Below are 57671 nucleotides of genomic sequence, written 5' to 3' on the forward strand. Positions count from 1 at the left end.
ATTATAGGTGAATCAATTTCTGAAGATTTAATTGATTTTATGAATGAAGTTACTTCAGAGAAAAACGTCATTATGGACAAGTTTAATTCTTTTGGTATCCAATCAAAAACTGCATTTGAAAGTCAGACGCTATTAGAACTTAAAAATGAATATTGCGAGCGCAAGGCTTGTTTAAAATGTGCTATCGGATTAGAGTTGCTTAAAAATAATTAGATAATTTGTACTTTTGTAATCCTGAGCAGTCAACAATCTAAAAATCTAAAGTATTAAATCTAAAATATAGAAATGTCAGCAATTTTAAAACTTAAATTCTTTTTTGAAAAATATGGTTTCCATGTTTCTTCAAGACTAGCCGATAAACTCGGAATGCGCGTAACAAGTGTGCGATTGTTTTTTATCTACATTTCTTTTGTTACAGCGGGTTTAGGGTTTGGAGTCTATTTGACTCTCGCTTTCTGGATTAGGTTGAAAGATTTAATTCGATCAAAAAGAACATCGGTATTTGATTTATAAAAAAAAGCTCCAAATCTAGATTTGGAGCTTTTTTATGAAGTTGTATTTATTATTCTTCAGTAGGATTGTTAAGTTTAGATCTTTTCTTGCTATATCCAAAGTATACAATTATACCAATAATAAGCCATCCAAAAGATAATAACTGTGCATCTTTACTTAAATTAAAAATTAAATAAGAATTGATTGCAATTCCTAATACCGCAATAATTGGTAAAGCAGGTACTTTAAATGTTCTAGTTAATCCTGGCTGTTTTACTCTTAAAATCCAAACAGCAATACAAACCATTGTAAAGGCAAACAAAGTACCAAAACTAGTCATGTCAGCCAATTTGTTGATCGGTGTAAAAGCAGCAACAGTTGCGATAATAATTCCAAGAATCATTAAGTTTGTTTTTGGAGTTCCAGAAATTGGGTTTACTTTAGAGAACACAGATGGAATTAAACCATCTTTAGACATTCCAAGGAAAATTCTAGATTGTCCCATGATCATTACCATTAATACTGAAACCAAACCAATAGTTGCAGCAACAGTAATAATAGAACCAGCCCAGCCTTGTCCTGCAATATCAAATGCATAAGCAACAGGAGCTTTGATAGCTTCAGGATATTTTCCTAGTGGATTAAAGTCTTGGTAATTCATCATTCCTGTTAGTACTAAAGAAACAAGGATATATAAAGTAGTACAAATTAATAAAGAAGCAATAATTGCAAAAGGAACATCTTTTTTAGGATTAATAGCTTCTCCAGCTTGTGTAGAAACAGCATCGAAACCAACATAAGCAAAGAAAATAGCTGCAGCTCCAGAGATAATACCTCCAATTCCGTAAGCATTGTGCGTAGTTTCTTTTTCAATAATCTGAGTTGCTTCAGGAATAAACGGGCTCCAGTTTGCTGTATTAATAAAGAAAAGACCAGCAATAATTACAAAGATTACAGCAGATACTTTAAGAATAACAATTGCGTTGTTTGCTTTAGCAGCGCTTTTTGTTCCTTTAATAAGCAATGAAATAACTAAAAGAACGATTAAGAAAGCTGGAAGATTCATAGAAAAACCTTCTCCTGTGTAGCTTGCAGGATCTGTAGTTAACCAATCAGGAAGGTGAATGTGAAATATTTTGAGCAATTTATTAAAGTATCCGGACCAGGAAACCGCTACAGTCATCGATCCCATTGCATACTCGAGAATTAGTCCCCATCCAATTATCCAAGCAAAAACTTCTCCAATAGTACCATAGGCATATGCGTAAGCAGATCCCTCAACAGGTAAAATGGAAGCAAATTCAGAATAGCAAAGTGCTGCAAAAACACAAGCAATACCTGCGATTATAAACGAAATAGCTAATGCTGGTCCTGCATGATAATAAGCCCCAGTACCTGTAAGTACAAAAATTCCCCCACCGATAATGGCACCAACGCCAATGGCGGTAAGGCTCCATTTTCCTAGGACTCTCTTTAAATCACTTTTTTTCATATCGGCCTCAAAGGCAGATATAGGTTTAACTCTCCAAATTGACATATTATTTTATTGGTTTATTTGTTATTAAGTGCCAAATGTATTGTTTTTTGGAAAAAATAAAAACAATTATCATGTTTTAAGTTATAAAATCTTTGTTTTTTTTACGGTACTCGTAAGAAAGATTCTGTAAGTATTGATATTCATTAAATTAATTGGACTTTTATAAGAGATTCGATAATTTTTTAAAAGTTACTTTTCTTACTAATTTTCTTGATAAATTTGAAGGATTTTTCTTAAGTTGTTCTTCAAAAGTAATTTTAATCATGAATTTTAAGTCTTTAAACCAGTATTTTCATTTTACAAAACAGCAACGGATAGGTGTTTTTATGCTTTTTCTTATTATGATAGGACTGCAATTATTTTATTTTTTATCTGATTTCAATATTTCAGAGGCGAAAAACTCTGAAAAAGAGGAGTGGCTTGCGCTTCAGTCAGAAATTGATCAACAGAAATTAACTGAAAAAGATGTAAAACCAACTGTCTATCTTTTTAATCCTAATTTTATTTCAGATTATAAAGGATACAAACTCGGAATGTCTGTCGAAGAGATTGATCGTTTAATGGCATTTCGCAAAGAGAATAAATATGTAAACTCGGCAGAAGAGTTTCAGGCGGTCACTGGAGTCTCGGATTCTCTATTAAAGGAAATTTCTCCTTTGTTTAAATTTCCAGATTGGAAACAGAATAAAAAGAATTATAGTGTCGAGAAAAAAGAATTCATTGTAAAAAGCTTTCCGAAAAAAGAAAAGTTAGAAATAATAAATATTAATGAGGCAACGCAAGAAGATTTGATGAAAATCTACGGAATAGGAGAAGGGTTGTCCTCTAGAATCTTGAGGCAGAAAGAAATCGTTGGATCATTTGTATCAATGGAGCAGATGAAAGAGATTTGGGGGCTTTCGCCTGAAGTTATAAATGAACTAAATGCTCATTTTAAAGTTGTAATTCCCTCAAGCTTGAAGAAAATAAATGTAAATGACGCTTCATTAAAAGAATTGGCTCAATTTTCATACTTCAAATATGGACTAGCAAAACAAATTGTAACTTATAGAAGTATGAATGGAAATTTTAATAATATTGAGGATTTGGCAAAAATTAAAGATTTTCCTGTTGAAAAAGCAAAAATAATTAGTTTATATTTGGAGTTCTAAAAGAAACTAACTCATGAACTTTGATTACAACGAAACACAACTAATGATCGCACAGTCTATAAAAGACTTTGCAGAAAAAAATATTAGACCTTATATAATGGAATGGGATGAAGCGCAAATTTTTCCAATTCCGTTGTTTAAGCAACTTGGCGAAATGGGCTTCATGGGCGTTTTGGTTCCAGAAGAATATGGAGGTTCTGGTTTAGGTTATCACGAGTATATTACCGTAATAGAAGAGATTTCAAAAATAGATCCTTCAATCGGATTATCTGTCGCGGCACACAATTCTTTATGCACTAATCATATTTTGACTTTTGGAAACGAAGAACAAAAGAAAAAATGGCTTCCAAAATTGGCTACGGCCGAATTTATAGGCGCCTGGGGGCTAACAGAGCATAACACAGGCTCTGATGCTGGAGGAATGAATACGACGGCTGTTAAAGATGGAAATCATTGGATCGTAAACGGTGCAAAAAACTTTATTACACATGCTATTTCAGGAGATGTTGCAGTAGTGGTAGTGCGAACTGGTGAAAAAGGAGATTCTAAAGGAATGACAGCTTTTGTTTTTGAAAAAGGAATGAAAGGTTTTTCATCAGGTAAAAAAGAAAATAAATTAGGAATGAGAGCCAGTGAGACCGCTGAGCTGGTTTTTGATAATTGTCGTGTTCCAGATGAAAATAGATTAGGAGAAGTTGGAGAAGGCTTTGTTCAGGCAATGAAAATTCTGGATGGCGGGAGAATCTCTATCGGAGCTTTGTCTCTAGGAATTGCAAAAGGAGCTTACGAAGCTGCATTGAAATATTCGAAAGAAAGACATCAGTTTGGGCAACCAATCAGTAGTTTTCAGGGAATCTCTTTTAAATTGGCGGATATGGCAACAGAAATTGAAGCTTCAGAATTACTATTGCATAAAGCGGCTTTCTTGAAACAAAAGCATAAACCAGTAACAACATCAGGAGCTATGGCAAAGATGTATGCTTCAGAAGCGTGTGTTAAAATCGCAAATGATGCAGTTCAAATTCATGGCGGTTACGGTTACACTAAAGATTTTCCGGTAGAAAAATTCTACAGAGACTCCAAATTGTGTACTATAGGAGAGGGAACAACTGAGATTCAAAAGGTTGTTATTTCTAGGAATTTGTTGAAAGAATAAAGAATAAAGAATAAAGAATAAAGAATAAAGAATAAAGAATAAAGAATAAAGAATAAAGAATTATATCTATATATCTCTTCTCTATACTCTTTTCTCTTTTTTAAAAATAATTCACAATTTATAATTCATAATTCATAATTAATATATACATTTGCAGCCTTAACGAGAGGAGGTGTCTATATTATGTTAATTATACCAATTAAAGACGGAGAAAATATCGATAGAGCATTAAAGCGCTATAAAAGAAAATTTGATAAAACAGGAACTGTTCGTCAATTAAGAGCACGTACTGCTTTTATTAAGCCTTCTGTTATCAAAAGAGCTCAAATCCAAAAAGCGGCTTACATTCAAGGCTTGAAAGATAGTTTAGAAAGTTAATATCAGCTTTTAGAAAATAATTACCGTTAGTGGTCAAAATGTTTTAATTTTGATGCTAACGGTTTTTTTATGCTTAATTTTTAGATTTATGAAAACGAATAGAGAAGCTTTCTCGGATTATCTTTTGCTGGAGAAAAAATATTCTTTGCATACAGTTGAGGCTTACTTGAATGATATGGTTTCTTTTGAAGCTTTTGTAAAAGAATCTTTTGATCAAGAAAGTATTGATGTGGTGAATTATAGTCAGGTCAGAAGTTGGATTGTCTTTTTGGTTGATCATAATATTTCTAATGTTTCGGTTAATAGAAAAATGGCTTCTTTAAAAGCTTTTTATAAGTTTCTTTTAAAGACGAAGCAGATAGAAGTTAATCCGATGCTAAAGCATAAGTCTTTAAAGACTCCGAAAGTGGTTCAGGTTCCTTTCTCGGAAAAAGAGCTGAAGGATTTACTTGCTACAATAGAGGTTCCGGTTGATTTTGAAGGAATTCGGGATAAGCTTATTGTGGAAATGTTTTATGTGACAGGAATGCGTCGGGCGGAGTTAATTCATTTGATGATTAAAAATGTCGATCGCTCAAATAACACGATTAAGGTTTTAGGGAAAAGAAATAAAGAGCGCATTATTCCAATTTTGCCGATTATTGCGGATCAAATCGATTCGTATGTGAAGGAAAGAGATAGTTTGGAAAGTTTGATGGATTGTGACTATTTTTTCGTTTCAAAAAAAGGGTTAAAATTGAGCGAATCTTTTGTTTATCGTTTAATAAATTCATACTTTAGTAGGGTCTCAGAAAAGGTGAAAAAAAGTCCGCATGTGCTTCGTCATACTTTTGCAACTCACTTATTGAACAATGGGGCAGATTTGAATTCAGTTAAAGAATTGCTAGGGCATTCTAGTTTGGCGTCTACACAGGTTTATACTCATAATAGTTTGGCGGAACTTAAAAAAGTGTATAAAGATGCGCATCCTAGAAATAAATAGTGGTTCTAAATGTTAACCCTAAAATTTTTATTATGAAGGTAGATGTTCATGCAGTTAATTTTACTGTCGACAGAAAATTAGTCGATTTTATCCAAGAAAGAATGGGTAAGCTAGAGAAATACTACGATCGAGTGGTTTCATCAGATGTTTTTTTAAAAGTTGAAAGAACGAGTGATAAAGAGAATAAAGTGGTGGAAATAAAGATTAATGTTCCTGGTGATGATTTTTTGGTGAAAAAACAGTGTAAAACATTTGAAGAAGCTGTTGAGCTTTCGGCAGAATCGCTAGAACGTTTACTTGTAAAAAGGAAGGAAAAAATTAGAGCACACATTTAATTGAAATTTTTTTCAAAAAATGTTTTGATTAAAAGATAAAATACCTACATTTGCAGTCCGTTAGAAATAGCGGACTTTTTTAATGTATTCGCCGATGTAGCTCAGCTGGCTAGAGCAGCTGATTTGTAATCAGCAGGTCGTGGGTTCGAGTCCCTCTATCGGCTCAATAAATTTCAAATGCGATTTGAAATTGGTTCTTTAAAATGATGGAATTTTAAAACTATGGGGAGATACTCAAGCGGCCAACGAGGGCAGACTGTAAATCTGCTGTGTGAACTTCGCAGGTTCGAATCCTGCTCTCCCCACTAAAAAGAAGTTGAAGTTTTAGATTGTAGGTTTTGGATTAATAAATTCTAAAATTTAAATTCTGAATTCTAAACTCAGAACTCTCTGCCGGTGTAGCTCAGGGGTAGAGTGCTTCCTTGGTAAGGAAGAGGTCTCGGGTTCAAATCCCGACATTGGCTCAAGTAAGTAGGAAATTGAAAATTAATATATAACTAAGATTAAAAATTAAGTAAAATGGCAAAGGAGAATTTTAATCGTTCCAAACCGCACTTAAACATAGGTACAATTGGACACGTAGATCACGGAAAAACTACATTAACTGCTGCAATTACAAAAGTATTGTCAGATGCTGGTTACTGTCAAGCAAAATCGTTTGATCAAATCGATAACGCTCCAGAGGAGAAAGAAAGAGGTATTACTATTAATACATCACACGTAGAGTACGAAACTGCTAACCGTCACTACGCTCACGTTGACTGTCCAGGTCACGCGGATTACGTAAAAAACATGGTTACTGGTGCTGCTCAAATGGACGGAGCTATCTTAGTAGTTGCTGCTACAGATGGTCCAATGCCACAAACTCGTGAGCACATCCTTTTAGGTCGTCAGGTTGGTATTCCAAGAATCGTTGTTTTCATGAACAAAGTGGATATGGTTGATGATGCTGAGTTATTAGAACTTGTTGAAATGGAAATTAGAGATTTATTATCTTTCTACGAATATGATGGAGATAATGGTCCTGTTGTTCAAGGTTCTGCTTTAGGTGGATTGAACAATGATCCTAACTGGGTTCCTAAAATTATTGAATTAATGGAAGCTGTTGATGCTTGGATCGAAGAGCCAGTACGTGACGTTGCTAAACCATTCTTGATGCCAGTTGAGGACGTATTTACAATTACAGGTCGTGGAACTGTTGCTACAGGTCGTATCGAAACTGGAGTTGCTAACACTGGAGATCCTGTTGAAATCATTGGTATGGGAGCTGAAAAATTAACTTCTACTATTACAGGAGTTGAGATGTTCCGTAAAATCCTTGACAGAGGTGAAGCTGGAGATAACGTAGGTTTATTGTTAAGAGGTATTGATAAAGCTGATATCAAAAGAGGTATGGTTATTATTAAGCCAGGTTCAGTAAAACCACACGCTAAATTCAAAGCTGAGGTTTATATCTTGAAAAAAGAAGAAGGTGGACGTCACACTCCATTCCACAATAACTACCGTCCACAGTTCTACGTACGTACAACTGACGTAACAGGAGTTATTACTTTACCAGAAGGAGTAGAGATGGTAATGCCAGGAGATAACTTAACAATCAATGTTGCTTTATTAAGCCCAATCGCTATGAACGTAGGTTTACGTTTTGCTATCCGTGAAGGTGGTAGAACAGTTGGAGCTGGTCAGGTTACTGAAATTGTAGAGTAATTCTATAAAATAAATAAAAAAGCCAGTGATTATTTTTTAATCACTGGCTTTAATTACGGGCGTAGTTCAAGGGTAGAATAGCGGTCTCCAAAACCGTTGATGGGGGTTCGAATCCCTCCGCCCGTGCAATAAAAAATATATCAAATGACAAAAGTTACTAATTATTTATCAGAGGCTTTCGAAGAGTTAAAGTCAAATGTTACTTGGCCAGCTTGGGCTGAAGTACAGAAATTGACAATTGTTGTGGCTGTATTTTCGATCTTATTCGCTTTGGCAACTTGGGGAGTAGACGAATTTTTTGCAAAAGCTTTGGCTGGATTTTTTAACTGGTTAAAAGGATAATTTTTTTGTGATGGCAGATAATAATGTGAAAAAATGGTACGTAGTTAGAGCAGTTAGTGGTCAAGAGAATAAAGTGAAAGCTTATATCGAGACTGAGATTGCGAGATTAGGTATGGAGGATTATGTTTCTCAGGTTTTGGTTCCTACTGAAAAAGTAGTTACTGTAAAAGATGGGAAAAAATCATCTAAGGATAAAGTTTACTTTCCTGGATATGTTATGATTGAAGCTAACTTAGTTGGTGAAATCCCTCATATTATTAAGTCAATTACTAGTGTTATTGGGTTTTTAGGAGAAACTAAAGGTGGAGAACCTGTTCCTTTAAGACTTTCTGAAGTAAACCGTATGTTAGGTAAAGTAGATGAGTTGGCTGTAAATACAGATACTCGTTCTATTCCATTTAGTGTTGGTGAAACAGTTAAGGTTATTGATGGACCTTTCAATGGATTTAATGGATCTGTTGAGAAAATCAATGAAGAAAAGCGTAAACTTGAGGTAATGGTTAAGATTTTCGGAAGAAAGACACCATTGGAATTGAGCTTTATGCAAGTTGAAAAAGTATAATTTTTTGTTACACTATAATAAACCATTGTAATCGCTTCCATTGATTACAGTGATAAATTTTTTAAAAATGGCTAAAGAAATTAGTAAGGTAGTTAAACTACAAGTTAAGGGAGGTGCTGCGAACCCGTCGCCACCGGTTGGACCTGCTTTAGGAGCTGCTGGGGTTAATATCATGGAGTTTTGTAAGCAATTTAATGCTAGAACTCAGGATAAACCTGGCAAAATTTGTCCAGTGCAAATCACTGTGTACAAAGACAAATCATTTGATTTTGTTGTTAAGACTCCTCCAGCAGCAGTTCAGTTAATGGAAGCTGCAAAGCTAAAATCTGGTTCTGGTGAGCCTAATCGTAAAAAAGTAGCTAGCGTTACTTGGGAACAAATTAGAACTATTGCTGAAGACAAAATGCCAGACTTAAACGCTTTCACAATTGAGAAAGCTATGAGTATGGTTGCTGGAACAGCTAGATCTATGGGTATAACTGTATCAGGAGATGCTCCTTTTTAATTAAGAAAAAGAAATGGCAAAATTAACAAAAAAGCAAAAAGAGGCTGCTTCAAAAATTGAAAAGAACAAATTATACTCTCTAAAAGATGCTGCGGCATTATTGAAAGTTGTTGCTTCTGCAAAATTTGATGAGTCTGTTGATATCGCAGTTCGTTTGGGTGTTGATCCAAGAAAAGCGAATCAAATGGTAAGAGGTGTAGTTACATTACCTCATGGAACTGGTAAAGATGTTAAAGTATTAGCATTAGTTACTCCAGATAAAGAGGCGGAAGCTAAAGAAGCTGGTGCAGACTATGTAGGTCTTGACGACTATTTACAAAAAATTAAAGATGGTTGGACAGATGTTGATGTTATCATCACTATGCCAGCTGTTATGGGTAAATTAGGTCCATTAGGTCGTATTTTAGGACCTAGAGGTTTAATGCCAAACCCTAAAACAGGTACTGTAACTATGGATGTTGCAAAAGCTGTTGCAGAGGTTAAAGCTGGTAAAATTGACTTTAAAGTTGATAAAACTGGTATCGTACACGCAGGAATCGGTAAAGTTTCTTTTGGAGCTGAGCAGATTGTTGACAACGCACACGAAATTATTCAAACATTAATAAAACTTAAACCAACTGCTGCTAAAGGTACATACATTAAAGGTATTCACCTTACAAGCACTATGAGTCCTGCTATCGCATTAGACCCAAAGGCAGTATAATTGGTAGTTAAAAATTTTTAGTATGACTAGAGAAGAAAAATCAATCGCGATTGAAAATTTAACTGCGCAGTTAGCTGGTACAAATATCATTTACATATCTGATATTTCTGGTTTAAACGCAGAGACAACTTCAAACTTACGTAGAGCTTGTTTTAAAGCAGGTATTAAATTAGAAGTTGTAAAGAACACTTTGCTTGCAAAAGCAATGGAAGCTTCTGCTAATGATTATGGTGATTTACCTACAGTTTTGTCAGGTAACAGTGCTATCTTTATTTCTGATGTTGCTAACGCACCTGGAAAAATTATCAAAGATTTCCGTAAGAAATCTGATAAACCAGTTTTAAAAGGAGCTTACATCAATTCTGAAGTATATATTGGAGACAACCAATTAGATGCATTAGCAACTATTAAATCTAAAGAAGAGTTACTTGGAGAACTTATTGGATTATTACAATCTCCAGCTCAAAGAATTATTTCTGCTTTACAAAACAAATTCGCAGGTAGCGAAGAAGAAACTGAAGCATAATAATCAAAGCAGGGAAGCTTGCTTCCTTGTTGCTTAATTAGCGCACAATAATTAAATTATATTTTTACAAATCATTTTAAACGATAGAAAAAATGGCAGATTTGAAACAATTCGCAGAACAATTAGTTAACTTAACAGTTAAAGAAGTTAACGAATTAGCAACAATATTAAAAGACGAGTATGGTATCGAGCCTGCTGCTGCAGCTGTAGTAGTTGCTGCTGGTGGTGGAGAAGGTGCTGCTGAAGAAGCACAAACTGAATTTACAGTTGTACTAAAAGAAGCTGGTGCTTCTAAATTAGCAGTTGTAAAATTAGTTAAAGAACTTACAGGTTTAGGTCTTAAAGAAGCTAAAGATGTAGTTGATGGTGCTCCAAGTACTGTTAAAGAAGGTGTTTCTAAAGAAGAGGCTGAAGGTCTTAAAAAATCATTAGAAGAAGCTGGAGCTGTTGTTGAGTTAAAATAACAAAACACAGTTTAGAACTAGGTTTAGACCTTGGATGTAACCATCCAAGGGTCTAAACCATTTTTCGTATAATAAAATATATCAAGTTTTATTATCAAATAGTTTAAAATACGAAAAAGTTTTTGATCAATACGAAGAAAAAAAATTGAACTTCCTTTACGGTTTATTTTTAAAGATGTATTGATTATAATAAGAAAGTATAGATTAAACAGTGTGTCTTACACAAAAAAAATTACTTTTTTTTAATCAAAATTTTGTCCATTGATGATAACAAATCAGACTGAAAGATTGAATTTTGCCTCTACAAAAAATATCCCTGACTATCCAGATTTTCTAGATGTTCAGGTTAAATCTTTTAAAGATTTCTTTCAATTAGAAACGAAATCTGACGAAAGAGGCAACGAAGGGTTATACAATACCTTCATGGAAAACTTCCCAATTACAGATACAAGAAATAACTTTGTATTGGAATTCCTAGATTATTTTGTTGATCCTCCACGTTATACAATTCAAGAATGTATAGAGAGAGGTCTTACGTATAGTGTGCCTTTAAAAGCTAGGTTAAAACTATATTGTACAGATCCAGAACACGAAGATTTTGAAACTATTGTACAAGATGTTTATCTTGGAACAATTCCTTACATGACTCCTAGTGGTACTTTTGTTATTAATGGTGCCGAGCGTGTTGTAGTATCTCAATTACACCGTTCTCCAGGGGTTTTCTTTGGACAGTCATTCCACGCAAATGGAACTAAACTTTATTCTGCGAGAGTAATTCCTTTTAAAGGATCTTGGATAGAATTCTCTACTGATATTAACAGCGTAATGTACGCGTATATCGATAGAAAGAAAAAATTACCTGTAACAACTTTATTCCGTGCTATCGGTTTCGAAAGAGATAAGGATATCCTTGAAATTTTCGACTTAGCAGAAGAAATCAAAGTTTCTAAAACAGGAATTAAGAAATATATTGGAAGAAGACTTGCTGCGCGTGTTTTGAACACATGGCACGAGGATTTCGTAGATGAGGATACCGGAGAGGTAGTTTCTATCGAGCGTAACGAAATCATCCTTGATCGTGATACTATTATCGACAAAGATAATGTTGAAGAGATCATCGATTCTAACGTAAAATCTATTTTGTTACACAAAGAGGATAACAACCAAGCAGATTATGCTATTATCCACAACACGTTACAAAAAGATCCAACAAACTCTGAAAAAGAAGCTGTAGAGCACATTTACCGTCAGTTGCGTAACGCTGAACCGCCTGATGAGGAAACTGCTCGTGGTATTATAGATAAATTATTCTTCTCTGATCAACGTTACAACTTAGGTGAAGTTGGTCGTTATAGAATGAACAAAAAATTGGCTTTAGATATCCCTATGGATAAGCAAGTGCTTACTAAAGAAGATATCATTACCATTGTAAAATATTTGATTGAATTGATCAACTCTAAAGCGGAGATTGATGATATTGATCACTTATCAAACCGTCGTGTTAGAACAGTTGGTGAACAATTGTCTCAACAATTCGGTGTTGGTTTAGCACGTATGGCTAGAACTATTCGTGAGAGAATGAACGTTAGAGATAACGAGGTGTTTACACCAATTGATTTGATTAATGCTAAAACATTATCATCAGTTATCAACTCTTTCTTTGGTACTAACCAGTTATCTCAATTTATGGACCAAACGAATCCGTTAGCTGAGATTACACACAAAAGAAGACTTTCTGCACTTGGACCAGGTGGACTTTCGAGAGAGAGAGCTGGTTTCGAGGTTCGTGACGTTCACTATACTCACTATGGTCGTTTATGTCCGATTGAAACTCCTGAGGGACCAAACATTGGTTTGATTTCATCTCTTGGTGTTTATGCAAAAGTAAACGGAATGGGATTCATCGAAACTCCATACCGTAAAGTAACTAATGGTGTAGTTGATTTAGAAAGTACTCCAGTTTACTTAAGTGCTGAAGAAGAAGAAGGTAAAATGATTGCTCAGGCGAACATTGAAATGGACGCTACAGGTAAAATTACAGCTAGCAATGTTATTGCTCGTGAGGAAGGTGACTTCCCAGTTGTTGAACCATCTGTAGTACATTATACAGACGTTGCTCCTAACCAGATCGCTTCGATTTCTGCATCTTTGATTCCTTTCTTAGAGCATGATGATGCGAACCGTGCGTTGATGGGATCGAACATGATGCGTCAGGCAGTTCCTTTGATTCGTCCTGAAGCACCGATTGTTGGTACAGGTTTAGAGCGTCAGGTAGCTTCAGATTCAAGAGTATTAATCAATGCTGAAGGGCATGGTACTGTTGAATACGTAGATGCTAATATCATTACTATTAAATACGATCGTACAGAAGACGAGAGAATGGTTAGTTTTGATGCTGATGAGAAAACGTACAACTTAATTAAATTTAGAAAAACCAATCAAGGTACAAGTATCAACTTGAAGCCTATCGTAAGAAGAGGTGATAGAGTTGTTCCTGGACAAGTATTGTCTGAAGGATATGCTACTCAAAATGGAGAATTAGCTTTAGGTAGAAACTTAAAAGTTGCGTTCATGCCATGGAAAGGGTACAACTTCGAGGATGCGATTGTAATTTCTGAGAAAGTAGTTCGCGATGATATTTTTACATCTATCCACGTTGATGATTATTCATTAGAGGTTAGAGATACTAAGTTAGGAAATGAAGAGTTAACAAACGATATTCCTAACGTTTCTGAAGAAGCTACTAAAGATTTAGATGAAAACGGTATGATCAGAATTGGAGCAGAGGTTAAACCTGGCGACATTTTGATTGGTAAAATTACACCAAAAGGAGAGTCAGATCCTACTCCAGAGGAGAAATTGCTTCGTGCGATCTTCGGAGATAAAGCAGGTGATGTGAAAGATGCTTCATTAAAAGCTTCTCCATCTTTACATGGTGTAGTTCTTGATAAAAAATTATTTGCAAGAGCCGTAAAAGATAAACGTAAACGTACTCAAGATAAAGATGCTTTAGGCGCTTTAGAAATGGAATTCGAAACTAAATTTGTTGAATTAAAAGACAGATTGGTTGAGAAATTATTCTTGATCGTTAACGGAAAAACATCTCAAGGTGTAATGAATGATTTGGGTGAAGAAGTTTTACCAAAAGGTAAAAAATATACTCAAAAAATGCTTTACGCAGTAGAGGATTTTGCTCACTTAAGCAAAGGTCAATGGGTTGCTGATGATGCTACAAATAAAATGGTTAATGATTTAATTCATAACTATAAAATTAAGCTGAACGACTTACAAGGAGCTTTAAGAAGAGAGAAATTTACTATTACAGTTGGAGATGAATTACCATCTGGAATCTTGAAATTGGCTAAAATCTATATCGCTAAAAAACGTAAGTTAAAAGTGGGTGATAAAATGGCAGGACGTCACGGTAACAAAGGTATTGTTGCTAGAATCGTTCGTCATGAAGATATGCCTTTCTTAGAAGACGGAACACCAGTAGATATCGTATTGAATCCACTTGGGGTACCTTCACGTATGAACATTGGTCAGATTTATGAGACTGTTCTTGGATGGGCTGGTATGAACTTGGGTAGAAAATTTGCTACTCCAATTTTTGACGGTGCTTCTCTTGACGAAATCAATGCTTTGACTGATGAGGCTAACGTACCACGTTTTGGACATACATATCTTTATGATGGTGGAACTGGAGAGCGTTTTGCACAAAAAGCAACTGTGGGTGTAATTTACATGCTTAAATTAGGACACATGGTTGATGATAAGATGCACGCACGTTCTATCGGACCATACTCATTGATTACGCAACAGCCACTTGGAGGTAAGGCTCAATTTGGAGGTCAGCGTTTTGGAGAGATGGAGGTTTGGGCACTTGAGGCTTATGGAGCTTCTAGTACTTTACGTGAAATCTTAACTGTTAAGTCTGATGACGTTATTGGTAGAGCTAAAACTTACGAAGCTATCGTTAAGGGTGAAACTATGCCAGAACCAGGTTTACCAGAATCATTCAATGTATTAATGCACGAATTGAAAGGTCTAGGATTAGATCTTCGTTTGGAAGAATAAATAAAAGTTTCTAGTCACAGTCTCAGTATTCAGTTTAGCACTGAAAACTGGGACTGAGACTGTTTACTAAATGTTAGAAGTTTTTAAAGATTTATACCCGTAAACCGTTCCGATTTTTTATAACAATGCAAGGCATTTTATAACTAGCGCTTCAAATAAGAATTTGAGGTTTAGAGAAGTAACCCGAGGTAGTAGCTGAATGATTAACTCTTATTTATTAAGAGTAAATTATAAATCTAAATTCAATTTTTTAATTGCAAAATAAATCAATAGTAAAAACTATGATGAATAACAGAAACAATAAAGAAAAAAATCCAGTAAAAAGATTTAACAAAATTTCTATTGGATTGGCTTCACCAGAATCTATCTTGAAAGAATCAAGAGGAGAGGTTTTAAAGCCAGAAACAATTAACTATAGAACTCACAAACCAGAGCGTGACGGACTTTTCTGCGAAAGAATCTTCGGACCAGTAAAAGATTTTGAATGTGCTTGTGGTAAGTATAAAAGAATTCGTTACAAAGGTATCATCTGTGACCGTTGTGGTGTTGAAGTTACTGAGAAAAAAGTACGTCGTGATAGAGTAGGACACATCAACCTTGTTGTGCCAATTGCTCACATCTGGTACTTCCGTTCTCTTCCAAACAAAATTGGTTATATCCTTGGTCTTCCATCTAAGAAATTAGATATGATCATCTACTACGAAAGATACGTAGTAATCCAAGCTGGTATTGCTAAAAATGCAGATGGAGAATCTTTACAAAGATTAGATTTCTTAACTGAAGAAGAATATTTAAATATTTTAGATACTCTTCCACAAGAAAATCAATATTTAGATGATTTAGATCCTAATAAATTTGTTGCCAAAATGGGAGCAGAGTGTATTATGGATTTATTAGCTCGTATTGACTTAGATGCTTTATCTTATGAATTAAGACACAGCGCTAACAACGAAACATCTAAACAAAGAAAAACTGAAGCTTTAAAAAGATTACAAGTTGTTGAATCTTTCCGTGAGTCTAACGAAAACCGCGAAAACCGTCCAGAATGGATGATTATGAAAGTGGTTCCAGTTATCCCGCCAGAATTACGTCCGCTTGTGCCACTTGATGGAGGTCGTTTTGCAACTTCAGATTTGAACGATTTATATCGTCGTGTAATCATCCGTAACAATCGTTTGAAAAGATTAATGGAGATTAAAGCTCCAGAAGTTATCTTAAGAAACGAAAAACGTATGTTGCAAGAATCTGTAGATTCATTATTCGATAACACACGTAAAGCTTCTGCTGTTAAAACAGAATCTAACAGACCATTAAAATCATTATCTGACTCATTAAAAGGTAAGCAAGGACGTTTCCGTCAAAACCTTTTAGGAAAACGTGTGGATTATTCTGCTCGTTCGGTAATTGTCGTTGGTCCAGAGTTAAAATTATATGAGTGTGGATTGCCAAAAGATATGGCTTCTGAATTATACAAACCATTCGTTATCCGTAAATTGATCGAAAGAGGTATTGTAAAAACAGTAAAATCTGCTAAGAAAATCATTGATAAGAAAGAGCCTGTAGTTTGGGATATCCTTGAAAACGTAATTAAAGGACACCCAGTATTACTGAACCGTGCTCCTACTTTGCACAGACTTGGTATTCAGGCTTTCCAGCCAAAATTAATTGAAGGAAAAGCGATCCAGTTACACCCATTAGTATGTACGGCATTCAACGCCGATTTCGATGGTGACCAGATGGCGGTTCACTTACCATTAGGACCAGAGGCTATTTTAGAGGCTCAATTATTAATGTTGGCTTCTCACAATATTTTGAACCCTGCAAATGGTGCTCCAATTACTGTACCTTCTCAGGACATGGTCTTGGGTCTATACTATATGACCAAAGAGCGTATTTCTACAGAAGACCACAAAATTATTGGTCAGGATTTAACTTTCTATTCTGCTGAAGAAGTAAACATTGCATTAAACGAAGGAAGATTAGAATTGAATGCTCGTGTGAAAATTAGAGCAAAAGATTTTAATGACGCTGGAGAATTAGTGTATCAAATTATTCAAACAACTGCAGGACGTGTATTATTTAACGAAGTAGTACCTGAAGCAGCTGGATATATCAACGACGTATTGACTAAGAAAAACCTTAGAGATATTATCGGACACATTTTAAGCGTGACTGATGTACCTACAACGGCAGCTTTCTTGGATAATATGAAAGATATGGGTTATAAATTTGCATTTAGAGGAGGTTTATCATTCTCTTTAGGTGATATTAGAATTCCAGAACAAAAAACGAAGTTAATTGCAGATGCTAGAGAGCAAGTTGAAGGTATCTCAACTAACTATAACATGGGTCTTATTACAAATAACGAGCGTTACAACCAAGTTATTGACGTATGGACTTCAGCAAATGCTCAGTTAACAGAGTTAGCAATGAAAAATATTAGAGAAGACCAACAAGGTTTCAACTCTGTATATATGATGCTTGACTCTGGGGCGAGGGGTTCTAAGGAACAGATTCGTCAGTTAACTGGTATGCGTGGTTTGATGGCTAAGCCTAAAAAATCTACTGCTGGTGGTGGTGAGATTATTGAAAACCCGATTCTTTCTAACTTTAAGGAAGGTCTTTCGATCCTTGAGTACTTTATTTCTACTCACGGTGCTCGTAAAGGTCTTGCGGATACGGCTCTTAAAACGGCCGATGCTGGTTACTTAACAAGAAGGCTTCATGACGTTTCTCAAGATGTTATTGTAAACATCGAAGATTGTGGAACTTTAAGAGGTGTTGAAGTTGCTGCATTGAAGAAAAATGAGGAAATCGTTGAATCTTTAGGAGAGAGAATTTTAGGACGTGTTGCATTGCAAGACGTTATTAATCCTCTTACTAATGAAGTAATGGTTAAATCTGGAGAGCAAATTACTGAAGCAATTATGAGAACTATCGAAGCTTCTCCAATTGAAAAAGTAGAGGTTAGATCTCCATTAACTTGTGAAGCTTTAAAAGGTATTTGTGCTAAATGTTACGGTAGAAACTTAGCTACTGGTAAAATGACACAAAGAGGTGAAGCTGTCGGAGTTATTGCAGCTCAGTCTATTGGAGAGCCAGGTACACAGTTGACACTTCGTACGTTCCACGTTGGAGGGGTTGCTGGAGGTATCTCTGAAGAGTCTAGTATTGTTACAAGATTCGCAGGTAGACTTGAAATTGAAGATTTAAAAACAGTTAAAGGAGAAGACGGAGAAGGTAACTCTGTTGATATCGTAGTTTCACGTTCAACTGAATTAAAATTAGTTGACGAGAAAACTGGAATTGTTTTAAATACACATAACATTCCTTACGGTTCTAGTATCTTTGTTGGAGATGGAGAAACTGTAGCTAAAGGAACTGTAATCTGTAAATGGGATCCATATAACGGTGTAATTGTTTCTGAGTTTACTGGTAAGATTGCTTACGAAGATTTAGAGCAAGGACAATCGTTCATGGTTGAGATCGATGAGCAGACTGGTTTCCAAGAAAAAGTAATTTCTGAAGCTAGAAACAAAAAATTAATCCCAACTTTATTAGTTTATGGTAAAGAAGGTGAATTGATTCGTTCTTACAACTTACCAGTAGGTGCACACTTAATGGTTGAAAACGGTGAGAAAATTAAAGCAGGTAAAGTATTAGTAAAAATCCCACGTCGTTCTTCTAAAGCGGGCGATATCACGGGAGGTTTACCAAGAATTACTGAGCTTCTTGAGGCTCGTAACCCTTCTAACCCAGCAGTTGTATCTGAAATTGATGGTGTTGTTTCTTTTGGAAAAATCAAAAGAGGTAACCGTGAGATCGTTATCGAATCTAAATTTGGTGAGATTAAAAAGTATTTAGTTAAACTTTCAAGCCAAATCTTAGTACAAGAGAATGACTTCGTAAGAGCGGGAGTTCCATTGTCTGATGGTGCGATTACACCAGATGATATCTTAAGAATTCAAGGTCCGGCTGCTGTTCAACAGTACTTGGTAAATGAAATTCAAGAGGTTTACCGTTTACAAGGGGTAAAAATTAATGATAAGCACTTTGAGGTAGTTATTCGTCAAATGATGCGTAAAGTAAGAGTTCAGGATCCAGGTGATACTTTATTCTTAGAAGACCAATTAATCCATACTAAAGATTTCATCGTTCAAAACGATAAATTGTACGGTATGAAAGTGGTTGAAGATGCTGGAGATTCTTCAGTATTGAAACCAGGTCAGATCATTACACCTCGTGAATTACGTGATGAAAATTCATTATTGAAACGTACAGATAAAAATCTTGTTGTAGCAAGAGATGTAATCACTGCAACTGCAACGCCAGTTCTTCAAGGTATTACAAGAGCTTCGTTACAAACTAAATCATTCATTTCTGCGGCTTCATTCCAGGAGACAACGAAAGTACTTAACGAAGCTGCAGTAGCTGGTAAAGTAGATGATCTAGAAGGATTAAAAGAAAATGTAATTGTTGGACACAGAATTCCTGCGGGAACTGGTATGAGAGAGTACGATAACACTATCGTAGGATCTAAAGACGATTACAACGAAATGATGGCAAATAAAGAAGAATACATTTATTAATTAGGAAACTATGAGTAATCCGAAACAACAACAAGAGCAAATTAATATTGAGTTGGACGAAACTATTGCAGAAGGAATTTATTCTAATCTTGCAATTATCAATCACTCATCATCTGAGTTTGTTTTAGATTTTGTGAGTATTATGCCAGGTATTCCTAAAGCCAAGGTAAAATCAAGAATTGTCTTGACACCACAACATGCTAAAAGATTATTAAAAGCAATAGGTGAAAATATCCATAGATTTGAGGCAGCTCATGGCGAAATCAAAGAAACGGAACAAGCGCCAATTCCGCTTAATTTTGGTCCAACTGGACAAGCATAAACTTTAAAAGCCCCTTTTTAAGGGGCTTTTTTTTATGGCTTATGAAATGCAGTTTATCGGATTTAATTTACTTTAGTCGGGTAATTTTCTTTTCAAGAAAGGATTTATTTAACTTGCTATAGCCTAAAAAAGATTAAATTTTGAAACATAATGACTTAGTAAAGGTTGATTAATTCAAATTATAAAAAAGCGCTGATTCTATTAGCGCTTTTTTTATGCCAAATATTTTTTTGTTCTTTTCCCAACCTTTTATTCAAAAACATACTCTATATAAGTATAATAATCCTTTCGTGATTTTTAACTTAAATAATTACAGTATGAAAAAGAAATTCACCTTAGAAATAGCAAGTCCATGTTCTGAAAATTTTGATAAAATGATTCCAAATTCAAATGGTTCATTTTGTAATTCTTGTATGAAAAATGTAATTGATTTGAGTAGAAAAACCAACTCTGAGGTGGCTAAATTCATTTCAGAAAACAAAGACAAAAGCATTTGCGCCAGATTAAAAGCTTCTCAACTAAAAGAAGAATTTCAATATGACGAAACTTCAAGAATAAGTAATTTTAAATATGCTGCAGTAGCCGCCACTATTTTACTTGCTTCAAATAACGTTGCTGGGCAGGAAAAACAAATTATAGAAACAGTGGCAAATTGTCCCGAACCAGCTTACGCTCTAGGTAAAGTTGCATATAATCAAACTGTAGATAAAGAGGTTTTGATAACAATTAAAGGAAAATTAATTGAAGCTAAGTCTAAAAGACCATTTAAAGGAGATGCATATTCTAACTTATCACTTTCTGTTAACAATTCAGGAAACGCAGTAAAAATAAATCCAAAAACTGGAGAATTTTCTGTAACAACAGCAGTTTCAAAAGACAGCAAAACGCTTATGGTTACGATAAGCGGAAATGACTACTATCTTGCCAAACAAATCCCTTTTAACATAAAATCGGTTAAGGGAAATATAGTGCAACAAAATATAATTATTGCTTCAGAAGAACTGACTAAAATCTATATTGCTGGTGGATTAGGAATTAACTATACAGGACAATAATTAAATTTACATATTTGGAATGTAAGTAAAAAAGCCTGTCTAGCAAATTAGACAGGCCTTTTATATTTTTTCTTTCAAAAGAAATTAATCAAATTCCGATGTAAAGTATAATTTCACACTAGGATATTTACTCTGCGTCATTTGAATTGTAAAATCAGAATCGGCTAAAAATACCAATTGCCCGTATTTATCGTGAGCCAGGAATTTTTGTTTGATACGTTTAAATTCTTTGAATTCTTCGTTTTTAGCATCGTCCGGTTTTACCCAGCAAGCTTTATGTACAGGAAAGTTTTCGTAAGTACATTTTGCTCCGTATTCGTGTTCTAAACGATATTGAATTACCTCATATTGAAGTGCTCCAACGGTTCCAATAACTTTACGATTATTCATTTCTAAAGTAAACAACTGTGCTACACCTTCATCCATTAACTGATCTACTCCTTTTTCTAATTGCTTAGCTTTCATCGGGTCGGCGTTGTTGATATATCTAAAGTGCTCTGGAGAGAAACTTGGAATTCCTTTAAAGCTCATAATTTCGCCTTCTGTCAAAGTATCTCCAATTTTAAAGTTTCCTGTGTCATGCAAACCAACAATATCACCAGGATAAGAAATGTCTACAATTTCTTTTTTCTCGGCGAAAAAGGCATTTGGACTTGAGAATTTTAAATTTTTCTTCTGACGAACGTGGTAATAAGGCTTATTTCTTTCGAAAGTTCCAGAAACAATTTTGATAAAGGCTAAACGGTCACGGTGTTTTGGATCCATATTGGCGTGGATTTTAAAAACAAATCCTGTCATTTTCTCCTCTGTAGGCTCAACTGTACGGGTCTCAGAATCTTTTGGTCTTGGAGATGGAGCAATTGTAATGAAACAATCTAATAATTCACGAACTCCAAAATTATTTAAGGCTGAACCGAAGAATACGGGCTGAATTTTTCCATCTAAATAATCTTGACGCTCAAATTTAGGATAAACCTCATCGATTAACTCTAATTCTTCACGAAGTTTGTTCGCTGCTTTTTCACCTACAATTTTATCTAATTCTGGATTATTCTGTACATCAGAAAAAGCGATTGTTTCCTCGATATTTTTACGACTGTCTCCGCTGAAAAGGTTAATGTTTTGTTCCCATAAATTATAAATTCCTTGGAAATCGTAACCCATTCCGATTGGGAAACTTAACGGTGTAACTTTTAAACCTAATTTTTGTTCTACTTCATCCATCAAATCGAAAGCATCTTTACCTTCACGATCTAATTTGTTGATGAAAACAATCATAGGAATATTACGCATTCTACAAACAGCCACTAATTTTTCTGTTTGTTCCTCAACCCCTTTAGCAACGTCAATTACAACAATTACGCTGTCTACGGCAGTTAAAGTTCTAAATGTATCTTCAGCAAAATCCTTGTGTCCAGGAGTATCAAGGATATTGATTTTTTTATCTTTATAATTAAAAGCAAGCACAGAAGTCGAAACCGAGATACCTCTTTGGCGTTCGATTTCCATAAAGTCACTCGTTGCTCCTTTTTTAATTTTGTTATTCTTTACAGCTCCTGCTTCTTGAATTGCACCTCCAAATAAAAGTAATTTCTCTGTTAATGTCGTTTTACCGGCATCGGGATGCGATATAATTCCAAATGTTCTTCTGCGTTGTATTTCTTTTAAAAAGCTCATATTTCGTATAAATAGGTTGCAAAAGTACTATTAAATTACGGCTTTTTAAAAATATTCAGTTCCTAAATTTGGTAGTCTTTACTTCTAACGGGATTTTTAAACAAAAAAATAAGGCTGTTTTGCAACAGCCTTAAATAGTCATTTTTAAAATTACTGATTAATTGACCAAATTGAATATCCTTTTGGAGGACATTGTATTTTTACCCATTTGTCTGCCTGAGTAGTTGGGTACCAAGTTGAGTTTCCTGTAAAATCTTTAATTTGAGTATTAGCCCAATTGGTCTGAATCCATCTTTCTTGCCAAACGTCAGAGTTATTAATGTAAACTACCAATCCTGGATTTCCGTTGTATCCATTTCTTCGTGCAACATATTCGTCATTATCAGAATATAAAATAGAAGTTGTTCCTGTTGCTTTGTTGTTGTGGATCCAGATTAGATTGTTTAATTTGTTTTTATCTAGCCATTCTTCATAATCTCTATAAAAAATAGTTGGATAACCTTCGTGAGTTAATATATAGGAGTACGCAAGCATTTTGCTCCAAATTTCATCAGTATCATGATTAGTTACAAAAGTTACCGCTTTGTATGGATTACGTTTCCACATCATATCATCATTCAGCAATGCAAGATTATTTCCATCAAAAGCATCATTCATTTTGTAATAGCAAGCAAAGTCAAAAACAGAACTATTAGCTGCGTTTGCCCAATCATTTAAAACATTTACATTTGAATCCCATAATTCTCCAACAGAAAATCCGCCTACATTGGCATTCCAAGCATTTACAACCCAAGCACCAAAACCTTTTACGTAGTCGAATCTCCAGCCATCAAATTTCATGGTATTTTTATAGTATTTACCAACTCCATCAGCTCTAATCCACAACCAGTCTTTTACATAAGGATCGGCATGGCATAAGTCAGGAAATCCTCCAAACGAGCCTTCATCATTATTGCCATAGCTATTTTTGTAGAAATTAGCATAAGTACGTTTGAATTTTCCAGACGCTATTCCATTAAAATTAGTCCAAGTATTTGTTCCAGTAAAAGGATTCGCTTCCGATTGCCCTCCACTGTTATGGTTAATTACAATATCCGCATAAACCTTAATGTTTTCTGTGTGTGCAGCTGTAATTAAATTGACCAATTCGGTTTTTGATCCGAATCTTGTTTCCGTTGTTCCATTTTGATTATAATCTCCAAAATCAAAATAATCCGTTGGGTCATATCCCATAGAAAAAGCTCCATTTTGCGCTTTTGAAGCAGGCGGAAGCCAAATTGAGCCAATTCCAGCATTTCCCCAAGCCGTTACTTTACTGCTTACTGTATTCCACCAATTTCCTCCAGCGGGAACATCCCAGTAGAAAGCTTGCATCATAACACCTCCGCCAGGATTATCAACATATTTTCCTGTTGTAGAATTGCTTGAAACCCCTGTGCTGAAAGGTTTACCATCGTGATGCGTAACATCAATGATTTTAAATTTTTGACTTTCAGCTTTTGCGTCCGATGCGTTGATTTCATTTTCAGAACACGAATACAGAAGTGCGCTAAATGCCGTAATAAGGCATAATTTTAAAATAGGTTTTTTCATAATAGATGTGGTTAAGTTAAATAGTGAGCTTTATAATTGTTTAATTATAAGGTTTAAAAACGCAGATATTGCTATTTTTTTACCTTGTAAATTATTAATTACGCATCTAAAGTAAAGTTTTTTTGATTTAATTTTAATTTGCAATAAAATAGAGGTTAACGAAAACGTTGTAGTGTTGAGAACTTTTTTTTATGGTGCTTATAATTAGGTATTTATTTGATGTTTAAAACTAAATTTAAGAAGCAATTAGAAACTGTCTTTCATTGAATTAGAAAAATTGGAAGAAATGATTTCGTACGTTGAAAGAGAACTATCCTATAATTTTTTGTTAATACTATATCGGATAGTTGGATTATGTAATTGAATTGTTATTTTTGTTCGTTATAAGTTACGAAAGAACTATACTTTAATTATTTATGTTTGATGAACATACATAGTTTCAGAGGGATTATCTAAAACAGGCTTACATTCAAATAAAAATTAAAATAATGCTATTAAAAAAATTACAGCTAAAAACAATTGATTACAAGTTTGCACTAACAATTTGTTTTTTTCTTTTTTTTACTCCAATTATCTCAGCGCAAGAAATTATTCCTGATGTTGTGGCCCAAAAACCAATTGAAGTTCCTTCTGGTGGGAAATTGAAAATCGACGGAATTATTGCGACAGTAGGAGATTATATCGTTTTAGATTCTGATATCGATAAAGGATTTTTAGAAATTACTGCGCAAGGCGGATCTGTAAAAGATATTACAAGATGCCAGATGCTTGGTAAACTTTTAGAAGATAAATTATATGCTCACCAAGCAATTCAGGATAGTATTATCGTAAGTGATGCGGAGGTAAGAGGAATGATGGAAGATCGTCTTAATTACATGACGCAACAGGTAGGAGATATCAATAAAGTTGTTGAATACTATAAAAAAAGCTCGGTAGAAGAGTTTAAAACTTATTTTGCTGATATCTTAAAGGAGCAAAAATTAGCATCAGAAATGAGAGATAAAATCGTTAAAGATGTTGAAATCACTCCAGAAGAAGTTCGTAATTTCTTTAAGAAAATCCCAAAAGATGAATTGCCAACTTTTGGAGCTGAAATGGAAGTAGCGCAGATTGTTGTGGAGCCTAAAATTTCTAAAGAAGACAAGCAAAAAGTTATCGATAGATTAAATGCAATTCGACAAGACGTTCTAGAAGGTTCTAGTTTTGCAACAAAAGCAGTGTTGTATTCTCAAGATCCAGGATCTGCACCAAACGGTGGCTATTATAAAATGACAAGAAAAACTCCTTTTGTCAAAGAATTTAAAGATGTTGCATTTAGTTTGCAAGCGGGTGAGATCTCTCAACCATTTGAAACTACTTTTGGATACCATATTATTATGGTAGAAAAAATCAAAGGGCAAGAGGTAGAGCTTCGTCATATTTTGATTGCTCCAACTGTTTCTGAAGCAGCTTTAAAAGAAGCAAAAGAAAGAATTACAAATATTAGAAATAAAATCATCAATAAAGAGCTGACTTTTGCTGACGCGGCAAGAACAGAATCTGATGAAAAGGAAACTAGAGCAAACGGAGGAACATTGGTAAATCCAACCACACAAGATACTCGATTTGAGTTGACAAAAATGGATCCGACTTTATACAGTCAGGTTTCAAATTTGAAAGGAGATGAAATTTCTCAACCACTTTTAAATACTGATGATAAAGGTAAAAAAACATATAAGTTAATTACAGTTACCAACAGAATTGAAGATCATACTGCAGATTATGCTAAAGATTATACTAAGATCAAAGAATTAGCATTAAAAGAAAAGCAGATTAATGCCATTGCAAAATGGTTTGATGCTAAAATTAAAGACACTTACATCAAAATTATCGGCGAGTATAAAGACTGTTCTTTTGCAAACAATTGGTTGAAAAAATAAGTTTTAATAAATAAATAAAAAGAGTTAGTTTTATGAATTCATAGAATTAACTCTTTTTAATTTTAAATACATTCATAAATGTCTGACGTAACAGCAATTCACAATTTAGTTCAAAAAAGAAATGAATTAAAAAAAGAAATAGCGAAAATCATTGTAGGGCAAGACGCCGTTGTAGATCAAATTTTACTGTGTATATTTTCTGGAGGACACGCACTTTTAATTGGAGTTCCTGGTTTAGCAAAAACCTTAATGATTAATACTTTGTCTCAGGCTTTAGGTCTGGATTTTAAAAGAATTCAGTTTACGCCAGATTTGATGCCTTCTGATATTTTAGGAAGCGAAATTTTAGATGAAAATAGGAATTTCAAATTCATTAAAGGGCCCATTTTTTCTAATATTATTTTGGCCGATGAGATAAACAGAACGCCGCCAAAAACACAAGCAGCTTTGCTGGAAGCAATGCAAGAAAGATCGGTGACAATTGCAGGACAACATCATAAATTAGATTTGCCATATTTTGTTTTAGCGACTCAAAACCCTATTGAACAAGAAGGAACTTATCCTTTGCCAGAAGCGCAATTAGACCGTTTTATGTTTGCTATTAAATTGGAATATCCAACTTTTGAAGAAGAAGTTCAAGTTGTAAAAAGAACAACTTCTGATGTTAAAACAGAAATTAATCCGTTATTTACAGCTCAGGAAATTATCGATTTTCAGCACCTAATTCGTAGAATTCCTGTTGCAGATAATGTTATAGAATATGCGGTAACTCTAGTAAGCAAAACTCGTCCAGATAATAGTTTAACTAACGATTTTGTGAAAAACTATTTAGATTGGGGAGCAGGGCCAAGAGCTTCGCAAAACTTAATTCTAGCAGCAAAAGCCCATGCGGCTTTTAATGGGAAATTCTCACCAGATATTGAGGATGTTCAAGCTGTTGCGACCGGTATCTTGAGACACAGAATTATTAAAAACTATAAAGCTGATGCTGAAGGTATAACAGAAGAAGTTATTATTAAAAAATTAATGTAAAATTTAAAATTTACATTAATAGAATCCTGATAATTTATTATCAGGATTTTTTGTTTTTAGCAAGTCAAAAACTCTTCTCAAAAGACGTTTAAAATCTCAACTATAACGTTATAATTGCTTATTTAGAAAGATTCTTCTTGAAAATAGGGGTAAAAACTTACTTGTTTTCTAACATCAAATTTCGACTTTGTTAAAGAAAAGATCTTTAAATGTTAATAATTCATTATTTTGATGTAAAATTGAGTTTTTGTCAAAAACAAGCAGTGAAAATCGTTTTTTAGCAATAATAATTTTTGAAAAGGCTTGTTCTATTAAATTTTTTTTAATTATCGTCTTTAATGCTTAAATTTGCCTCAAAAAAATAAATCCGCTTTTATTATGAATATTTATCAGGATTACATTCAAGAAATTGAAGAAAGAAAAAATCAAGGGTTACACCCTAAACCAATCGATGGAGCTGACTTATTAAGCGAAATCATTGCTCAAATTAAAGATGTTGATAACGCAAATCGCAAAGACTCTCTTAAGTTTTTTATTTACAATACTTTACCTGGTACTACAAGTGCCGCAGGTGAAAAAGCAAAGTTTTTAAAAGAAATTATTTTAGGTGAATCTTTAGTAAAAGAGATTACACCTGCTTTTGCTTTTGAATTATTATCACACATGAAGGGTGGACCTTCAATTGAAGTGTTATTAGATCTAGCTTTAGGAAATGATACTGCAATTGCTCAACAAGCAGCAGACGTTCTTAAAACTCAAGTTTTCCTTTATGATGCAGATACTGACCGTTTAAGAGAAGCGTTCAAAAATGATAATGCATTCGCTAAAGAAATTATCGAAAGTTATGCAAAAGCTGAATTCTTCACTAAACTTCCAGAAATAGCTGAAGAAATCAAAGTTGTTACATATATTGCTGGTGAAGGGGATATCTCTACAGATTTACTTTCTCCAGGAAACCAAGCTCACTCTCGTTCAGACCGTGAACTTCATGGTAAATGTATGATTACGCCTGAAGCACAAAAGGAAATTCAGGCATTACAAGCAAAACACCCAGATGCAAGCGTAATGCTAATTGCTGAAAAAGGTACAATGGGAGTTGGTTCTTCTAGAATGTCAGGTGTAAACAACGTGGCACTTTGGACAGGAAAACAAGCAAGTGAATATGTTCCATTTGTAAATATTGCTCCAATTGTTGGGGGTACAAACGGTATTTCTCCAATTTTCCTTACTACAGTTGACGTAACTGGTGGTATTGGAATTGACCTTAAAAACTGGGTTAAAAAATTAGATGCAGACGGAAAACCAGTATTGAACGAAAATAATGAACCAATTCTTGAGCAAACATATTCTGTTGCTACAGGAACTGTTCTTACTATTAATACTCAAACTAAAAAATTATACAACGGAGATCAAGAATTAATTGATATTTCTAGATCATTTACTCCTCAGAAAAAAGAGTTCATTAGAGCTGGAGGATCGTACGCAATTGTATTTGGTAAAAAACTTCAAACTTTTGCTGCTAAATTATTGGATATCGAAGCTCCTGCAGTATTTGCTCCATCTAAAGAAATTTCTAACGAAGGACAAGGTTTAACTGCAGTTGAAAAAATCTTCAACAAAAATGCTGTAGGTATTGCTCCAGGAAAAGTTTTACACGCCGGATCTGATGTTCGTGTAGAAGTAAACATCGTAGGTTCTCAAGATACTACAGGTCTTATGACGGCTCAAGAATTAGAGTCTATGGCTGCTACAGTTATTTCTCCAATTGTTGACGGTGCTTACCAATCTGGTTGTCATACTGCATCAGTTTGGGATAAAAAAGCTCAGGCTAACATTCCTAAATTAATGAAGTTTATGAACAATTTTGGTTTGATCACGGCTCGTGACCCAAAAGGTGTTTATCATTCAATGACAGACGTAATCCACAAAGTGCTTAATGATATTACTATCGACGAATGGGCAATCATTATCGGTGGTGACTCTCACACGAGAATGTCTAAAGGTGTTGCTTTTGGTGCTGACTCAGGAACTGTTGCTCTTGCATTGGCTACGGGAGAGGCTTCTATGCCAATTCCAGAATCTGTAAAAGTAACTTTCAAAGGAGACATGAAAGGTTATATGGATTTCCGTGATGTGGTTCACGCTACACAAGCTCAAATGCTTAAGCAATTCAACGGTGAGAACGTATTCCAAGGAAGAATCATTGAGGTTCACATCGGAACTCTTACTGCCGACCAAGCGTTTACATTTACAGACTGGACTGCAGAGATGAAAGCAAAAGCTTCTATCTGTATTTCAGAAGACGATACTTTGATCGAATCATTGGATATTGCTAAAGGCAGAATCCAGATCATGATTGATAAAGGAATGGATAACGATAGACAAGTTCTTCAAGGTTTAATCAACAAAGCAGATAAGAGAATCACTGAAATTAAATCTGGCGAAAAACCAGCTTTAACTCCAGATGCCAATGCTAAATATTATGCTGAAGTTGTAGTTGATTTGGATCTAATTGCAGAGCCAATGATTGCTGACCCAGATGTTAATAATAAAGACGTTTCTAAACGTTATACTCACGATACTATCAGACCATTATCTTTCTATGGTGGAGAGAAAAAAGTAGATCTTGGATTTATTGGTTCTTGTATGGTTCACAAAGGAGATATGAAAATCCTTGCTCAGATGTTGAAAAACGTTGAAGCACAAACAGGAAAAGTTGAATTTAACGCTCCTCTTGTAGTTGCTCCTCCTACTTACAACATCGTTGATGAGTTAAAAGCTGAAGGTGACTGGGAAGTTTTACAAAAATACTCTGGTTTCGAATTTGACGATAACGCTCCTAAAGGTGCAGCTCGTACAGAATACGAAAACATGTTATACTTAGAGCGTCCAGGATGTAACCTTTGTATGGGTAACCAAGAAAAAGCAGCTAAAGGAGATACAGTAATGGCGACATCTACTCGTTTATTCCAAGGAAGAGTTGTAGAAGATAAAGAAGGTAAAAAAGGAGAATCGTTGCTTTCTTCTACTCCAGTTGTGGTTCTTTCTACAATCTTAGGTAGAACTCCAACAATGGAAGAATATACTGCAGCGGTAGATGGTATTAACTTAACTAAGTTCGCACCTTCTAACAAACAATTAGTTATGTAATCGAAAGATTATTTAATAATATATTGAAAGCCCGAGTCGTAAAACTCGGGCTTTTTTAGTAATAATTGTTCTATTTTTTGTAACTTGTCATGTTCAAAAAAGAATAATAAAAACAAAAAATCTATGGCTTTTGATATCGAAATGATTAAAAAAGTGTACGAAAACATGCCAGGTCGCGTTGATAAAGCGCGCGAGATTGTTGGTCGTCCGCTTACTTTAACAGAGAAAATTTTATACAATCACCTTTGGGATGGAAATCCTACTAAGGCGTTTGGAAGAGGAATTGATTACGTTGATTTTGCACCCGATCGCGTAGCTTGTCAAGATGCAACTGCACAAATGGCATTATTACAATTTATGCATGCTGGTAAATCTAAAGTGGCAGTTCCAACAACGGTTCATTGTGATCACTTAATTCAGGCAAAAGTAGATGCTGTAACCGATTTGGCAAGAGCAAAAACACAGAGTAATGAAGTTTTCGACTTCTTATCTTCTGTTTCTAATAAATACGGAATTGGTTTCTGGAAGCCAGGAGCTGGAATTATTCACCAAGTTGTACTTGAAAATTATGCATTTCCAGGCGGAATGATGATTGGTACCGATTCTCATACTGTAAATGCAGGTGGTTTAGGAATGGTCGCAATTGGTGTTGGTGGAGCAGATGCAGTGGATGTTATGTCTGGTATGGCTTGGGAACTTAAATTCCCTAAATTAATTGGAGTTAAATTAACCGGTAAATTATCGGGATGGACGGCTCCAAAAGATGTTATTCTTAAAGTTGCAGGTATTCTTACTGTAAAAGGTGGTACTGGAGCTATTGTAGAATATTTTGGAGAAGGTGCAACAGCTATGTCTTGTACAGGTAAAGGAACAATTTGTAATATGGGAGCCGAGATTGGAGCTACAACTTCAACTTTTGGTTATGATGATTCAATGAGCCGTTACTTACGTTCGACAAATAGAGCAGAAGTGGCTGGTGCTGCAGATAAAATTGCTTCTTATTTAACAGGAGATCCAGAGGTATATGCAGATCCAGAAAAATATTTTGATCAAGTTATCGAAATAAACTTATCTACATTAGAACCGCATTTAAATGGTCCTTTTACTCCGGATTTAGCTACTCCAATTTCTAAAATGAAAGAAGAAGCGGTTAAAAATAATTGGCCATTACAAATTCAAGTTGGTCTAATAGGTTCTTGTACAAACTCTTCTTATGAAGATATTTCTCGTGCAGCTTCATTGGCAAGACAAGTTGCTGATAAAAATTTAAAAACAAAATCACAGTTTACAATCACTCCAGGTTCTGAAGTAGTTCGTTCTACAATCGAAAGAGATGGATTTATTGATACTTTCCATAAAATTGGGGCAACAGTTTTTGCAAATGCCTGCGGACCATGTATTGGTATGTGGGATAGAGAAGGAGCAGAAAAAGAAGAAAGAAATACCATTGTGCACTCTTTCAATCGTAACTTCTCAAAACGTGCAGATGGTAATCCAAATACTTTGGCCTTTGTAGGATCGCCAGAATTGGTAACGGCTTTAGCTATTGCAGGTGATTTAAGTTTTAATCCATTGACAGATAAATTAATCAACGAAGATGGAGAAGAAGTAATGCTTGACGAGCCAACAGGAGACGAACTTCCTGCTAAAGGCTTCTATGCTGAAGATCCAGGTTTTCAAGCTCCGGCGGAAGATGGTTCAAGTGTTCAAGTAGTGGTTAATCCAGCTTCAGAGCGTTTACAATTATTAGCTCCATTTGATGCTTGGGATGGTAAAAATATTACTGGTGCTAAATTGTTAATTAAAGCATTCGGAAAATGTACTACAGACCACATTTCTATGGCTGGACCTTGGTTGCGTTTCCGTGGGCACTTAGATAATATTTCAAACAATATGCTGATCGGAGCTGTGAATGCTTATAATCAAAAAACAAATTCGGTTAAAAACCAATTGACTGGCGAATATGATGCTGTTCCTGCTGTAGCTCGTTCATACAAAGCGGCTGGAGTTCCATCTATCGTAGTCGGAGATCATAACTACGGAGAAGGTTCTTCTCGTGAGCATGCGGCTATGGAACCACGTTTCCTAGGAGTTAAAGCGGTATTGGTTAAATCTTTCGCTCGTATTCACGAAACAAACCTTAAAAAACAAGGTCTGTTAGGATTGACATTTGCAAACGAAGCAGATTACGATAAAATCCAAGAAGATGACACTATTAACTTCTTAGATTTAACAGAATTTGCTCCGGGCAAACCATTAACATTAGAATTTGTTCATGCAGATGGTACAAAAGATATTATCTTGGCAAACCATACTTACAACGCAGGCCAAATTGGCTGGTTTGTTGCAGGTTCTGCATTAAATTTAATTGCAGCTGGAAAAGCTTAATATTTTAAATTTAATATAATATAAAAGCCCTGTGAAAACAGGGCTTTTGTTTTTTTATAAGCAACATGTTGATGCGATTAGTTTTTGTTTGCTAAGCTATCTTGTGATAGAACTCTAATTCGGTAAGGTCTTGTGGTTTCAAATTCATCTATAGAAATGCTGTATGTTTTTGATGAAGGAGATGCGTAGTAATTGCTAAAATCGTATCCTCCAATAATATATAATTTGTCATTAATAAAGTGCATTGCAGCACATTTTAGCTCAAGATTAATATAAAATTCTTTAATTAGTTTTGATTTTGTATTGTAAACAAACAGTTTTCCGTCTTCAAACATATAAATAGTGCCTTCATTGTATGTAACTGCAGGATTTTCGAGTCGGCAAAGTAAAGTTGCTTCCTTTTTCCAGCTTTCATTTTTTAAATCGAAACTCTGAATCTCAGAAAAACTTCTATTGTTGGTATTGCCAATTGTGAAAATTTTGTCCTCAATCAAAACTCCGCTTACTTCTTGGGCTACAGGCATTTTTGTTAACTCATACCATAGGCCAGAAGTTAGATTGAACATATGTACTTTATCTGTAAAAGCTTTTAAACCATTTTCGGTTGATCTTATTGAACCTCCCATAACAATAATGTTGTCCTTGTAGGTGAAAGAAGCAAAGTTTACGGCTTTATGTGGATTTGTTTTGTCAATTGCAATTTGATTTGTGTTAAGGTTAAAAACTTCAATTTCATTATCTAGAAATTCATGTTTTTTATTGCCTAGCGGCCCTCTTTTTCCGCCTAAAACATAAAGCGTGTTATTATGAAAAATTATATTATGGTAAGCTCGTTTTTTTAATTTCTGATTTGATTTCTTCCATACATCTGTTTTTGGATCATAAGTAAAGAGGTCTCCCTTGTAAAAAATTTTACCTTGATCGCCTCCAATTTCTTGCAGGTATCTATTTGCAAAATTAGGATCGCTAAATCTAGTAGGGTCTCCACCTATGTTTTTTGATTTAATTGAGGTTAAAACATTCCATTGATCACTATTGTCGCCTCCAATAACATAAATTTTGCCATTTGCTACTACAGAGCCAAAAGAATAAATACCATACTCCAAAGGTGATAGTTTGGTGAAGTCAAGTTTCGATTTTAATTTAGACCATCTATTATCAGTTATAGTTACATTTTTTAAAGTTTCAATATCTTCTTTAAGAGGGATAACATAATTTGACTTTTTTAAATCTGTAAGCGCAATTTTTGTTGTGATATACCCGATATGAGAAACTTGAAGAGTGTCATTTGGGTTTATTTTATTATTCAATACAAACACTCCTTTTCCATTGGTTAAAGTTCCAATTTTAGAACTTAATGCATAGATGTTGGCATCCTCTATTGGAAAACTAGTCGTTTGAGATTTAACGATTCCACTTATTGTTTGCGCATTTGTCATAAACGGCAATAAGATGAAGATGTAAAACAGTTTTTTCAAAGTAAATAAGTTTTATCTTGGGTTGAATTCTTTAAAATTATACAAGGACTAAAATTTAATTTATGAATTGCAATAGAACAGGCTTTTAGCTAAAAATGTAGTTTTGCCTTTTTCATTAGAGCCTAGTTTCTATGAGCTATATTATTTTGTGATGAATCTCTAACAAGGTTGGGTTTTGTGTTTTCGAATTCATCAATAGAAATAGTATAGACTTCTTTAGAAGGAGTAAAGGTGTAATTAGTATCTGTAAATCCTCCAATAATATACAATTTGTCATTTAAAAAATGCATTGAGGCGGCATCTAGTTCAAGCGAGATTAGGTACTCTTTTACTTGTTTTGAGTTTATATTGTAAACTAATAATTTTCCATTTTCAAACAGGTAAATAGTGTTATTATTTGAAGTAATTCCTGGATTTTCTAGACGCGAAGATAAGGCAGTTTCATTTTTCCAGCTTTCGTTTGTTAAGTCAAAGCTTTGAATTACAGAAGGATTTTTGCTGTCTTTATTGCCAACTATAAAGATTTTATCGTTAATTAAAACTCCTTTCACTTCTTTTGCTTCAGGCATTTTTGCTAGTTCATACCATAATCCAGAAGTAATGTTGTACATATGGACTTGATCGGTAAAGGTTTTTTTATTTTTTTCATTGGATTTAATTGAACCTCCCATCACAATAATATTGTCTTTGTAAACAAAAGAGGCAAAATCTGCAGCTTTATGAGGATTGGTTTTGTCAATTGTAATGGTGTTTTTACTTATATCAAAAACTTCAATTTCATTATCTAGATACTCAATCTTTTTATTGGTAGAAAAATTTTTTCCTCCTAAAACATATAGTGTATTGTTGTAAAAGTTAGCGTTGTGATAAGCTCTTTTTTTGAATTTAACATTAGACTTATGCCAAATATCTGTTTTTGTGTCATAAACGAATAAATTCTGTTTATAAAAACTTTTGCTTCCTTGGTTTTTGAGTTCATCCATGTATTTTTGTAAAAATCTAGGATCGCTACTGTCAATGTTTTTTGATTTTATAGCTAGCATGGCATTTGAATCTTCGCTAGCATCACCTCCAACAACATAAATTTTGCCATTTGCTACCACAGAGCCAAAAGAATAAATGCCGTACTCTAAAGGTGACAGTTTGGTGAAGTTAAGTTTCGATTTTAATTTAGACCACCTATTATCAGTTACAGTTACATTTTTTAAAGTTTCAACATCTTCTTCAAGAGAGATAACATAATTTGACTTTTTTAAATCTGTAATCGCAATTTTTGTTGTGATATATCCGATATGAGAAACCAGAAGAGTGTCATTTGGATTTATTTTATTATTCAATGAAAATTCTCCTTTTCCATTGGTTAAAGTTCCAATTTGAGTGCGCAATAAATAGATATTGGTATCTTCTATCGGTAAGTTTGTCGCTTGAGATTTAACAATTCCGCTTACTGTTTGCGCATTTGTAATAAAAGGCAGTAAAACGATAATATACAGTAGTTTTTTCACGGTAAATAAGTTTTGTCTTGGATTAAATTCTTTAAAAAGTCTCTTAAAACTGAGGATTATAGTGGCTTATTTGAAGTAAATTTAGTATTAATTTTTTTGAGTTCCAATGAAATAAAATAGACTTTCAGTTAAAAATCAAAGTTTATTCTATTTTTAAAATAAGACATAAAAAAATGCCCTGTTTTTTGCAGAGCATTTTTATCATGAGTTAGTTTCTTTGAGCAACATTATTTTGAGACAAAATTCTAATGCGGTTTGGTGCGGTAGTGTCAAATTCGTCAATAGAAATACTGTACACTTTTGATGAAGGAATCTTCATGAACGAACCAAATGAATAGCCTCCAAGAATATACAATTTGTTATTTATAAAATGCATCGTGGCATCTCTTAATTGAAGATCGACAAAGTATTCTTTAATCTGTTTTGATTTTGTATTGTAGATTGAAAGCTTCCCATCTTCAAAAAGGTAAATATCATCAACATTGTAAGCAATTGCTGGATTTTCTAAATGAGAAATTAAAGTTGCTTCATTTTTCCAAGTTTCATTTGTTAAATCAAAACTCTGAATCTCAGATAAGCTTTTGTTGTCATTATTTCCAACGGTAAAAATTTTATCTCCAATCAAAACTCCTTTTACTTCTTTGGCAACCGGCATTTTTTCTAGCTCATACCATAATCCAGAAGTGATGTTGTACATGTGCACTTTGTCTGTAAAAGTTTTTTCTCCTTTTTCGGTCTTTTTTGTAGAGCCGCCCATAACAATAATATTGTCTTTATAGACAAAAGAAGCAAAGTCTGCAGCCATATGAGGATTGGTTTTGTCAATGGTAATCGAGTTTTTATTAATGTCAAAAACTTCAATTTCGTTTTCTAAATATTCAAATCTTTGGTTTGTAGACATTCTTTTACCTCCTAAAACATAAAGTGTATTGTTGTAGCAATTTACGTTATGATAAGCTCTTCTCTTGAATTTTGTATTTGATTTCTCCCATACATCTGTTTTAGGATCGTAAATAAGCAAGTCTTCCCTGTAAAATTTTTTGGCTACTTGCATTTGAAGTAATTGTAGATATTTTTTTTGGAAGTTAGGATCGTTGTCATAGCTTATGCTTCTTTCCTTTAAAATCTTTAGTACATTCTCTTCTTCGCTGATATCACCGCCTACAATATAAATCTTGCCATTTACAACTGTCGAACCAAAAGAATAAAGAACATTATCTAAAGATTTAAGCTTAGTAAAGTCAAGTTGAGATTTTAATTTCGTTTGACGATTTGTGATTTCTACATTGTTAAGAGTTTCAATGTCTTCTTTAAGCACTATGATAAAATTTGACTTTTTAAAATCGGCAATTGCAATTTTTGCTGTTAGGTAGCCAATATGTGATACCTGGAGTGTATCGCTTGCTTTTGCTTTGCTTAATGAAAACTCTCCAATGTCGTTGGTTATGGTTCCTGTTTGAGCTCGTAATGCATATATGTTTGCATCTTCGATTGGTAAATTAGTAGTTTCAGATTTAACAATTCCGCTTATTGTTTGCGCATTTGCAATAAAAGGCAGTAAAATGACAATGTAGAGTAGTTTTTTCACAATATTAGGTTTTTGTTGGGTTAGAAAATTTTTAAAAATGCAACTTCTTATAAAAAACTGCGTTTCAAAAAGTTGGCTCAATTTTTATGCCGAGGCTGTTAATTTGAGGTAAAATAATTGTTAAAAATACCGATTTTTTTACTTTAAAAAGTTAAATTCGCTTTTTAGGCAATATATTTGTTTTTTTTGAGTTGAAATAAATGTATAATTTAAAAAAGTGTAAAAACTTTAATAAGAGAGTATGATTTATCGGTTAATAATAGTGTTGTTTTTTTTCAGTGTTGGAGCTTTTGCGCAGGATAATTTCATTAAGCACAAGATCTCAAAAGGAGAAAACCTTTCTGTTATTGCTAAAAAATATGGAGTGAAAGTGAAAGATATTGCAGATGCAAATCCGAATGCTCCTAAGATATTAAAACTAAACTCAACACTTTTAATTCCAAATAAAAATAAAAGTACTGCAAAGACAAAGTCAAAAAATGAAGAAATTGCAGTAAACGATACTCCTCTTAATGCTTCTGGAACTCACGAAGTAGCCTCAAAAGAAACACTTTGGGGAATTTCTAAAAAATATAATGTTTCTGTTGATGATCTTAAGAAAGAAAATCCATCTCTGGAAACCGAAGGCTTAAAAATAGGGCAGCAAATAAATATTCCTTCCAATAACGTAGCGTCGAATATTAGTTCGTCAAGTGAAACTCCAATTACTTCAGAAGTGGTTTCAACAGATGTTGAGCTTATAAGAGAAGTTAAGCCTAAAGAAACAAAATACGGAATTTCTAAGGAATATGGTATTACAGTTGCAGAATTAGAACGTCAGAATCCATCAATTAAAGGAAAAGTTCCTGTTGGGTATCTATTGAAGATTCGCGTTCCGAAAGAAAAAGCAGATGCAATCCAGTCTGCAAAAGCGTTACAAGACAATAATTCGCAAATAGATACTTCTTCTGTTCAAATAGCAGGAACTGCTCCCGAAATAAAAAAAGATTCAACTGTTTTAAGGACAGGAGATTATTCTGGATTAATTGATCAGATAATAGCAAGTGCAACTGAAAATATAGGGATCAGGTATAGATCGGGCGGAACAACAAAAGCAGGTTTCGACTGTTCAGGATTAATGTTCTGTACTTTTGGAAATTTTGATATTAAACTGCCGAGAAGTTCAATAGAACAATCTCGAATAGGAACAAAAGTAGCGTCGGAGGAGGCTCAAAAAGGCGATTTAATTTTCTTTAGAACCAACGGCAGACGTCATATAAATCATGTAGGTATGGTTGTTGAAAATGTTGATGGTGAGATTAAATTTGTACATTCATCAACTCATGGTGGTGTTATGATTTCTTCTACAAAAGAACCCTATTATACAAGAGCTTTTTCTCAAGTAAATCGCGTTCTGAATTAAACTTCTAGAAAAGCATTTTTCAATATTTCTAATCTAAAAGGTTTGGTCCAAAAGTCGGACACATATTTGTTTTCTTTTACTTTTTTAATTTCATCAATATCTAAAGTCGAAGAAAGCACGAAAATTTCGGTTCTTTCTTTTAAATCTTCTGGTAATCTGTCAAATTCTTCCAAAAATTCAAAACCATTCATAATAGGCATCTGAATGTCTAAAAGAATAATCAAAGGGTTTTGTGGCTGATGCTTTAGTATCCAATTAATTCCTTCTCGTCCGTTATTAGCTATGTAGATAGGATTAATGTCGAGCCCTTTTTTAAGTAATTTTTTAGTGACAAATTGATCAATCAAATTGTCTTCTATAATTATAAATTGAGATCTATACGGCATATGAACTTGGTATTGTTACTATAAATTTACTTCCAACACTGCTTTCTGAAAATACAGAAATATCTCCTTTAATATTTTCAACAGCTTCTTTTACAATATAGAGGCCTAATCCTGAACCTTTATTTTTGTTTGTTCCAAAATACATGTCAAAAATATTGGCTTTATGATCGTCATGAATTCCAATTCCGTTATCTGTTACTTCAATTTTATTTAAGCCTTCGCTAAAATAGGTTCTTATTGTAATAAACATTTCTTGTTTGCTGCAATCTGCATACTTTATAGCATTAGAGAGTAGGTTATTGATGATTATTTTTAAACGAAGACCGTCACTTTCAATCTGATCTACTAAAAGTTCTTGCGTGAATTTAATTCTGTTTGCATTTTCAATATGCATTAATTGAAGGATGGCTTCATTGCACAACTCTTTTAGGCTTACGGGTTCCAGGATTATTTCTTTTCTTTTGTTTTTAGAATAATCAATAATGTCACTAATAAATTGATCCTGTCTTTCAAGACTTTGGTGCATCATTTCTAAATAATTTCGAACCTGTTGTGCATCGTCCTCCAATGCTGTTATTTCGATAAGACCTTTTAAAGAAGTAATTGGAGATCTCAAGTCGTGAGAGGCGCTGTAAACAAATCGGTCCAATTCGCGATTTACAATAATCAGATTTTCATTTTTCACTTCCGTTTCTTTCTTCGAAATCAGTAGTCTTTTGACCATTATCGAGTAATAAAGGCAAACGCTGCAGATTATAACCAGAATGAAAAAGATGTTTGTAATAATCAATAAGTCCTTTATTTTTCGGGTTCCTTCACCAAGGGTATTAGAAAAATTGCGTTGGTTAATGGTTAATTGGTCACTTATTGAGCTAATTTGCTTTAAGTGTTTTTTCTGATCTGTTGAGGTTAAAATATTATGTTCGATTTTTGCATTAATCTGCTGGCCAATAACAAATAAATCAAAGATTAATTTATCTCCTTCTCCCCATTCTTTTATGGCTTTAGATAAAAAGCTGACATTTTTAAAATTTTCGAATAGCCAGATAAGATCATCTAGATCATCTTCGTGATTTCGACCAATTAAAAATCCCTTTCTAGCAACTTTATTGTCTCCAGCTTTCAAAAGTGTGATTCTTGCAATACCATCTCCTTGTGGCACCTTTAATTCTTCAAGAAACAATTTCCATTGTGTATGGTTTTTGGTGAATAAATAGGTAATTAAATGTCTTGATGCATCTTTTTGTCCTTTCGAATAATGAGATTCCCCGTTTACATAAGCTCTATTGGCAGATAAGATTTTAATTGTAAAAAAATTGATGCAGATTAGCAATGCACACGAAATAAAAATGATTAAAATAAGGATGAAAACATTTGGGAAACGAAAGTTTTTTAAAGCTTGCAGTTTAGACATAATTTTAAAATTAGTAGGTTAATGAAAAAGTGCCTTTTGCGTTTTTTGTCAGTATGAATAAATAATTATTTGGGGAAATTAATCTATATTAAACATTAAACACTTGTTAAGGTATTTCGCTCTTTGTAAATGCTTTTATAATGATTATCTCAAATATAGTAAAATTTATCTTATGGTTTTAAGAAAAAAAATAGATACGGAGCAAAAATATTTCCATTCTAAATAATTTTGTTTAAGTATTTGGTAGTTAATTTGTTGTGCTTTTTTGAGGGCTTTTTTATTGGAATATTGTTGAAAAAAAGCAACTTTTGATTTCAATTTTGAAGTGAAAAAGGAATTTATGAGGCATTAAAATAAACAAAAACAAGAATTGTTTTTGTTTAAAGATTAAAGGCTGGATTCAGTGAATCGTCTCTTTAAAATTTAGCGTAAATAATCAATCGTCTAAATGCATAGATTGAAGGAACTGAAGGAAAATAAGCATCTATTCTTTTCTTAAACTCTGTTGTTAAAGCAGTAAATTCCTGATCATTCAATCTTTCTTGATATACAGTTAAGGCAGAACCCGAAATGAACTCAAAAAAGTCATCTTTTTTAGTAGAAATAATTGGATAAACTTTCTCATACAGAACCAAATCGGTACCGCCATTTTCGAAAACGATTTTAGCATATTCATCTAAAGTCAATACTGGTGAAGGACGTGTCCAATTTTTAAGATACGATGCAAAGGGCTCTTCCTGCACCAATTGAAAAAGTATTTTATTGAGGATATTTTCATTTTGCTGCGGCATCTGAACAGCCAGCTGTCCGCCTGAATTAATGCGCGATATAATTTTTGGGAAAAGCTCGTAATGATTATCAATCCATTGTAATGCGGCGTTTGAAAAAATCAAATCCCATTTGGTTTCGTCAGCAATCTGTTCTAAAATGGTTTTGTCTTTAAACTCAAGATTTTCTTGTGTTGGAGCTTTTGCCAACATTTCAGCAGAATTATCAATACCCAAAACAAATGGATTGGTAAGTTTTTGATATAATTTTTGGGTAAGTTCACCCGTTCCGCACCCGAGGTCTATAACTTTCAGATTGGGTTTGTCAATAATATGACTTGTAAGATCATGAAAAGGTTTAGAACGTTCTTCTTTAAATTCGTTGTATTTTTTTGGATCCCAAGTCATGATGCTGTTTTTATTTAAAATTAAGGAAAATTTCTAACGCTTCAAAAACAGGGAAAAAAGATTGTTCTGTTGTTTTTCAATTTAAAATTGAAAAACTCATTTAAAGTTATTCTAATTCATGCCAAAAATGACCACAGCCGTTTTTGCATTCTGTATTTCTTCTTTCTGTATCTGTAATTTTAAAAATCCAAAGTAAGGTAGTTACCGTTTTTTCATTCTCATTTTCAGGAAGTGAAGCTAATTTATTAAATGCAATCTTCGTTGGGAAAGTTTTTAAAATTACAATTGGTGTATAAGTTGGTTTTAATGGAATTGTGTCAATTGCAGTCTGATAAGCTTCTGAATTATAATGGGTTTTGTTTGGGATTGAATTAAAAATATAATTCTGTAATGTCGTAAAAAGTTCTTTAAAATTATTTTTCTCTTCAAGTAATAACTGCAAACCAAGATCAAAATCTAATTTGTCTTGGGCGATTTTATTAATTAATATTTTTTGCTGATTCATTAGTCAAATGTAAGCTGCTTAAAAAAATGCTTAGCTGTAAAACTTCGTTTTGTAATAAATCTGTTTGAGCTGTTTAATATATCTTAATCAATATGGTCTAAATTTAATTTATTACTATTCATAAATGCGATTGACATTGGGTCAGGAAATATATTAAATTTATCCAAGTTAATATCATTGCAAATGTTTTTGACTAATTCTTTAGGAGAAATTTTATCATATTCTACATCGTCAGACATTTTTGAATCAACATATCCTGGATATATTCCAAAAACTTTGATGTTGTATTGAGCCAAATCTTCTCTTATTGCTTGTGTAAAAATATGTGTTGCAGTTTTTGAGGCACAATATGTTGATAGTCTTTTAATAATGTATAGACTCGCGATTGATAAAATATTAATTATTGCAGCATTTGAATTTGATTTTAGAGCAGGCAGTAATTCATTAGTTAGATTTACCACACCAACATAATTTATATTCATTTCTAATTGAGCATATTGGTGAGCCTTTAAGTTTAAAAAATCAGATTTTAATTCTATTCCCGCATTGTTAATTAAAATATTAATATCCTTATGAAGGGCGCAAAAAGCTTTAATTTGTTCCGTGTTTGTGACATCTAAAATAAATGGAAATAGTATATCTGAATTATAAGATGCTAAAAGTGAAAGCTTTTCCATGTTAAGTCCAGTTATATATATTTTGCTTACATTTTGAACTAACAATTCGTCTATAAAAGCTTTGCCGATATCACCATCAGCTCCAGTTATAAGAATTATGGCTTTATTAAATAAGTTCATGATATTTAAAATTTAAAATAATGAGTAAAAATACTACAAAAATATGATTTAAATATCTTGTTTTAAATATTTGTTAGTATAAAGCATTGACGATTTTGAAAGTTGAAATCTAAAATTTAAAATTTCAGAAAAAAGTATATCTTTAACCAACCATAAACCAATAGAAATGCAAGAAAACGACCAAGAACATTTTAAAAGAGAACTCGGATTATTAGACGGAACTATGCTTGTAGTTGGTTCTATGATAGGATCTGGGATATTTATTGTTAGTGCCGATATCGCCAGACAAGTAGGATCTGCGGGATGGCTTACATTGATCTGGCTTTTGTCCGGATTTATTACTGTTGTCGCAGCAGTTAGTTACGGCGAATTGAGTGCGATGTTCCCAAAAGCAGGAGGACAATATGTGTACCTGAAAGAAGCCTACAACAAGCTGATCGCCTTTTTATACGGCTGGAGTTTTTTTGCGGTTATTCAAACTGGAACCATAGCGGCAGTCGGAGTGGCTTTTTCAAAATTTGCAGCTTATTTGTATGAGCCGTTAAGTGATGAAAATATTCTTTACGAATTAGGCGCTTTTAAACTAAATGCAGCGCAGCTAGTTTCGATTTTAACCATTATCATTCTGACTTTTATTAATAGTCGTGGAGTGAAAAACGGAAAAATTCTACAAACCGTTTTAACCATAATTAAAATTTTATCGCTTCTTGGTTTAGTCATTTTTGGATTAACGCTTGCTGCGAAAGCTTCTGTTTGGGATGCAAATTGGGCAGACGGATGGAGCACAAGAACATTTGACAAAGAAAGCGGTTCATGGCTTCCAATTAGCGGAACGGCTTTAATTTCTGGAATATCTGCAGCAATGGTTGGATCATTGTTTTCTAGCGATGCGTGGAACGGTGTGACTTTTATCGCTGGTGAAATTAAAAATCCGAAACGAAATGTTGGGCTTAGCTTGTTTCTAGGAACTTTTATTGTTACTTCTCTTTATGTTGTGACAAATCTGATGTATTTGGCTGTAATTCCGTTTGACGAAATTGCAACAGCAAAGTTTGATCGTGTTGCAGTTGTGGCTTCAGACTATATTTTTGGAAATATCGGAGCTTTGATTATCGCAATTATGATCATGATTTCGACTTTTGCCTGCAACAACGGATTAATTATGGCTGGCGCAAGAGTATATTATACAATGGCAAAAGATGGTTTGTTTTTCAAAAAAGCAGCTGTTTTAAATAGTTCGAGTGTTCCTGCTTGGGCACTTTGGGCGCAATGTGTTTGGGCTTCGGCTTTATGTCTAACAGGGAAATATGGCGATTTATTAGATTTCGTAATTATCATTGTACTGATTTTTTACATTTTGACTATTTACGGAATTTTTATTCTAAGAAAAAAAATGCCAGATGTAGAAAGACCTTATAAAGCTTTTGGATATCCGTTTTTGCCAATGGTATATATTATTGTAGCATCAGCAATTTGCGTTTCGTTATTAATTACAAAATTTTCAACCTGTGGCTGGGGAGTATTAATTATGTTAACCGGAATTCCAGTTTACTATTTAACAAAGCCAAGCGAATAATATTTTCTATTTGAAGTTGAAAAACTATCTAAATAAAAAAGCATCTTGATCTATTTCAAGATGCTTTTTTATTTAAGGTATGCGCGGTTTACTAATTGGATAAATCGTTATTAATTTTTTCTTCTGTTGGTCTTAGAAAAAGAAGATAAATAATGAGAAGAATTCCGAATAGTATAAAATCGGGTTTAAGAAATAAAATAATAAAAGCAGCACCTTCCAAAACTGCCCATCGCATAATTGAAGCTGTTTGGTAGATAGGCAATTTATCTTCAAGTTTTAGCTTTGGGTCAATCTGTTTTAATTGCGCTTTAAATAATATACTACTCAAAACAAAGGCTAGAACAGGAATTGCAAGATATATTATGGAAGCAGAATCAACATTAGGAACTTGTAGTGTTTCTAGCGAAATATCGCCCACAATAAAATAAGCGATAATGGTTCCTGCGCAAATGCCAAGATGGATAATTTGTAAAGCTTTGATTTTTTCGGTCATAATTTGGTTTAGATTTGAGGTTGATCATGCAATTTAAGATTAATTCTTTTTAAATCAATGATTTATGTTTGGGTTTTACTAAACTGCTAAGTTTGCAAACAAAAAAAAGACACTATAAATAGTGTCTTTTAAATGTAAATAATCGTCGAAAACTCTAGTTATATGGTAACTGGTTCATCAACAGATTTTATAGTTGAATTAATAATAGACAAAGTAAGCGGATCGGTTTCTCCAGAGAAGAAAGCGTCCAAAATTTCCTGAAATATCGGATTTGCATTTTCAACCAAAGAAAACAAAGTCATGCATGAACGCAATTTTCGAGCATCTAAATCTCCCAAAATTCCATCAGCCGATTTCATTTTAAAGGTCAAAAGCAACTCTGAAATTTCAATTAAATGTTTTCCCAAAATTGGATGCTCCAAATAATCTGTAGCTTCTTTTAAATCATTAATGGCATAAAGATTTGCAGTATCGCTTTTTCCTAAGCCTTTTATTTGCGGGAAAATGAACCACATCCAGTGTGTTTCTTTTTTCCCTTTACTGATTTCAGAAAGAGCGGTAAGATAAAGTTTGTTCTGTGCGTCTAAGAAACGCGCTAAATCATTGTTCGAATAAGCCATTACGGTATTGTATTTTAAAAAAGGTTGCAAAAATAGTAAAAAAGATAGGTTTTGCCTAGTAAAAGGTTCATATAGTGCATGTTTTAACTTTTTAAAGAAGGAATATCTTACGTTGTTTTAAGTAAAAATTACTTCTTTTTAAAGATTCAATGCTATAAAAATCAAAGATTTCGATTGGTTCTTCTAAAGGTAAGATTGATCCTTGGCAAAACATCACGAGCCGTTTTTGGAACTTGATGTTGCCAAAAACTATTAGTAGTTCCAGCCATCAACAAAAAGGACCCATGATGTAGCGGAATCTCAATTGGCGGGATTTCTTTTCTGAATTTATGGCGAAGTTTAAACATTCTCGTTTCTCCAAAAGTAACGGAAGCAATAATAGGATTTGGTCCAGTATTATGTTCTTTGTCGCTATGCCAACCTACGCCATCATTTCCGTCTCGGTATAAATTCAATAATACGGTATTAAAATCAAGTTGTGTTTCTTTTTCTACACGGCCTCTAATTTTTAACAATTCATAAGTCCAATCTGGTCCGTTTGGATCTGCGCCAGGATTATCTTTATCTTCATACCAAGAAATCATTCGCGGAACGGTATAAGTTTTATCGTAAATTTCCATTTCGTACTCTCTCCATTTGGTTTTGCGAAGTATTCTTTCGTAAAAAGCATCAGATTCTTCTTTGGTAAAAAAGTTATCGATTAAAATTAATTCAGAATCTGGAATGTCAAATATTTTTTTTCCTTCCAAACCTGTGGTAAATAATTCGGTGTCGCTAAATAGTGTCATAATTCAGATTTTAGTTTTACAGCTCTATTTTTTTATTGGTTTAGGAAATGAAAAGTTGTTTGTTAAAGAATATTTTTCTCGGATGTTTTTCTGCGTAAGCAAAAATTAACTGTTCAATATATTGATTGCTTTTATAAGGGGTAACATAATTTTTTACTTCATCAGAATCGTTGATGGCAACATCTCTCGGAATGTAGCCCATTCCATGAAAATGACCATTTTCGATCCAAATACAGCTTCTTTCGTCTCTAGAACGTCCTTTGTCTATAATGGCAAAACTTGGTCTGTTATTCAATAAAAATTCAATAGCATTGTCAACTTGTTCGTTATGAAATGAAACGTCTGGCAAATCTCTTGTATCATTATTTTGGAAAAATTCGCCTTCTTCTGGTCTTGTATATTTGCAAAAACGATGATCGATTTCAAAATACTCGGCTAGAGTTCGCAATAAATTAATGCCATCGTATTGGCTATTAAACTCATGAATACAAGTCTGAAATTTACTCAATTTACCAACTGCCAAATATTTATAGCCGTTTCGAGCTTCGTATTGATAAATGCCAAATTTGGCTTCAAAACGTTTTAAGGCTCTATTATAAGTGGGCCAAAGTTTTTTGATTTCGGTGCATTCTAAAAGAAGCGCCATGAGTTCGGTAGCGCAGACTTCAAAAGAAATTCCGTGAATATCTCTTAAAAAATGCTGTCTTTGCGGTTTGATATTGTTTCCTGTAAAATGAGAAGTGACACGCTTTTTTAAGTTGATTGCTTTTCCAACATAAATCACTTTTTTTGCCTGATTATAAAAATAATAGACTCCTGGTTTGTCAGGTAAATTATTAAAATCTTCTTGTGGTAAATTGGGTGGCAAGCGCTGATCTTGCGCTGTTTTCTTGATCATTTGATCAATTTCTCCAGCATCGTCCCACTCCAATAAAAGCGAAAATAAAAGAGCAGTAGCATCGGCATCTCCGCCGGCACGGTGTCTATTTTCTAAAGATATATTTAAAGAATTGCACAGATTTCCTAAGCTATAAGAACCCAATCCAGGTTTGATTTTTCGAGCTGCACGAACTGTACAAAGCTTTTTTGCCGACCATTTAAAACCCGCTTGCTCCAGTTGATGATGAACGAATGAATAATCAAAGTTCACGTTGTGGGCAACAAAAATACGATCAGTAAGCATTTCCAAAACTTTCTCTGAAATATCATCAAAAATGGGCGCATTGGCTACCATTTCGTTGTTAATTCCTGTCAATCCAAAAATAGAAGGAGGTATGTCCTGTTCAGGATTTACAAGTGTTTCATAACGATCCAATACATTTGTACCGTCATGAATAATAATGGCAATTTCTGTAATACGGCTTCCACTGGCATTTCCGCCTGTGGTTTCAATATCGACTATGGCATATTCTTGCTTCTTCATTTGTGTATAACGTAAGTTTTTCTTTAGTTATTTTTTGAGTTTGTCGGTCTCAGTTTTCAGTCTCAATGTTCAATACTCTGAATACTGCCACTGAACACTAAATTCTGAACACTAAAACTTCATTCGATGTCTCGGAAGATTAATTTCATGTTCTTGCGGATAAGGCGCTCGATGCGTCAAACTAATATCTTCCTTTATTTGATTTTATGTTCTGTATTGATCTTTAGAATCCATATATCGTGGATCTGGAATAAAAGGCATTTTGGCCATTTTGAGAATCGTAATGGTCGGAAAATGATAATCGACCTCAACATTTCCTAACAAAAGATAACAGCCTCCACCCTGAAAAGGATGTTTTGCAAGACTATCTGGAAAATGTGCCGTATCAAAATAAGTGCCTTCATGATCGATCCAAGTTCCAAAATACATCGAACCCTTTTTGGTCGGGACGTGTTTTCTGGAAATGAGATAGGCCAGCATTCTAACTTGTCTTTTATGGTATTTTACTAAATCTTTTGCCATAATATCACCTCTATGTTTGGTTTGTAAAAGATCGAAAACCGTACAAGAAACAGGAAAACTCAACAATTCGATTTCATCAAAAGCATCTTCAAAAACAGAACGTTCCAGGACAGGTAATTTGAATTCTTTTACCGGTTCTTGCAAAAGCATCAAATTTCGATTTTCGGGTTTAAAATTGTTTAAAAGCAAACTCGCACTAATCAAAAGCTGATTTTTTGTTTTTCCTGTAAAGCGAAAAGCACCAATAAAAATGAGAACTTTAACGCCTTCAATTCCAATTGGAATGCGATTGATGAAATTTTCCAGAGAAAGATAATCGCCGTTTTTCTCTCTTTCTGATACTATTAAATTCGCAATTTTAGATTCTAAACTCTGCAAATGCATAAACCCTAAATAAATATCGGTTCCGTACAAAGTCGTTTGATATTCGCTTTTATTCACACACGGATTATGAACGGTTCCGCCCGACATTCTGGCTTCGTGCACATAAACTTCGGTTCTATAAAATCCGCCTTGGTTATTGATTACCGCTGTCATAAATTCTACAGGATAATTAACTTTCAGGTACAAACTCTGATAGCTCTCAACGGCATAAGAAGCCGAGTGCGCCTTGCAGAAAGAATAGCCCGCAAAAGATTCAATCTGACGGTAAATTTCCTGACTCAAAACTTCTGGATGCCCTTTTTGCGCGCAGCTTGCAAAGAAATTATCTTTTACTTTTTGTAAAGCTTCCAACGATCTTCCTTTTCCTGACATGGCACGACGAAGAATATCACCATCAGGAGCAGGAAGTCCGCCGTAATGCTGGGCAATTTTTATCACATCTTCCTGATACACCATAATGCCATATGTTTCGCCAAGATGTTCTCTAAAAACCTCATGAAAATATTCAAACTGATTTGGATTATTATGACGAAAAATATACTCTTTCATCATTCCAGATTGTGCAACTCCAGGACGAATAATAGATGAAGCCGCCACCAGAATTTTATAATTATCACAATTCAATCGGCGTAATAACCCGCGCATCGCAGGACTTTCGATATAAAAACAGCCAATTGTATCTCCTTTTGCTAAATAAGAATTGCAAACCGCTTCATCTTTAGAAATAGAAGTATTGCGAATGTCTACTTTTATACCTCTATTTTTTTCAATCAATTTTACACTATCATCAATATGTCCGATACCACGCTGGCTTAGAATATCGAATTTGTCAAAACCAATTTCTTCGGCAATATGCATATCAAAAAGCACAATTGGAAAACCTTTTGGAGGCATTTCCAAAGGCGTGTAATTGGTAATTGGTTCTTCAGAAATAATAATTCCACAGGCATGCATACTACGCTGGTTGGGATATTTCTGCATCATAAAACCATATTCTTGAACCAATTTCACAATCTTATTTGTAGGATGAAGCTCTTCTGGATTTTTTGCCAATACATCTAATTCTTCTTTCGGAAGACCAAAAACTTTTCCAACTTCCCTAAAAATAGAACGATATTTAAACTCCACATTGGTTCCGCAGAAAGCAACATGATCTCGGCCGTATTTTCCGAATATATATTCTAAAATTTCATTGCGTTCCTGCCAGCTCCAGTCAATGTCAAAATCGGGTGGAGTTTTCCGGTTCAGATTTAAGAAACGTTCAAAATACAAATCGAGTTCTATTGGACAGATATCAGTAATTCCGAGGCAATAGGCTATTATGCTGTTGGCACCGCTTCCGCGACCGATATGCATAAATCCTTGACTATTGCTGTATTGAATTATATCCCAAGTAATTAAGAAATAGGCGCTAAATTTTAATTCGTCAATAACTTTCAGTTCTTTTTCAACACGTGCTTTTGCTATTGTATTTTCTTTTCCATAGCGATGTTCAAAACCTTTTAGCGCCAAGCCAGTAAGCATTTTTATATCTTCTTCACGGCTTTTGGTAAAGAATTTTTTGTTTTGTGGAACACCAAATTCATATTGAAAATTACATTTGTCAATGATGCGTTGTGTGTTCGAAATGATTTCAGGATATTTTTCATAGAAAGGCAAAAGTGCTTCTAATGGTTTTATGAAATCAGAAGTTTTGCAATAATCCGCTTCAGTAAGTTTTGACAGAATAATATTCGTATCAACTGCACGTAGTACTTTATGCAGATTATATTCTTTTTTACTGCTAAAAGTTACGGGCTGTAAAACCACCATTTTGGCAATTTTATTTTTATGTTTAGAGGTTAAAAGGCCTGAAACTTCTTCGGTACGCACTCCAATAAATTCATTTTCATGAAGCGTTTCAGGAGCATTTTCTAAAGTATAAATTACAAAAGCCTCCTTAAATTCAGGAGCTCGTAAAGGCAAAGTTTTTCCGCTGAAATTATACTCAGTTAAAAAACGATTCATTTCAGCTAATCCTTCGGCATTTTTAGCTAAACCAATATATCGAAATTGATGATTACAGCGAAATTCCATTCCAACCAAAGGCTTGATTTCGTTTTTCTCACAATCTCTTATAAAATCATAAATTCCAGTTACAGTATTAATATCTGTCAATGCCATTGCTTTTACGTCACAAGAAACAGCCAGACCTACAAGATCTTTTAGCGGAATCGTGCCGTAACGTAAGGAATGATAGGAATGACAATTAAGATACATTATTTCTTGCGTTTTAAAATTTCGTCTTTAGTATTGGGTTTAAAATGAGCTCCGGCACAGCGCATTACGGCATCAAAACCGTAACGGCTTTTCATTTTGTCCATCGCTTCATAAAGTGAAAGCATTTCCTGAGTATCTTCAAAAAGATCAATTTGATACGTTCCGCGGACCAATCCGCTAAAGCGAACACCAATCAAACGCAGACGCATACGACGCTGATACACTTTTTCAAAAAGTTCCATTACATTTTTAGTCAAAATATGATCGGCTGAAGTATAAGCAACTCGGCATTGTTTGGTTTCAGTATCAAAATTGGCGTAACGAATTTTAACCGTAACTGTTGAAGTCAGCCATTGTTCTGAACGCAATTGAAAAGCCAGTTTTTCGACCATTCCCAAAAGCACTCTTTTAAGTTTTGCAATATCAATGGTGTCTTGAGAAAAAGTATGTTCTGTAGAAATAGATTTTCTTTCGCTATATGGTTCTACAGGTGTATGATCGATTCCGTTCGCTTTTTTCCAAATATCAAGGCCGTTTTTTCCAATCATTTGCTGTAAAACCTCAGCAGGCATTTCGGCTAAAGTTTGAATTTTACGAACACCAATTCGAGACAAGAGTTGAAAAGTTACGGTTCCGACCATTGGTATTTTCTGAATCGAAAGCGGATTCAAAAAAGTCTGTACCTTATGTTCTGGAATTTCAAGATTTCCTACTGGTTTGCCTTCGCCTGTAGCGATTTTAGAAACGGTTTTATTGATCGATAACGAAAAACTGATCGGAAGTCCAGTTTCTTTAATTACTTTTTGTGCCAATTCATCTGTCCATTTATAACTTCCATGAAATTTATCCATTCCTGTAATATCCAGATAAAATTCGTCGACACTTGCTTTTTCTAAAACAGGTGCTTTTTCTTGGAGAATCTCAGTGACATCGTGAGATAGTCGCGAATACAATTCCATATCTCCTTTCATGACTTTCGCCTGCGGGCAAAGTTTCATTGCCATTGCGATAGGCATTGCAGATCGTACACCAAATTTACGGGCTTCATACGAACAAGAAGCCACAACGCCACGATCACCTCCGCCAATAATAAGCGGAATATCATTAAGTTCAGAATTGGTAAGTCGTTCGCAGGATACAAAAAAGGTATCCAAATCCATATGTACAATTGCCCGTGCCATTTTTTCCTTTTTGTTTTTGTATGAAACAAAATTAGTACAGGTGGTAACATTTTTTTGTATATTTGCTGTTCCAAATTATAACAAATTTATTATGTCCTTATTTTCAGACAACATCAGAGCGTTAAGGGTTAAGCATAAAATATCACAGGAGAAATTAGCTGAAAACCTTAGTATTACAAGAGGAAGATACGTGAAATACGAAGACGGAACTTCGGAAGCACCGTATGATATTCTAAAGAAGATTGCGTTATATTTTCATATGAGTATTGACTTGATATTATCTGTCGATATACGTAAAATTGATGTGCAAAATTTGATAAAATTGGAAGGTAACCGACTTATTTTGCCCATTCAAGTGGATAGTTTTGGAGAAAATTTTATTGAAATTGTATCTCAAAAAGCAAAAGCAGGATATTTGAACGGATATGCTGATCCTGAATATATTGAAAGTTTACAGCAAATTACACTTCCGTTTTTAGGACCTGGAAAACATCGCGGATTTCCCGTTGAAGGCGATTCAATGCCTCCACACGAAGACGGTTCTATCATTATTGGTCGTTATGTAGAAAAACTAGGAGAGGTGATGGACGGTAAAACCTATATTCTGATTACTAAAAATGAAGGAATGGTGTACAAACGTCTCAATAAAAACAAAAAGAACTCTTTGGTTTTAGAATCCGATAACAGTTTTTATCCGAATTATGAAGTGAAAGCTTCTGATATTTTGGAGATTTGGGAATATGAATGTAATATTGGCCGTTCGGATAAAAAACAAGAAATGACAGAAACCGGAGCAATGAAAGATTTGCTTTTAGAATTGAAACGTGAAGTTCGAGAGATTAAGAATAATACTTCGAATACCTAGAGGTTCATTAACTATAGAAATTAAGAGTAATGATATTTATTGTTTATACAGGCACAGTGAGTTTTATAACAAGAACAGAATTAACACTTGCAGAATGGGATAAACGATTTCACAAGTTTCTAAGAGTTATTGGTTTTATTAGTGATGAAGAATTTCTGGACGAACTTCGATTTTCATATCGTGTTGATGATAAGACTGTTGAAGAGATTAATGAAATAATCAGTAAAAAGAGTTTTGTCAGTATTAGAATTACAAACAAAGTTTTTGAAGGCTTTCGATATGCTGAGAATTATTTAGATTTTACAACTATAGAAGGACAGATTTTGTATTTTGAAGATTGGAATTTTATATTTCGAGTCTTTAATGAAGAATATTTTCTTTGGTGTTTTTTAGGCGGAATAGCAGATGTCCAAAGAGAAATTAAATTAAGCGAAGAGGATATCAAAAAATATAAAGAAATTGGTTTAGCACAAATAGATTATTTGATTGATAATTTGCAGAAAATGGATTCAATCGAATATGAAAAAGCAATTGCCGAAAATAGGAAATTACTTTAAACCGACTACTTTATGAATATCCAAAAAGCCAAAATCGAAGATCATATCTGTTTAACGGAAATCACCAAAAAGTCAAAGGCGTATTGGGGATATTCGGATGAGCAAATGAAGAAATGGAGTAATAATCTAACCATCACCATAGATTATATCAAAACAAATCCTGTTTTTAATTTGGTTGATGAGAATCAGATTGTTGGTTATTATTCTTATTTAAGATTAGAAAACAATCAGGTAAAATTGGATAACTTATTTATTTTACCTGAATATATAGGAAAAGGATTTGGTTCTTTTCTAATGAATGATTTTTTGGAAAGAATGCGAAATGAAAAATGTCAAAAAATCATTTTAGATTCAGAACCAAATGCCGAACAATTTTACCAGAAAATCGGATTTACAAAAATCGGTGAATTTGAAACTTCCATAAAAAATAGATTCATGCCGATTATGGAAATGAATCTTTAATTCTGGAGTTTATTTTAAATCAATTTTCAGTTGCATTTCATTTTTCATATGCAATAATGCTTCAGCATTTCCCATGGCATCATCAACGGGATTATGCGTATGTTCCGTTTTTCGAAGATGTTTCCATTGAGCAAAAGTATCATTTACTAAACCACAGTATAAATCACCTATTCTTCTTGATGAATATCCAAAAGGATTTCTATTCAAAAAATGATGAAAATACCAGCAAATGAACATCCAGTCAAAACCATTATTATCGCTAATAAATATTGGTCTTCCTTTTGAATTTTCTTTTATCCATTCTTCAAAATTTAGCATTACCTCTTTTGGATCATCAAATTCTAAAGTTGTTTCTCTGTCGAAACCTGAAATTGCTAAAGCTTGCGGATCAAACTTATCGGAAATAGGTTTTAGTTTTCCATAAAAAGTTTTATCTAACTTTTCATTTACAAGCACAGCGCCAAAGCATATCATGGAATAATCTCCAGGAATTGGTCCGTCTGATTCTATGTCTACAACTATATAACTCATTTAATTTTTGATTTGTTTTTCTAACAAACTTAAAATATTAAATAAAGAATAATAGCATTTTATGACAAATTATAAATTAAAAAACCTTCGCAAATCCCAAACCATATTGCTGTCCATTATAAAAGGGCAATATCATAGAAGTAGATTTATTTTCGGCTGATGATTTGAACAATTTTTTAGTGATATACGGATTAATCCAATAGGCAATTTTGGTACTCAAAATCCCGATTCCAGCTCCAGCAGCCACGTCTGTTAGCCAATGGCGGTTGTTGTAAATTCTGAAAAGGCCAGTTCCAGTTGCAACGGCGTAACCTGCAATTCCGTACCAAATTGATTTGTCTTTGTATTCTTGATATAAAAATTCGGCACCCATAAACGCAGTTGCAGTATGTCCGGAAGGGAAGGAGTTGTTTGAACTTCCGTCGGGCCTTTCTACATGTGAAATTGATTTTAAACCTAAAACCGTTGTAGCCATAATTGCATACGAAGTCACCAATATCACAGAGCGGTCACGCATATTGTTTTTGCCTTTTACGCCAAAAGCATTCAACGCATACACCGATGCAGCAGGCGCATACTGAGAAAAATCATCAATTGTAACTTTCTCGTCAATGTCTTCAGTAACTTCTTTTTTTATTTGCGAATTGAAGCTTAACAGCTGATCGCTTTCAAGTCCAATAACACCATACCCAATTAATACACTAGGAATAATCAATTGTTTATAATTGAATTTTAGCTGATGTGAAGTACTGTCAATTTTTGTAATCGAATCGTTTTGCTGCGCATTTACAGAAAATAATCCGAATAGAAATAGTAGGGAAATCGTTTTGTGGAACATTTTCTTAGTCGTTATATTGTACAAAATTAACGAATGTTCGACGCAGGTATTTTGGGCTTAATTGAACCTTAAGGGAATATTAATTTGTTGGTTTTAAATGAGGTAATTGAATTAAGATTGGCTAAATTTTATTTTATTTAGATTGATGATTTTAAGTAAATAAGTCCCAGCGGGACGATATATTTATAGAAAATTTATTAGGCGAGTTTTTTAAGCCCCAGAGGGGTGAAATATGTCGCTCCGCTGGAGCTTATTATCAATGTGAATCAAATTAGCTATAAATATCTCGCTTCTCCGAAGCTCTTTTAATAATTCACAATTTTTTAAACTTTCAACGAAAACCAAAAAGTACTTCCCAGTCCTAAATTACTTTCTACGCCAACACTTCCGTTTTGGGCTTCAATAAATTCTTTGCTTATCGCTAAACCCAATCCAGTTCCTGATTTTTGACTTCCTGGAACTTGAAAATATTTATCAAAAACTTTGTCTTTATATCTTGTATCAATTCCTTTTCCGGTATCAATAACCTGAAAAAACATTTGATTATTTTCTTCTTTTAATTTAATAAGAATCGTGCTTTTTTCAGACGAATATCTAATGGCATTCGATAAATAATTAATTAAAACCCAGCCTGTTTTTTCAGCATCTGCTTTTACGTTTTTGAGATTTTCATTGGCATCAACAATTAACTGAATTTGTTTTTGGTCTGCCTGAACTTTTACAGCTTCTACGGCATATTTCACAATTTCCTGCGGATCGCTTTTTCCAATATTCAGTTGAATATTTCCAGTTTCCAATTGTGATAAATTCAGTAATTCTCCTGTAATTTTCAGCAAACGCTGACTGTCATCTTTTATACTTTCAACCAATTGTTTCTGATCGTCGTTCATATTGCCCGTTTTAGCATTTTCAAGCAATTGAAGACTTAATTTTATAGAAGCAATTGGTGTTTTTAGCTCGTGCGAAACGGTGGCAATAAAATTCGTTTTAGCAAAATCCAATTCTTTAAAAAGCGTAATATTTCGAAGAATAATGACATCGCCAATATTGATTTCTTTTTCTTCGCCAGTTGGCGTTATTGTTATATTGTGAATTTCTTTTTCGAAATAACTTTCTTTTCCGTGAGCAAAAATTTTGAGAGGCTGTTTTTTAGTAGTTTCACTTTCTTTCAGAATCAAAGAACGAATTAAATCATTAGAAACAGCTAATTCAGATGCGGGTTTTCCAATTATATCTTCTGATTTTAGACCAATAATTTTCAGTGCTTCATCATTCACAAACAAAACAATTCCTTCGTTATCCAAACCAATAATTGGATCATTCATATTATTGATAAGCGTTTCCAGCCGTTTCTTTTCAAAAAGAAGTTTGTAAACATTGCTGTCATGATATTCTTCCAGCTTTTGCGCCATCGTATTAAACGATTTGGCTAGATCTCCAAATTCGCTGTGACTTGTAAAATGAACACGTTCTGAATAGTTTTTATTGGCAATTTCCTTAATACTCTGCGTTAATTCTCTAATCGGATTGGCAATATTATTAGGTAGATTAACCAATAGATTAAAAGCAATCAGAAAGCATAAAGTTCCCACAATGGCAATCGATAAATTAGCCGTTTCAGCCGAATGTTTAGCGATATCGCTTTTCTGTTTTATGGCGTCCAGATTCAGTTTCATAATCGCAAAAATATCCTGACGAATCTGAGCTTTTACTGATTCATCAGCATTGTTTTTGTCTAAAAGAGCAAAACTCGCTTTCAGTTTTTCGGTAGCTTGTTTTTCCCCTGGTTCTGTAATATTTTGAGTCTGCTTTTCAAGATTTTCCTCAAAACTCTGAATTGTTTCTTTTGAATCCGACTTTATTCCGTCCAAGGCAAAAATCATATTTCGGGAATATTCCAAAGTATTATAATTGGATTTCAGAATATTCTCGGTGTCTTGCTTAATCAAAAAAACAGAATAAGCACTCACTAACGAGAGAATGATAATCATTAAAAATAACAATCCAACACCCAGATTCAATTTGGTTTTAATTCTCATTTTATAAAACATTTAATTTTTTTTGAACCATATAAGTTATATAAGTTCATTTAAAAACTGTGCTTAAAATTTAACCGCAAAGAGCGCTAAGGTTTCGCAAAGCACGCAAAGGTTAGATTAAAAGCTTTGCGTCTTTGCGAGCAAAATAATTCTAGCGAACTTTGCGTAAAAACCTTGCGAACTTTGCGGTTAAACTTCAACGCCCCGAATTTAAATGAACTTATATAACTTATATGGTTTA

The 57671-nt window shown here is 33.8% G+C and carries 46 protein-coding genes, 4 tRNA genes and 1 pseudogene (1 of these 51 only partly in view); 31 read left to right on the top strand and 20 right to left on the bottom strand.

Annotated elements, in window-relative coordinates; translation table 11 throughout:
- Both BSF41_RS06805 and BSF41_RS06810 read left to right on the top strand, forming a co-directional pair.
- On the top strand, positions 1–213 hold the 3' portion of the coding sequence (locus BSF41_RS06805; protein WP_095928755.1) for a DUF2851 family protein. 1059 nt of this gene lie to the left of the window's left edge; 213 of the gene's 1272 nt are visible here — the last part of the coding sequence; its start codon lies beyond the left edge, outside the window; it ends in the stop codon at positions 211–213.
- A 72-nt stretch (positions 214–285) separates the two neighbouring features.
- Positions 286–513, top strand: coding sequence for a PspC family transcriptional regulator (locus tag BSF41_RS06810; RefSeq protein WP_008466940.1), 228 nt, complete (start codon positions 286–288; stop codon positions 511–513).
- Positions 514–562: 49 nt separating this feature from the next.
- On the opposite strand, the gene BSF41_RS06815 is transcribed toward BSF41_RS06810, so the two are convergent.
- Positions 563–2029, bottom strand: coding sequence for an APC family permease (locus BSF41_RS06815; RefSeq protein WP_095928756.1), 1467 nt, complete (start codon positions 2027–2029; stop codon positions 563–565).
- Between the two features lie 263 nt (positions 2030–2292).
- On the opposite strand from BSF41_RS06815, the gene BSF41_RS06820 reads away from it, so the two are divergent.
- From BSF41_RS06820 to BSF41_RS06915, 20 genes are all read left to right on the top strand, one after another.
- Entirely contained in the window at positions 2293–3180 is an 888-nt protein-coding gene (locus BSF41_RS06820; protein ID WP_172426859.1) for a helix-hairpin-helix domain-containing protein, read from the top strand.
- Positions 3181–3193: 13 nt separating this feature from the next.
- Positions 3194–4336 (top strand): acyl-CoA dehydrogenase family protein, encoded by a 1143-nt coding sequence (locus BSF41_RS06825; protein WP_095928758.1) that lies wholly within the window; start codon positions 3194–3196, stop codon positions 4334–4336.
- Positions 4337–4519: 183 nt separating this feature from the next.
- Positions 4520–4714, top strand: a complete 195-nt coding sequence (gene rpsU / locus BSF41_RS06830) for a 30S ribosomal protein S21 (protein WP_026730435.1) — start codon at positions 4520–4522, stop codon at positions 4712–4714.
- A gap of 88 nt (positions 4715–4802) precedes the next feature.
- Positions 4803–5696 (top strand): tyrosine-type recombinase/integrase, encoded by an 894-nt coding sequence (locus BSF41_RS06835; protein WP_095928759.1) that lies wholly within the window; start codon positions 4803–4805, stop codon positions 5694–5696.
- A 32-nt stretch (positions 5697–5728) separates the two neighbouring features.
- On the top strand, positions 5729–6031 hold the full coding sequence (gene hpf, locus BSF41_RS06840; RefSeq protein WP_008466930.1) for a ribosome hibernation-promoting factor, HPF/YfiA family: 303 nt from the start codon (positions 5729–5731) through the stop codon (positions 6029–6031).
- Positions 6032–6121: 90 nt separating this feature from the next.
- Positions 6122–6195: transfer RNA gene (locus BSF41_RS06845), tRNA-Thr, on the top strand.
- A 60-nt stretch (positions 6196–6255) separates the two neighbouring features.
- Positions 6256–6336 (top strand) — tRNA-Tyr (locus BSF41_RS06850).
- An 87-nt stretch (positions 6337–6423) separates the two neighbouring features.
- Positions 6424–6495: transfer RNA gene (locus BSF41_RS06855), tRNA-Thr, on the top strand.
- A 55-nt stretch (positions 6496–6550) separates the two neighbouring features.
- Entirely contained in the window at positions 6551–7738 is a 1188-nt protein-coding gene (tuf, locus tag BSF41_RS06860) for an elongation factor Tu (protein ID WP_095928760.1), read from the top strand.
- A 55-nt stretch (positions 7739–7793) separates the two neighbouring features.
- A tRNA-Trp gene (locus tag BSF41_RS06865) sits at positions 7794–7864 on the top strand.
- A gap of 18 nt (positions 7865–7882) precedes the next feature.
- Positions 7883–8080, top strand: coding sequence for a preprotein translocase subunit SecE (gene secE / locus BSF41_RS06870; RefSeq protein ID WP_008466927.1), 198 nt, complete (start codon positions 7883–7885; stop codon positions 8078–8080).
- A 10-nt stretch (positions 8081–8090) separates the two neighbouring features.
- Entirely contained in the window at positions 8091–8642 is a 552-nt protein-coding gene (nusG, locus tag BSF41_RS06875) for a transcription termination/antitermination protein NusG (protein ID WP_008466925.1), read from the top strand.
- Between the two features lie 67 nt (positions 8643–8709).
- The gene (rplK, locus tag BSF41_RS06880) at positions 8710–9147 is read left to right on the top strand and encodes a 50S ribosomal protein L11 (protein WP_008466923.1); all 438 of its coding nucleotides are present in this window, start codon (positions 8710–8712) and stop codon (positions 9145–9147) included.
- A 13-nt stretch (positions 9148–9160) separates the two neighbouring features.
- The gene (rplA, locus tag BSF41_RS06885; RefSeq protein ID WP_017496725.1) at positions 9161–9850 is read left to right on the top strand and encodes a 50S ribosomal protein L1; all 690 of its coding nucleotides are present in this window, start codon (positions 9161–9163) and stop codon (positions 9848–9850) included.
- Between the two features lie 22 nt (positions 9851–9872).
- On the top strand, positions 9873–10376 hold the full coding sequence (gene rplJ, locus BSF41_RS06890; protein ID WP_095928761.1) for a 50S ribosomal protein L10: 504 nt from the start codon (positions 9873–9875) through the stop codon (positions 10374–10376).
- A 92-nt stretch (positions 10377–10468) separates the two neighbouring features.
- Entirely contained in the window at positions 10469–10840 is a 372-nt protein-coding gene (rplL, locus tag BSF41_RS06895; RefSeq protein WP_025572412.1) for a 50S ribosomal protein L7/L12, read from the top strand.
- Between the two features lie 264 nt (positions 10841–11104).
- A complete protein-coding gene (gene rpoB, locus BSF41_RS06900; RefSeq protein ID WP_095928762.1) occupies positions 11105–14917 on the top strand; it encodes a DNA-directed RNA polymerase subunit beta in 3813 nt (1270 codons plus the stop codon).
- Between the two features lie 281 nt (positions 14918–15198).
- A complete protein-coding gene (gene rpoC / locus BSF41_RS06905) occupies positions 15199–19506 on the top strand; it encodes a DNA-directed RNA polymerase subunit beta' (RefSeq protein ID WP_095928763.1) in 4308 nt (1435 codons plus the stop codon).
- A 10-nt stretch (positions 19507–19516) separates the two neighbouring features.
- The gene (locus tag BSF41_RS06910; protein WP_055094614.1) at positions 19517–19828 is read left to right on the top strand and encodes a DUF3467 domain-containing protein; all 312 of its coding nucleotides are present in this window, start codon (positions 19517–19519) and stop codon (positions 19826–19828) included.
- Between the two features lie 317 nt (positions 19829–20145).
- Positions 20146–20883 (top strand): hypothetical protein, encoded by a 738-nt coding sequence (locus BSF41_RS06915; RefSeq protein ID WP_095928764.1) that lies wholly within the window; start codon positions 20146–20148, stop codon positions 20881–20883.
- An 84-nt stretch (positions 20884–20967) separates the two neighbouring features.
- Here the strand turns inward: BSF41_RS06915 and BSF41_RS06920 are convergent, their stop codons facing one another.
- Both BSF41_RS06920 and BSF41_RS06925 read right to left on the bottom strand, forming a co-directional pair.
- Positions 20968–22560: a peptide chain release factor 3 gene (locus BSF41_RS06920; RefSeq protein ID WP_095928765.1), complete on the bottom strand. Its 1593-nt coding sequence runs from the start codon at positions 22558–22560 to the stop codon at positions 20968–20970.
- 150 nt (positions 22561–22710) lie between these two features.
- Positions 22711–24153 (bottom strand): alpha-amylase, encoded by a 1443-nt coding sequence (locus BSF41_RS06925; RefSeq protein ID WP_095928766.1) that lies wholly within the window; start codon positions 24151–24153, stop codon positions 22711–22713.
- Between the two features lie 488 nt (positions 24154–24641).
- Here BSF41_RS06925 and BSF41_RS06930 point away from each other — a divergent pair, with 488 nt between their 5' ends.
- From BSF41_RS06930 to BSF41_RS06945, 4 genes are all read left to right on the top strand, one after another.
- Positions 24642–26072: a peptidylprolyl isomerase gene (locus BSF41_RS06930; protein WP_095928767.1), complete on the top strand. Its 1431-nt coding sequence runs from the start codon at positions 24642–24644 to the stop codon at positions 26070–26072.
- Positions 26073–26150: 78 nt separating this feature from the next.
- Entirely contained in the window at positions 26151–27104 is a 954-nt protein-coding gene (locus tag BSF41_RS06935; RefSeq protein ID WP_095928768.1) for a MoxR family ATPase, read from the top strand.
- A 378-nt stretch (positions 27105–27482) separates the two neighbouring features.
- Positions 27483–30254 (top strand): bifunctional aconitate hydratase 2/2-methylisocitrate dehydratase, encoded by a 2772-nt coding sequence (locus BSF41_RS06940; protein WP_095928769.1) that lies wholly within the window; start codon positions 27483–27485, stop codon positions 30252–30254.
- A 123-nt stretch (positions 30255–30377) separates the two neighbouring features.
- Complete coding sequence (locus tag BSF41_RS06945) at positions 30378–32642, top strand: aconitate hydratase (protein ID WP_095928817.1); 2265 nt, start codon at positions 30378–30380, stop codon at positions 32640–32642.
- A gap of 77 nt (positions 32643–32719) precedes the next feature.
- On the opposite strand, the gene BSF41_RS06950 is transcribed toward BSF41_RS06945, so the two are convergent.
- The 3 genes from BSF41_RS06950 to BSF41_RS06960 all read right to left on the bottom strand — a co-directional run bounded on the left by BSF41_RS06950 (position 32720) and on the right by BSF41_RS06960 (position 37213).
- Complete coding sequence (locus BSF41_RS06950) at positions 32720–34120, bottom strand: carboxypeptidase-like regulatory domain-containing protein (RefSeq protein WP_253251772.1); 1401 nt, start codon at positions 34118–34120, stop codon at positions 32720–32722.
- Between the two features lie 122 nt (positions 34121–34242).
- Positions 34243–35625, bottom strand: a complete 1383-nt coding sequence (locus BSF41_RS06955) for a carboxypeptidase-like regulatory domain-containing protein (RefSeq protein ID WP_095928771.1) — start codon at positions 35623–35625, stop codon at positions 34243–34245.
- 208 nt (positions 35626–35833) lie between these two features.
- Positions 35834–37213, bottom strand: coding sequence for a carboxypeptidase-like regulatory domain-containing protein (locus BSF41_RS06960; protein ID WP_253251773.1), 1380 nt, complete (start codon positions 37211–37213; stop codon positions 35834–35836).
- 241 nt (positions 37214–37454) lie between these two features.
- On the opposite strand from BSF41_RS06960, the gene BSF41_RS06965 reads away from it, so the two are divergent.
- The gene (locus BSF41_RS06965) at positions 37455–38615 is read left to right on the top strand and encodes a peptidoglycan endopeptidase (RefSeq protein ID WP_095928772.1); all 1161 of its coding nucleotides are present in this window, start codon (positions 37455–37457) and stop codon (positions 38613–38615) included.
- Here BSF41_RS06965 and BSF41_RS06970 read toward each other — a convergent pair.
- The 5 genes from BSF41_RS06970 to BSF41_RS06990 form a co-directional block, all read right to left on the bottom strand.
- The gene (locus BSF41_RS06970) at positions 38612–39001 is read right to left on the bottom strand and encodes a response regulator (protein WP_095928773.1); all 390 of its coding nucleotides are present in this window, start codon (positions 38999–39001) and stop codon (positions 38612–38614) included. The genes BSF41_RS06965 and BSF41_RS06970 overlap by 4 nt on opposite strands.
- Positions 38991–40415 (bottom strand): HAMP domain-containing sensor histidine kinase, encoded by a 1425-nt coding sequence (locus BSF41_RS06975; protein ID WP_095928774.1) that lies wholly within the window; start codon positions 40413–40415, stop codon positions 38991–38993. The genes BSF41_RS06970 and BSF41_RS06975 overlap by 11 nt, the downstream gene beginning before the upstream one ends.
- Positions 40416–40831: 416 nt before the next feature.
- Positions 40832–41590 (bottom strand): methyltransferase domain-containing protein, encoded by a 759-nt coding sequence (locus BSF41_RS06980; protein WP_095928775.1) that lies wholly within the window; start codon positions 41588–41590, stop codon positions 40832–40834.
- A gap of 106 nt (positions 41591–41696) precedes the next feature.
- A complete protein-coding gene (locus BSF41_RS06985) occupies positions 41697–42095 on the bottom strand; it encodes a DUF5958 family protein (protein ID WP_095928776.1) in 399 nt (132 codons plus the stop codon).
- Between the two features lie 83 nt (positions 42096–42178).
- Positions 42179–42892, bottom strand: coding sequence for an SDR family NAD(P)-dependent oxidoreductase (locus BSF41_RS06990; protein WP_095928777.1), 714 nt, complete (start codon positions 42890–42892; stop codon positions 42179–42181).
- A 166-nt stretch (positions 42893–43058) separates the two neighbouring features.
- Between BSF41_RS06990 and BSF41_RS06995 the strand changes: the two genes are divergently transcribed.
- A complete protein-coding gene (locus BSF41_RS06995; RefSeq protein ID WP_095928778.1) occupies positions 43059–44468 on the top strand; it encodes an APC family permease in 1410 nt (469 codons plus the stop codon).
- 91 nt (positions 44469–44559) lie between these two features.
- Here BSF41_RS06995 and BSF41_RS07000 read toward each other — a convergent pair whose 3' ends face one another.
- From BSF41_RS07000 to dinB, 6 genes and pseudogenes are all read right to left on the bottom strand, one after another.
- Positions 44560–44961 carry an MFS transporter gene (locus BSF41_RS07000; RefSeq protein ID WP_095928779.1) on the bottom strand — a complete coding sequence of 134 codons (402 nt, stop codon included), beginning with the start codon at positions 44959–44961 and terminating at the stop codon, positions 44560–44562.
- 158 nt (positions 44962–45119) lie between these two features.
- Positions 45120–45581 carry a DUF1810 domain-containing protein gene (locus BSF41_RS07005; protein WP_095928780.1) on the bottom strand — a complete coding sequence of 154 codons (462 nt, stop codon included), beginning with the start codon at positions 45579–45581 and terminating at the stop codon, positions 45120–45122.
- A 161-nt stretch (positions 45582–45742) separates the two neighbouring features.
- The gene (locus tag BSF41_RS07010; RefSeq protein ID WP_095928781.1) at positions 45743–46369 is read right to left on the bottom strand and encodes an alpha-ketoglutarate-dependent dioxygenase AlkB; all 627 of its coding nucleotides are present in this window, start codon (positions 46367–46369) and stop codon (positions 45743–45745) included.
- Between the two features lie 40 nt (positions 46370–46409).
- Positions 46410–47792: an exonuclease domain-containing protein gene (locus BSF41_RS07015; RefSeq protein ID WP_095928782.1), complete on the bottom strand. Its 1383-nt coding sequence runs from the start codon at positions 47790–47792 to the stop codon at positions 46410–46412.
- A gap of 111 nt (positions 47793–47903) precedes the next feature.
- Positions 47904–50957 (bottom strand): annotated as a pseudogene (locus tag BSF41_RS07020) (DNA polymerase III subunit alpha).
- Positions 50957–52138, bottom strand: a complete 1182-nt coding sequence (dinB, locus tag BSF41_RS07025; RefSeq protein ID WP_095928783.1) for a DNA polymerase IV — start codon at positions 52136–52138, stop codon at positions 50957–50959. The pseudogene BSF41_RS07020 and the gene dinB overlap by 1 nt, the downstream one beginning before the upstream one ends.
- A 91-nt stretch (positions 52139–52229) precedes the next feature.
- On the opposite strand from dinB, the gene BSF41_RS07030 reads away from it, so the two are divergent.
- The 3 genes from BSF41_RS07030 to BSF41_RS07040 are packed head-to-tail and all read left to right on the top strand — an operon-like array spanning position 52230 to position 54022.
- Positions 52230–53003, top strand: a complete 774-nt coding sequence (locus tag BSF41_RS07030) for a LexA family transcriptional regulator (protein ID WP_095928784.1) — start codon at positions 52230–52232, stop codon at positions 53001–53003.
- A 29-nt stretch (positions 53004–53032) separates the two neighbouring features.
- Positions 53033–53560, top strand: a complete 528-nt coding sequence (locus tag BSF41_RS07035; protein WP_095928785.1) for a hypothetical protein — start codon at positions 53033–53035, stop codon at positions 53558–53560.
- Positions 53561–53572: 12 nt separating this feature from the next.
- Positions 53573–54022, top strand: a complete 450-nt coding sequence (locus BSF41_RS07040; protein WP_095928786.1) for a GNAT family N-acetyltransferase — start codon at positions 53573–53575, stop codon at positions 54020–54022.
- A gap of 9 nt (positions 54023–54031) precedes the next feature.
- Here BSF41_RS07040 and BSF41_RS07045 read toward each other — a convergent pair whose 3' ends face one another.
- The 3 genes from BSF41_RS07045 to BSF41_RS07055 form a co-directional block, all read right to left on the bottom strand.
- The gene (locus BSF41_RS07045; RefSeq protein WP_095928787.1) at positions 54032–54553 is read right to left on the bottom strand and encodes an exonuclease; all 522 of its coding nucleotides are present in this window, start codon (positions 54551–54553) and stop codon (positions 54032–54034) included.
- Between the two features lie 76 nt (positions 54554–54629).
- Positions 54630–55391: a phosphatase PAP2 family protein gene (locus BSF41_RS07050; RefSeq protein WP_095928788.1), complete on the bottom strand. Its 762-nt coding sequence runs from the start codon at positions 55389–55391 to the stop codon at positions 54630–54632.
- Between the two features lie 323 nt (positions 55392–55714).
- Positions 55715–57430, bottom strand: coding sequence for an ATP-binding protein (locus BSF41_RS07055; protein ID WP_095928789.1), 1716 nt, complete (start codon positions 57428–57430; stop codon positions 55715–55717).
- Positions 57431–57671: the final 241 nt, after the last annotated feature.

The organism is Flavobacterium sp. ACN2, from assembly GCF_002303885.1.
Taxonomy (GTDB): Bacteria; Bacteroidota; Bacteroidia; order Flavobacteriales; family Flavobacteriaceae; genus Flavobacterium.

Excerpts from the sequence above, each read along its gene's own strand:
- BSF41_RS06810 (WP_008466940.1), top strand. The coding sequence starts at position 286 with ATGTCAGCAATTTTAAAACTTAAATTCTTTTTTGAAAAATATGGTTTC.
- BSF41_RS06815 (WP_095928756.1), bottom strand. The coding sequence starts at position 2,029 with ATGTCAATTTGGAGAGTTAAACCTATATCTGCCTTTGAGGCCGATATG.
- BSF41_RS06820 (WP_172426859.1), top strand. The coding sequence starts at position 2,293 with ATGAATTTTAAGTCTTTAAACCAGTATTTTCATTTTACAAAACAGCAA.
- BSF41_RS06825 (WP_095928758.1), top strand. The coding sequence starts at position 3,194 with ATGAACTTTGATTACAACGAAACACAACTAATGATCGCACAGTCTATA.
- rpsU (WP_026730435.1), top strand. The coding sequence starts at position 4,520 with ATGTTAATTATACCAATTAAAGACGGAGAAAATATCGATAGAGCATTA.
- BSF41_RS06835 (WP_095928759.1), top strand. The coding sequence starts at position 4,803 with ATGAAAACGAATAGAGAAGCTTTCTCGGATTATCTTTTGCTGGAGAAA.
- hpf (WP_008466930.1), top strand. The coding sequence starts at position 5,729 with ATGAAGGTAGATGTTCATGCAGTTAATTTTACTGTCGACAGAAAATTA.
- tuf (WP_095928760.1), top strand. The coding sequence starts at position 6,551 with ATGGCAAAGGAGAATTTTAATCGTTCCAAACCGCACTTAAACATAGGT.
- secE (WP_008466927.1), top strand. The coding sequence starts at position 7,883 with ATGACAAAAGTTACTAATTATTTATCAGAGGCTTTCGAAGAGTTAAAG.
- nusG (WP_008466925.1), top strand. The coding sequence starts at position 8,091 with ATGGCAGATAATAATGTGAAAAAATGGTACGTAGTTAGAGCAGTTAGT.
- rplK (WP_008466923.1), top strand. The coding sequence starts at position 8,710 with ATGGCTAAAGAAATTAGTAAGGTAGTTAAACTACAAGTTAAGGGAGGT.
- rplA (WP_017496725.1), top strand. The coding sequence starts at position 9,161 with ATGGCAAAATTAACAAAAAAGCAAAAAGAGGCTGCTTCAAAAATTGAA.
- rplJ (WP_095928761.1), top strand. The coding sequence starts at position 9,873 with ATGACTAGAGAAGAAAAATCAATCGCGATTGAAAATTTAACTGCGCAG.
- rplL (WP_025572412.1), top strand. The coding sequence starts at position 10,469 with ATGGCAGATTTGAAACAATTCGCAGAACAATTAGTTAACTTAACAGTT.
- rpoB (WP_095928762.1), top strand. The coding sequence starts at position 11,105 with ATGATAACAAATCAGACTGAAAGATTGAATTTTGCCTCTACAAAAAAT.
- rpoC (WP_095928763.1), top strand. The coding sequence starts at position 15,199 with ATGATGAATAACAGAAACAATAAAGAAAAAAATCCAGTAAAAAGATTT.
- BSF41_RS06910 (WP_055094614.1), top strand. The coding sequence starts at position 19,517 with ATGAGTAATCCGAAACAACAACAAGAGCAAATTAATATTGAGTTGGAC.
- BSF41_RS06915 (WP_095928764.1), top strand. The coding sequence starts at position 20,146 with ATGAAAAAGAAATTCACCTTAGAAATAGCAAGTCCATGTTCTGAAAAT.
- BSF41_RS06920 (WP_095928765.1), bottom strand. The coding sequence starts at position 22,560 with ATGAGCTTTTTAAAAGAAATACAACGCAGAAGAACATTTGGAATTATA.
- BSF41_RS06925 (WP_095928766.1), bottom strand. The coding sequence starts at position 24,153 with ATGAAAAAACCTATTTTAAAATTATGCCTTATTACGGCATTTAGCGCA.
- BSF41_RS06930 (WP_095928767.1), top strand. The coding sequence starts at position 24,642 with ATGCTATTAAAAAAATTACAGCTAAAAACAATTGATTACAAGTTTGCA.
- BSF41_RS06935 (WP_095928768.1), top strand. The coding sequence starts at position 26,151 with ATGTCTGACGTAACAGCAATTCACAATTTAGTTCAAAAAAGAAATGAA.
- BSF41_RS06940 (WP_095928769.1), top strand. The coding sequence starts at position 27,483 with ATGAATATTTATCAGGATTACATTCAAGAAATTGAAGAAAGAAAAAAT.
- BSF41_RS06945 (WP_095928817.1), top strand. The coding sequence starts at position 30,378 with ATGGCTTTTGATATCGAAATGATTAAAAAAGTGTACGAAAACATGCCA.
- BSF41_RS06965 (WP_095928772.1), top strand. The coding sequence starts at position 37,455 with ATGATTTATCGGTTAATAATAGTGTTGTTTTTTTTCAGTGTTGGAGCT.
- BSF41_RS06970 (WP_095928773.1), bottom strand. The coding sequence starts at position 39,001 with ATGCCGTATAGATCTCAATTTATAATTATAGAAGACAATTTGATTGAT.
- BSF41_RS06975 (WP_095928774.1), bottom strand. The coding sequence starts at position 40,415 with ATGTCTAAACTGCAAGCTTTAAAAAACTTTCGTTTCCCAAATGTTTTC.
- BSF41_RS06980 (WP_095928775.1), bottom strand. The coding sequence starts at position 41,590 with ATGACTTGGGATCCAAAAAAATACAACGAATTTAAAGAAGAACGTTCT.
- BSF41_RS06985 (WP_095928776.1), bottom strand. The coding sequence starts at position 42,095 with ATGAATCAGCAAAAAATATTAATTAATAAAATCGCCCAAGACAAATTA.
- BSF41_RS06990 (WP_095928777.1), bottom strand. The coding sequence starts at position 42,892 with ATGAACTTATTTAATAAAGCCATAATTCTTATAACTGGAGCTGATGGT.
- BSF41_RS06995 (WP_095928778.1), top strand. The coding sequence starts at position 43,059 with ATGCAAGAAAACGACCAAGAACATTTTAAAAGAGAACTCGGATTATTA.
- BSF41_RS07000 (WP_095928779.1), bottom strand. The coding sequence starts at position 44,961 with ATGACCGAAAAAATCAAAGCTTTACAAATTATCCATCTTGGCATTTGC.
- BSF41_RS07005 (WP_095928780.1), bottom strand. The coding sequence starts at position 45,581 with ATGGCTTATTCGAACAATGATTTAGCGCGTTTCTTAGACGCACAGAAC.
- BSF41_RS07010 (WP_095928781.1), bottom strand. The coding sequence starts at position 46,369 with ATGACACTATTTAGCGACACCGAATTATTTACCACAGGTTTGGAAGGA.
- BSF41_RS07015 (WP_095928782.1), bottom strand. The coding sequence starts at position 47,792 with ATGAAGAAGCAAGAATATGCCATAGTCGATATTGAAACCACAGGCGGA.
- dinB (WP_095928783.1), bottom strand. The coding sequence starts at position 52,138 with ATGGCACGGGCAATTGTACATATGGATTTGGATACCTTTTTTGTATCC.
- BSF41_RS07030 (WP_095928784.1), top strand. The coding sequence starts at position 52,230 with ATGTCCTTATTTTCAGACAACATCAGAGCGTTAAGGGTTAAGCATAAA.
- BSF41_RS07035 (WP_095928785.1), top strand. The coding sequence starts at position 53,033 with ATGATATTTATTGTTTATACAGGCACAGTGAGTTTTATAACAAGAACA.
- BSF41_RS07040 (WP_095928786.1), top strand. The coding sequence starts at position 53,573 with ATGAATATCCAAAAAGCCAAAATCGAAGATCATATCTGTTTAACGGAA.
- BSF41_RS07045 (WP_095928787.1), bottom strand. The coding sequence starts at position 54,553 with ATGAGTTATATAGTTGTAGACATAGAATCAGACGGACCAATTCCTGGA.
- BSF41_RS07050 (WP_095928788.1), bottom strand. The coding sequence starts at position 55,391 with ATGTTCCACAAAACGATTTCCCTACTATTTCTATTCGGATTATTTTCT.
- BSF41_RS07055 (WP_095928789.1), bottom strand. The coding sequence starts at position 57,430 with ATGAGAATTAAAACCAAATTGAATCTGGGTGTTGGATTGTTATTTTTA.